39 protein-coding genes, 2 pseudogenes and 1 riboswitch (1 of these 42 running past the window's edge) are annotated in these 42,252 nt (G+C 37.0%); of the genes and pseudogenes, 15 read left to right on the top strand and 26 right to left on the bottom strand.

Going from position 1 to position 42,252, the window contains the following annotated elements:
* Positions 1-392 carry the 5' end (the start) of a tetratricopeptide repeat protein gene (locus H1D32_RS13045; protein WP_261178735.1) on the bottom strand. It extends 3,856 nt beyond the left edge of the window, so the window shows 392 of its 4,248 coding nt (coding positions 1-392); it begins with the start codon at positions 390-392; its stop codon lies off the left edge, out of view.
* A 276-nt stretch (positions 393-668) separates the two neighbouring features.
* On the opposite strand from H1D32_RS13045, the gene H1D32_RS13050 reads away from it, so the two are divergent.
* Positions 669-1,283 carry a hypothetical protein gene (locus tag H1D32_RS13050; RefSeq protein WP_261178737.1) on the top strand — a complete coding sequence of 205 codons (615 nt, stop codon included), beginning with the start codon at positions 669-671 and terminating at the stop codon, positions 1,281-1,283.
* Positions 1,283-1,906 (top strand): transposase, encoded by a 624-nt coding sequence (locus H1D32_RS13055; RefSeq protein WP_261178738.1) that lies wholly within the window; start codon positions 1,283-1,285, stop codon positions 1,904-1,906. The genes H1D32_RS13050 and H1D32_RS13055 overlap by 1 nt, the downstream gene beginning before the upstream one ends.
* Before the next feature lie 111 nt (positions 1,907-2,017).
* Here H1D32_RS13055 and H1D32_RS13060 read toward each other — a convergent pair whose 3' ends face one another.
* Complete coding sequence (locus H1D32_RS13060) at positions 2,018-2,602, bottom strand: vWA domain-containing protein (RefSeq protein ID WP_261178739.1); 585 nt, start codon at positions 2,600-2,602, stop codon at positions 2,018-2,020.
* Positions 2,603-2,700: 98 nt separating this feature from the next.
* Between H1D32_RS13060 and H1D32_RS13065 the strand changes: the two genes are divergently transcribed.
* Positions 2,701-3,192, top strand: coding sequence for a hypothetical protein (locus H1D32_RS13065; RefSeq protein ID WP_261178741.1), 492 nt, complete (start codon positions 2,701-2,703; stop codon positions 3,190-3,192).
* 47 nt (positions 3,193-3,239) lie between these two features.
* Here the strand turns inward: H1D32_RS13065 and H1D32_RS13070 are convergent, their stop codons facing one another.
* Positions 3,240-4,913 (bottom strand): ribonuclease J, encoded by a 1,674-nt coding sequence (locus tag H1D32_RS13070; protein ID WP_261178742.1) that lies wholly within the window; start codon positions 4,911-4,913, stop codon positions 3,240-3,242.
* Between the two features lie 250 nt (positions 4,914-5,163).
* Between H1D32_RS13070 and H1D32_RS13075 the strand changes: the two genes are divergently transcribed.
* From H1D32_RS13075 to H1D32_RS13085, 3 genes are all read left to right on the top strand, one after another.
* The gene (locus tag H1D32_RS13075) at positions 5,164-6,147 is read left to right on the top strand and encodes a glycoside hydrolase family 43 protein (protein WP_261178743.1); all 984 of its coding nucleotides are present in this window, start codon (positions 5,164-5,166) and stop codon (positions 6,145-6,147) included.
* A 331-nt stretch (positions 6,148-6,478) separates the two neighbouring features.
* Complete coding sequence (gene htpX, locus H1D32_RS13080) at positions 6,479-7,393, top strand: protease HtpX (protein ID WP_261178744.1); 915 nt, start codon at positions 6,479-6,481, stop codon at positions 7,391-7,393.
* Between the two features lie 199 nt (positions 7,394-7,592).
* Positions 7,593-7,781, top strand: coding sequence for a YkvS family protein (locus tag H1D32_RS13085; protein WP_261178745.1), 189 nt, complete (start codon positions 7,593-7,595; stop codon positions 7,779-7,781).
* Positions 7,782-8,056: 275 nt separating this feature from the next.
* Here H1D32_RS13085 and H1D32_RS13090 read toward each other — a convergent pair whose 3' ends face one another.
* From H1D32_RS13090 to H1D32_RS13130, 9 genes are all read right to left on the bottom strand, one after another.
* Entirely contained in the window at positions 8,057-9,466 is a 1,410-nt protein-coding gene (locus tag H1D32_RS13090; protein WP_261178746.1) for an MDR family MFS transporter, read from the bottom strand.
* A gap of 164 nt (positions 9,467-9,630) precedes the next feature.
* Positions 9,631-10,527: an acetamidase/formamidase family protein gene (locus H1D32_RS13095; RefSeq protein ID WP_261178784.1), complete on the bottom strand. Its 897-nt coding sequence runs from the start codon at positions 10,525-10,527 to the stop codon at positions 9,631-9,633.
* Between the two features lie 148 nt (positions 10,528-10,675).
* Complete coding sequence (gene treR, locus H1D32_RS13100) at positions 10,676-11,386, bottom strand: trehalose operon repressor (protein ID WP_261178747.1); 711 nt, start codon at positions 11,384-11,386, stop codon at positions 10,676-10,678.
* Between the two features lie 22 nt (positions 11,387-11,408).
* Entirely contained in the window at positions 11,409-13,091 is a 1,683-nt protein-coding gene (treC, locus tag H1D32_RS13105) for an alpha,alpha-phosphotrehalase (RefSeq protein WP_261178748.1), read from the bottom strand.
* Between the two features lie 85 nt (positions 13,092-13,176).
* Positions 13,177-14,589: a PTS system trehalose-specific EIIBC component gene (gene treP, locus H1D32_RS13110; protein ID WP_261178749.1), complete on the bottom strand. Its 1,413-nt coding sequence runs from the start codon at positions 14,587-14,589 to the stop codon at positions 13,177-13,179.
* A 404-nt stretch (positions 14,590-14,993) separates the two neighbouring features.
* The gene (locus H1D32_RS13115) at positions 14,994-15,869 is read right to left on the bottom strand and encodes an oxidoreductase (RefSeq protein ID WP_261178750.1); all 876 of its coding nucleotides are present in this window, start codon (positions 15,867-15,869) and stop codon (positions 14,994-14,996) included.
* Positions 15,870-15,962: 93 nt separating this feature from the next.
* On the bottom strand, positions 15,963-17,279 hold the full coding sequence (locus H1D32_RS13120) for a sensor histidine kinase (protein ID WP_261178751.1): 1,317 nt from the start codon (positions 17,277-17,279) through the stop codon (positions 15,963-15,965).
* A 14-nt stretch (positions 17,280-17,293) separates the two neighbouring features.
* Positions 17,294-18,199 (bottom strand): hypothetical protein, encoded by a 906-nt coding sequence (locus H1D32_RS13125; protein WP_261178752.1) that lies wholly within the window; start codon positions 18,197-18,199, stop codon positions 17,294-17,296.
* A complete protein-coding gene (locus H1D32_RS13130; RefSeq protein WP_261178753.1) occupies positions 18,177-18,869 on the bottom strand; it encodes a response regulator transcription factor in 693 nt (230 codons plus the stop codon). Before H1D32_RS13130 ends, H1D32_RS13125 begins: the two co-directional genes overlap by 23 nt.
* Before the next feature lie 389 nt (positions 18,870-19,258).
* Between H1D32_RS13130 and H1D32_RS13135 the strand changes: the two are divergent.
* Together H1D32_RS13135 and panE are read left to right on the top strand one after the other, a co-directional pair.
* Positions 19,259-19,890 (top strand): annotated as a pseudogene (locus tag H1D32_RS13135) (peroxiredoxin).
* Between the two features lie 174 nt (positions 19,891-20,064).
* Positions 20,065-20,985 (top strand): 2-dehydropantoate 2-reductase, encoded by a 921-nt coding sequence (gene panE, locus H1D32_RS13140; protein ID WP_261178754.1) that lies wholly within the window; start codon positions 20,065-20,067, stop codon positions 20,983-20,985.
* Between the two features lie 160 nt (positions 20,986-21,145).
* Here panE and H1D32_RS13145 read toward each other — a convergent pair whose 3' ends face one another.
* Both H1D32_RS13145 and H1D32_RS13150 read right to left on the bottom strand, forming a co-directional pair.
* Positions 21,146-21,667, bottom strand: coding sequence for a hypothetical protein (locus H1D32_RS13145; RefSeq protein ID WP_261178756.1), 522 nt, complete (start codon positions 21,665-21,667; stop codon positions 21,146-21,148).
* Between the two features lie 420 nt (positions 21,668-22,087).
* Positions 22,088-23,032 carry an aldo/keto reductase family protein gene (locus H1D32_RS13150; RefSeq protein ID WP_261178757.1) on the bottom strand — a complete coding sequence of 315 codons (945 nt, stop codon included), beginning with the start codon at positions 23,030-23,032 and terminating at the stop codon, positions 22,088-22,090.
* A 336-nt stretch (positions 23,033-23,368) separates the two neighbouring features.
* Between H1D32_RS13150 and H1D32_RS13155 the strand changes: the two genes are divergently transcribed.
* A complete protein-coding gene (locus tag H1D32_RS13155) occupies positions 23,369-24,034 on the top strand; it encodes a DUF421 domain-containing protein (RefSeq protein WP_261178758.1) in 666 nt (221 codons plus the stop codon).
* Between the two features lie 73 nt (positions 24,035-24,107).
* On the opposite strand, the gene H1D32_RS13160 is transcribed toward H1D32_RS13155, so the two are convergent.
* The 5 genes from H1D32_RS13160 to H1D32_RS13180 form a co-directional block, all read right to left on the bottom strand.
* Entirely contained in the window at positions 24,108-25,553 is a 1,446-nt protein-coding gene (locus tag H1D32_RS13160; protein ID WP_261178759.1) for a DEAD/DEAH box helicase, read from the bottom strand.
* A 160-nt stretch (positions 25,554-25,713) separates the two neighbouring features.
* Entirely contained in the window at positions 25,714-25,884 is a 171-nt protein-coding gene (locus tag H1D32_RS13165; RefSeq protein WP_261178760.1) for a hypothetical protein, read from the bottom strand.
* 33 nt (positions 25,885-25,917) lie between these two features.
* Positions 25,918-26,547, bottom strand: coding sequence for an MOSC domain-containing protein (locus H1D32_RS13170; RefSeq protein ID WP_261178761.1), 630 nt, complete (start codon positions 26,545-26,547; stop codon positions 25,918-25,920).
* Positions 26,548-26,580: 33 nt separating this feature from the next.
* The gene (locus H1D32_RS13175) at positions 26,581-27,552 is read right to left on the bottom strand and encodes an aldo/keto reductase (RefSeq protein ID WP_261178762.1); all 972 of its coding nucleotides are present in this window, start codon (positions 27,550-27,552) and stop codon (positions 26,581-26,583) included.
* 210 nt (positions 27,553-27,762) lie between these two features.
* Positions 27,763-28,902: a YeiH family protein gene (locus H1D32_RS13180; protein WP_261178763.1), complete on the bottom strand. Its 1,140-nt coding sequence runs from the start codon at positions 28,900-28,902 to the stop codon at positions 27,763-27,765.
* A gap of 343 nt (positions 28,903-29,245) precedes the next feature.
* Here H1D32_RS13180 and H1D32_RS13185 point away from each other — a divergent pair, with 343 nt between their 5' ends.
* The 3 genes from H1D32_RS13185 (at position 29,246) to H1D32_RS13195 (ending at position 31,797) form a co-directional block, all read left to right on the top strand.
* Positions 29,246-30,478 (top strand): DUF438 domain-containing protein, encoded by a 1,233-nt coding sequence (locus tag H1D32_RS13185; RefSeq protein WP_261178764.1) that lies wholly within the window; start codon positions 29,246-29,248, stop codon positions 30,476-30,478.
* A 182-nt stretch (positions 30,479-30,660) separates the two neighbouring features.
* Positions 30,661-30,837 (top strand): hypothetical protein, encoded by a 177-nt coding sequence (locus H1D32_RS13190; RefSeq protein ID WP_261178765.1) that lies wholly within the window; start codon positions 30,661-30,663, stop codon positions 30,835-30,837.
* 261 nt (positions 30,838-31,098) lie between these two features.
* A complete protein-coding gene (locus H1D32_RS13195) occupies positions 31,099-31,797 on the top strand; it encodes a Crp/Fnr family transcriptional regulator (RefSeq protein WP_261178767.1) in 699 nt (232 codons plus the stop codon).
* Here the strand turns inward: H1D32_RS13195 and H1D32_RS13200 are convergent.
* Both H1D32_RS13200 and H1D32_RS13205 read right to left on the bottom strand, forming a co-directional pair.
* On the bottom strand, positions 31,792-31,959 hold the full coding sequence (locus tag H1D32_RS13200; protein WP_261178768.1) for a hypothetical protein: 168 nt from the start codon (positions 31,957-31,959) through the stop codon (positions 31,792-31,794). The genes H1D32_RS13195 and H1D32_RS13200 overlap by 6 nt on opposite strands.
* 209 nt (positions 31,960-32,168) lie before the next feature.
* A complete protein-coding gene (locus H1D32_RS13205) occupies positions 32,169-33,746 on the bottom strand; it encodes a sensor domain-containing protein (protein WP_261178769.1) in 1,578 nt (525 codons plus the stop codon).
* Between the two features lie 128 nt (positions 33,747-33,874).
* Here H1D32_RS13205 and H1D32_RS13210 point away from each other — a divergent pair, with 128 nt between their 5' ends.
* Positions 33,875-34,324: a V4R domain-containing protein gene (locus tag H1D32_RS13210; protein ID WP_261178770.1), complete on the top strand. Its 450-nt coding sequence runs from the start codon at positions 33,875-33,877 to the stop codon at positions 34,322-34,324.
* 211 nt (positions 34,325-34,535) lie between these two features.
* Entirely contained in the window at positions 34,536-35,738 is a 1,203-nt protein-coding gene (locus H1D32_RS13215; RefSeq protein WP_261177763.1) for an IS4 family transposase, read from the top strand.
* Positions 35,739-35,890: 152 nt separating this feature from the next.
* Here H1D32_RS13215 and H1D32_RS13220 read toward each other — a convergent pair whose 3' ends face one another.
* From H1D32_RS13220 to kynU, 4 genes are all read right to left on the bottom strand, one after another.
* Positions 35,891-37,090, bottom strand: coding sequence for a phosphoglycerate dehydrogenase (locus tag H1D32_RS13220; protein WP_261178771.1), 1,200 nt, complete (start codon positions 37,088-37,090; stop codon positions 35,891-35,893).
* A 127-nt stretch (positions 37,091-37,217) separates the two neighbouring features.
* A riboswitch (ZMP/ZTP riboswitch) is annotated at positions 37,218-37,298 on the bottom strand.
* A 57-nt stretch (positions 37,299-37,355) separates the two neighbouring features.
* A complete protein-coding gene (gene kynA, locus H1D32_RS13225; protein ID WP_261178772.1) occupies positions 37,356-38,213 on the bottom strand; it encodes a tryptophan 2,3-dioxygenase in 858 nt (285 codons plus the stop codon).
* Between the two features lie 16 nt (positions 38,214-38,229).
* Positions 38,230-38,874, bottom strand: a complete 645-nt coding sequence (gene kynB, locus H1D32_RS13230) for an arylformamidase (protein ID WP_261178773.1) — start codon at positions 38,872-38,874, stop codon at positions 38,230-38,232.
* A gap of 3 nt (positions 38,875-38,877) precedes the next feature.
* Positions 38,878-40,164 carry a kynureninase gene (kynU, locus tag H1D32_RS13235; protein WP_261178774.1) on the bottom strand — a complete coding sequence of 429 codons (1,287 nt, stop codon included), beginning with the start codon at positions 40,162-40,164 and terminating at the stop codon, positions 38,878-38,880.
* 229 nt (positions 40,165-40,393) lie between these two features.
* Here kynU and H1D32_RS13240 point away from each other — a divergent pair, with 229 nt between their 5' ends.
* Complete coding sequence (locus H1D32_RS13240; RefSeq protein WP_261178776.1) at positions 40,394-41,020, top strand: hypothetical protein; 627 nt, start codon at positions 40,394-40,396, stop codon at positions 41,018-41,020.
* Positions 41,021-41,112: 92 nt separating this feature from the next.
* Here H1D32_RS13240 and H1D32_RS13245 read toward each other — a convergent pair.
* A pseudogene (locus H1D32_RS13245) lies at positions 41,113-42,214 on the bottom strand (homogentisate 1,2-dioxygenase).
* Positions 42,215-42,252: the final 38 nt, after the last annotated feature.

Below are 42,252 nucleotides of genomic sequence, written 5' to 3' on the forward strand. Positions count from 1 at the left end.
CAATACGCACGTTCTAGTACTTTATCTTCTAGTGTTGAGTCATTTCTTTCAAGAATTGCTTTTAACTTCTCTTCAGCTTCTAAATATTTACCACTGTAATTCAACTCGTAACACTGCAATATTTCAGTGAACTGAGTATGAAGATTACGGTGTACCATTTTCACGAGTAAACTACTATATCTGCTCATTAAACTTGCATCTAAGAGACGGAGTAATGGTAGCAGGTCAGCTTCATTGATTGAATTAACGAATTCTTTTGCATAGTTATAAGATTTTTTATCATTTAGCTCATGGATAATATTGATGACAAGAGGTCGTGCTTCTTCATATTTAGTCTCTTTCATCAGAGAAACTACTTCATTAATAACGAAGCTTGCTAGTTTTGTGCTCAAAGCATCTGGCCCCTTTCCCTAAAATTCTTACTATGATAAATATATCATCTCGTACAAATTTTGAAAAAGGGAAAATAGGGGTAAAAGGGGTCTGACCCCCACCGCTTTAAAGCTTTACTGCAGTGGGGGTCAGACCCACTAGCATTGCATGACTTGAAAAACCTCTCAAATTTTCAAATATTAGTATTTACAGACATAAAAAAAACTCCTATTGTAGAAGATGAGTCCTTGTTTCGTTCCCTAAAACAAAACAAGTCTACTACAAAGGAGTTCCTAATGAATAATAAAAGTATAGGACGGGAAATGCTCATTTGTCAATGCTTATCACTACTGCCAACTGAGGATTTTGATTGCCCCTTGATAGATTACGGAAACTATAAGCTTTCTACAAAATCTTTATTGAGAATTTTCGTATCAGCACAGTTAGATAAATGGAGTTCATATGCCCATATGGAAGAAAAGTTAAGAGCTTACCCAAGATTGTGTAAGGAATTAGATATTAAGGATATTAGCGGATCTCAGCTAAGCCGACGTATTAATGATCTGCCGACAGAATGGGTTCAAAAAATATTCGCCAAAGTGGTTCAAAAAATTAAACAATTAACTGACACATGCAAAGGGCTACCAAGTGGTATTGGGAAATTGAGCATTGTTGATTCAACTGAAATCAAGTTACCTGAACGTTTATGCGATTGGGCATACATATCGAAAGATTATAACTCAGTCAAAATGCACACTAGGCTATCTGTTGTTTCTCCAAACGTGGCTTTTCCAGACAAAATCCTGCCTTCGACAGGTACAGTAAGTGACTCTGAAAGTTCTGATGCGCTAATTGAAGAAAATGATACCACCTATGTAATGGATCGAGCTTATCCATCAAAAAGAACTTAATGGACTGGCAGAAAAGAGAGATTTCCTTTGTCGTTCGTATAAAAAAGAATCTTAGATTATATACATTACAGGAATTTAAGCCAACTCATCCGTCTGTCATTCATGATGCAAAAGTTTTATATGGTTTATCTGAAATACCGATAAGGTATATTGAATTTTTAGATGAGAAAGGTAGGTCTTATAGGATTTTAACAACAAGATTTGATCTAACAGACCTACAAGTAATGGAAATTTACCGTAATCGTTGGATTATCGAATTATTCTTTAAGTGGATTAAACAGCATCTGAAACTAACAAAAATCTGGAGTACGAAACCACAAGGTATTTGGAATCAGATGTTTCTTGCTCTAATCGCATTTGGATTATCTCTAATTATAAAGCTTCAGTCTGGATCAATAAAAACGCCATGGGAATTCTTTCGCCTTTTACAAACCTTCCTTTTTCACACAGTCAGTTCTTTTATAAAGAGCTGCATCGAAAAAAGAAAAGAAAGTCAAAAGGAAGACAAAAAGTACCTATTCCATTACCGAAGGTTATGCCCAGCTTTGGAACAGTCGCCATGGTTAAAGAAAAATAAAGAATTAATATTATATGTAAAAAAAAAGGGAACGAGGTCAATTTAATACCCCATTCTCCTTTTTTCATTTCGTCCTAAAAACATATTGTTAAAATTTATCATTTATTCAATTAATATACTATCATGCAACGCTAGTGGGTCAGACCCCTACAATTTGTTATCTATTTCTTCTCTCGGAAACGGCTTGCCATGCCATTTCGTACATGGTTTCTACTCCGTCTTCGGAAGTATCGTAGTTATACGCATTTTGTACGCTAATTCCGATGCTGTCGGCCTCTTTTGCTACATCTATGTTTGCGCCAAGGAAGATGAATTCCCAGTTATATTTCTCCTGTTGATGTTTAATCAGTTCTTTAACTTTTTGATAGCTAAACTCTAGACTAGCATTCTCATAACCGTCAGTTGTAATCACAAAGATAATCTTACCTGGTCTTTCGGACTCTACTGTTTTGGATAGCCTATAACCGACATCAAGAATTGTCTTTCCTACTGCATCTAATAGTGCGGTACACCCTCTTACATAGTAATCTTGATCCGTGAGTCTTGCCTTTTTAGCGTTCACTCCAGTCCATAAAACCTCATACTCATCATCAAATAGTACCGTAGTGACTAGTGTATCTCCTGCTATTTGGCTTTGTCTTTCAATAAATGCATTAAACCCGCGAATTGTCTGACTCTCAAATCCTCCCATTGAACCACTTCTATCAAGTAAGCAAATAATTTCAGTTACATTCTTATTCATCTTTTCCTCATCCTTTCTAATTATGATCTGATATAATAATAGCTGAGATCATCCTTGCTATGGTCGCTTGTGAAGCGACATTTATGGAGGTATAAAAAATGCTAGTGGAAAAGATATTACGAGAATTACAGGAGTATGTTGAAAGCCGTCTCCCTATCCAAGTTTTTGATCTATGTGAATCTGAAAGTATCTCTAAAGAAATTCATGCCATTGAAATTGAGGATTATATTAAGAAAAATCGAAAACCTACGTTTGCTGAAGTTTTATTTCGTTTTATTGATCAGAAAGGCTATAACGATTCGGATATCTATAAAAAAGCCATGATAGATCGGCGGCATTTTTCGAAGATACGTTCTAATCCGGAGTATCGTTTAGGAAAAAATACGGCAATTGCTCTTGCACTAGCCCTTGAGCTAACGAAAAAAGAAACCGAAAAACTTTTGAGCTCCGCAGGCTTCTCTTTGTCTGATAATGATACATTTGATTTAGTTATTCAATTTTGTCTCGAGAAAAAAATTTATGATCTTTATGATGTAAACGAAGCGTTAGACTATTTCAGTTTAAAGCCATTGATTAAAGTTCCTGAGTAATGCAAAACAGGCGTTGACCACAACAGTGGCCAAACGCCTGTTTTTAGCTAAATCTCGATAATAATCGGTAGGATCATTGGTTTTTTCCTCGTTTGCTGAAATAAATACTGTCCTACCGTTTTTCTAACACTTTGTTTGATTGAATTCCATTGGTTTCTATTTGTTTCTTCTAATTCGTTAACACTTTTACTTATTAACCGGTTTACATCCTTGATAAGTTCATCGGAATCGCCACCAAAGACGAAACCGCGAGTAATGGTGTCTGGATTAGAAACGAGTTTTCGTTCTGTTTTACTCATCGTTAGCACAACGACGACCATTCCATCTTCAGAAAGTTGCTTACGATCGCGTAAAACAATTTCCGCGACATCCCCAGCACCAATACCATCAATGTAAGTATTTCCTGCAGGTATTTTCCGTGTCTGACGAGCCACACTGTCTTTAATATCTACGACATCACCGTTTTTTAAGATAAACGTATTTCCATGTTCTACGCCAATCGACTCAGCGAGTTGACGGTGGTGGTAAAGCATACGATATTCCCCGTGTATTGGAATGAAATACGTAGGTCGCATTAATGTAAGCATCAGCTTTAGGTCTTCTTGATATCCGTGTCCTGAGACATGCATTCCAGACGAACTTCCAGAGCCGTAAATTACTTTAGCTCCGAGTTCAAAGAAATTGTCGACAATCCGTGATACATTTTTTTCATTTCCAGGAATTGGCCCTGCTGCTAAAATAACCGTATCGCCCGCTAGAACTTCAACCCCTCGAAAGCTAGAAGTTGATAAACGAGCAAGAGCTGCCATTGGTTCACCTTGGCTACCTGTACAAAGGATCGCAACCTGTTCTGGTGCCAATTCATTAATTTGGTCTTGGTCAATTAACATTCCCTCCGGAACATCCAAATAGCCTCGCTCCATGGCTACCTGCACGACATTGACCATACTTCTTCCAAGTAATGCAAGCTTACGATTTGTTTTTTGTGCAGCTGCAACGACCTGCTGAACACGGTTAATATTTGAAGCGAACGTTGAGATAATAACTTTTCGGTTAGATTTTCTAAAAGCATCAAGTACATGCTCTTCAACGATCTGTTCAGATGGGGTTAACCCTGGACGTTCGGCGTTTGTACTTTCTGATAATAAAAGTAAGACACCATCCTTACCGATTTCGGCCATTTTATGAATATCCGAATGTTCGTTGTTAGCTGGTGTTAAATCAAATTTAAAATCTCCAGTATGTACAATTTTTCCTTCCGGTGTCTTAAAGACAATCCCTAGACAATCGGGAATACTGTGGTTCACTTTAAAGAAATTCACATTTATATTACCAATATCAATATTTGATTGAGCATTAATTTCAACTAATTCTGTATCCCTAAGGAGTTTATGTTCTGTTAATTTCAACTCAATTAATCCCAATGTAAAGCGAGTCGCATAAACAGGTACATTTAATTTTTTCAAGAAAAAAGGTATACCACCTATATGATCTTCATGACCATGAGTGACGATGATAGCTTTTACTTTCTCTTTATTCTCAAGTAAATACGAAATATCAGGAATGATTAAATCAACCCCTAACAAACTTTCATCTGGAAACTTGTTTCCACAATCGATAACGATAATATCGTCTGCATACTGAATGACATACATATTCTTACCGACTTCATGTAAACCGCCTAAAGCGAAAATTGATAAAACTTTCTCAGTAGTGCTCATGCTTTACCTCCCAGTTTTTATTAGTAAAATTAGTATGGCTTTTTTTGTCTCCCATTATCAAGGAGCTTCAACTTACCAATTCCGATATAAAACATAAAGGTATCGGACAAAATAGTTCTGAAACACTTTAAAAAGTATTCAAAGAACTTTAAAAAGTATATGTATGTTCTTAGAGTGATTGATTGTTCTTCTTACATTGCTATAATTTATTGATGGTAAGAAAATATTGTTCAATAAAGGAGAAAATGGCATGGAAAAAAATTCAAAACCAAATACACCTTTAGTTACGCATATTTACACAGCGGACCCTTCTGCTCATGTCTTTGAAGGAAAGATTTATATTTATCCGTCTCATGATCTTGATCATAGCGAGCCTTCAAACGACAATGGTGACCAATATAAAATGGAAGACTATCATGTTCTATCAATGGAAAATTTGAATGCACCTTGCGTCGATCATGGAGAAGTCCTTCACGTAAAAGATGTTCCTTGGGCTAAAAAACAAATGTGGGCTCCGGACGCTGCTTTTAAGAACAATACGTATTATTTATATTTCCCTGCAAGAGATCATGATGATATCTTTAGACTTGGGGTAGCAACTAGCTCTAGTCCTGCAGGTCCTTTTACTCCGCAACCAGATTATATACCTGGTAGTTACAGTATTGATCCAGCAGTTTTAGTCGATGAGGACAACAAAGCATATTGTTATTTTGGTGGGCTTTGGGGAGGACAACTAGAAAAATGGCAGACTGGAACATTTCTACCTGAAGCCGAAGGTCCTGATTTATCAGCCCCTGCATTAGGACCAAGAGTAGCAGAATTAAGTGACGATATGCTTACTTTTAAAGAAACTCCAGAAGAAATCTCTATAGTTGATAATGAAGGTAACCCATTAGTTGCTGGAGACGAAGAAAGAAGATTTTTTGAAGGACCATGGGTACATAAATACAATGGATATTACTACCTATCCTACTCCACTGGTACGACTCATAGTATCGTTTATGCAATCAGTAAAAATCCAAAAGGTCCATTTGTTTATCAAGGGAAAATTCTCACTCCTGTTAGCGGCTGGACAACCCACCATTCGATTGTGCAGTTCCAAGATAAATGGTACTTATTCTACCATGATTGCTCATTATCTGACGGTGTTGACCATAAGCGTAGTGTTAAATACACTGAGCTAAACTATAACGAAGATGGAACTATTCAAACCATCGACCCGTATAAAGAATAATTTAGGTTTAGAGGCTAATTCGTTAGCCTCTTCTTTTTTAATAATACTCTTTTCGTAAACATTGCTCCTGCGGTTACTTGTCGCAAAAAAAAACTTGTTGCTTTTTCACTCTAAAATATTTGGAAAAATACCTTAGATGAAGAAGTAACCCAATAATTAAGTAAGAAAAGGGCAAAACTTACTAAATTAGTCGTGAATTGTTAGTATCCGGCTTTTGGGATTTTTACGAAAGCAACCTTTAGTAACTAACTTTTATCCTCTAACGCTTTCCTTAGTTATGGCGTAAATGGTAAAATAGATTAGTAGTATTCTATAATAATGGAGGTTAGTAATGGGAAAACGATTATTATTTTTTATCTTGACAAATATCTTGGTCATGACGACGATTGTGATCGTATGGTCGCTCATCACAACATTTACGGGTGTTGGTGGTAGTTTTGACACGGGTGGTCCTGGTTTAGGAATTGATTTAGTTTCTTTAGGAGTCTTTAGTATTGTCGTTGGGTTTACCGGGTCATTTATCTCACTTGCGATGTCTAGATGGATCGCCAAGAAAATGATGAAGGTTAAAGTGCTTGATCCAAATGGTCCATTACAAGGGCACGAGCGTATCGTGGTCGAAAAAGTTCACCGTTTATCACGTGCTGCTGGCTTGGTCCATATGCCTGAGGTTGGGATTTATCAATCGCCTGAGGTAAATGCATTTGCTACAGGTCCATCGAAAAAACGTTCACTAGTTGCTGTTTCAACTGGCCTATTAAGTGTCATGGATGATGATGCTGTTGAGGGAGTAATTGCTCATGAGGTTGCCCACGTTGCTAACGGCGACATGGTTACGATGACACTATTGCAAGGTGTTGTGAATACATTTGTTGTTTTCTTCTCGAGGATAGCAGCTATTCTTGTGTCCCGTTTTGTTCGTTCTGAAATGGAAGGCATCGTTCGATTTGCAGCGATCATTATCTTCCAAATCCTCTTCTCTATTCTTGGAAGCATTGTTGTGATGGCATTCTCCAGGTACAGAGAATTTCATGCTGACCAAGGTGGGGCCGATTTAGCCGGTAAAGACAAAATGGCTCACGCGTTGCGTTCATTAAAGGCTTATGTTGACCGTGCTAACGTAAGTGATCGTACCGACGATTCAGCTATTCAAACAATGAAAATTAGCGGAAAAGGTGGAATGATGAAACTATTTTCATCTCACCCTGACTTAGACGAAAGAATTGCCCGTCTAGAACAACGTTAATCGTCAAAAAACTGTCCTAATCTAGGGCAGTTTTTTTTATCTGAAGTACTGATTTTTGGCAATTGCATTAGCACATACTAGCGAAAAAATTAACTTATTTTACAACGTATGCCCTTGCCAAAATCAACAAACGATAGTTGTAGATCATTAAGTAAATTTGACTTCTTCACTCTTAAAACTAACAATTGGAGGGTTCCACATGACTGAAGAAATTTTGGCACAACCTGGTGATACAATTAAAATTCTCGATGGGGATTTTAAAGGTGAAAAAGGAAAGATCATAGGTGTCTATAACAATTCATCTTCCGTTGAATTAGAGACTAGAGAAGAAAATGATAAACCCCGAAAAACGGTTATTCCTCATAAAAATTATAAAGTAATTACATAGTCATAAGAAAAGCGCAGGGCGCCCTGTTAAACCCCGACTAGCAAATGTTCTTCGAGAAAAAAAGTGTGCTCTTTCACTTTTATTCTCGAAGGTTATTTGACCTCGAGGGGCTGGGCGTTGCTCCTGCGTCACTGCGTTTACTCGTCGCAAAACCTGCAATGAAGTAACTTCATTGATGTGTCTTGGAGCTAGACAGTTATTACGTTGAAATTTTATACATTCTTATCTTTTTAAACAGGTCGTTGCTATACTCATACATAGCAGACCCGTTTTTCTTAACTTGTTTCTTTTTCAGCAAATTCAGGTTGTTCTTTCGGGAGAAAGCTTGCCACTAGAACCACACAAATTAAAGCAATGATCGCTAAAATAATGAAAACCGAATGAAGTCCAGAAGCGAGAATATGAGGCGCTACTTCCGTTCCGTTATTAGTGTGACCACCAATATGCTGATTAAGGACAGCACCTAGGACGGCAATCCCTAATGTTTGCCCTAAGGTTCGTAGAAACGCATTCGATGATGCTGCTGCTCCACGATTATTCCAATCAACAGAGGATTGGACGATTACAGTAAAAATTGTAAACGATAAACCAAAACCTAAGCCAATAAAAAACATAATCACGACGAGAACAAAATTAGGAGTTGAACTTGAAATGAATGATAGCGCAATGGTCCCTAAGGCAATGAGAATAACCCCAGCCAGTGAAATCGGTTTGGTCCCTATTTTTACAATAAACTTACCACTGAAAAACGCTCCGATTGGCCACCCCAGTGACATCGGAATTAACGTTAATCCAGACGAAGTAGCTGCTAATAAAAGTACCCCTTGTACCCAAAGTGGTAAGTATGCCGTTAAGCCAATTAAGATTGCACCAAGTAAAAATCCACTTAAATTAACAATTAACAAATGGCGATTTTTAAACAAGTGGAATGGTACCATTGGCTCTTTTACTCTCAATTGAATAAAGCTAAACATCAATAAAAATATAATGGCTATACCAAATAAAAAGTACATCATGCGATCATTCCAGGCTATTTCATTCCCACCTGATAAAAGCGCATATAATAATGCAGTAGTTCCGATAATGAAGGTAATCGCTCCACCATAGTCAATCGAACGTTTTCGTTTCTCGATTTTTTCCTCTAAGTATTTCCAAATTAAATACATGGCAATAAGTCCAAAAGGAATGTTAATATAGAAAATCCAATTCCATGTAAAATAATCAACGAAAAATCCGCCGACTAGCGGTCCAAAGATGCCCGCAATTCCCCAGATCGATCCGATAATTGCTTGCGCTTTTGCGCGTTGTTCATATTTAAAGACATCACCAACGATCGTAAACGTCATTGGCATTAATGCCCCAGCCCCAATTCCTTGCAAAGCCCGAAACAAGATCAATTGCTCCATTGATTGAGATAAACCGCATAAAGCTGAACCTAGTAAAAATAACGTTGCTCCTGTGATAAAAATCTTTTTCCGTCCAAACAAATCGGCAAGTTTACCAAAAATCGGTGTCATAACGGCATAGGTTAATAGGTAAATCGCAAAAACCCAGCTTATCAAATCCAGTCCACCAAGCTCTTTTGTTATTACAGGCATTGCTGTACTAATAACCGTTACTTCAATAGCTGCTAAAAATGTTGCAATAATAAGTGCAATAGTAATATTACGCTGATATCGATTCATATAAGTCCTTTCATAACATAGAGTTTCTTTGACGATAATTATACCAATTTTTTACTTGCTATCAACCATTAAAAGTTTGTTGGGGGATTTTTTTGGCTATAGAACGATAACAAAAATCCCCATTATATCCTTTTAGTTGGACAGCCTAGGGGTCATCACTAGTATTAAAAAAGTACGACATCTAACTGCTGAAGTAACCATTTTGGGACTACAAAACGAGCAGTTATTAACGGATCAACGATTTGGCAAACCTCCACTTGACCAACCGCACTCATGAGCATCGTTACATCTTCAATAGACAGAGTTGTCTTTGAAACTAGGCGATCAATCATTAATTCAGTTGCTAGCTTTGCTGCTGCATCTAGAGTCTCAGCAGAAGCAATTTGTGTAACTACCTCATCGTTTTCAAGCATTGGCTGCTGTAAGCTCAAGTTTTTCATTACTTCAATTGTGACAGTTGCTTTACCAGGAATTTCAATACCAGAGACACTAATTTCACCATCGCCCATGGCTGCATGGAAATCACCTAAGCCAAACAATGCTCCCTCTACAAATACAGGAAAATACAACGTAGCCCCTTCTGCCACCATTTTATTATCCATGTTTCCACCATGGGCTCCTGGTGTCCCACAAGAAACCGCTCCTGCCGACGGTGCAACACCAATAACACCAATCATCGGGTTTAAAGGTAGCTCTAATTCATTAAAGATTGCCTTGCCATTTCGTATCGGGATAATTTTTGCTTTCATTTCCGAGATGCGATGTCCCATAACGCCGAGATCAGGCCCAACGACCATTACACCTTGCTCACCTATCTCAAGTTTTTCGATTTTTACCTTAAGGACATCGCCAACCTCAGCTCCTTCGACGAAAATTGGTCCAGTTGCTGGATTAACACGATCCCAGTCAATGCCGGCAATCACCGTATCCTCTGACTGAATTTGATTTTCAAAGCAGTCATATGTACTAATTTCAATCGTTTCACCGGATTTTACCCTTTTTACTGGCTGATGCTCTTTACTAAAACTATAAATAACCGTATCGCATGACAATCTTTCCATCATATATCCCCACTTCCCAACTAGCTTTATAAAATAATTATAACCGAAAATAGAAAGTTTGGAATAGTGGGAATTTGTCGAAAGGGGTCTGACCCCCACCGCTTTAAAGCTTTCCCGCAGTGGGGGTCAGACCCCTTTATTTCTTTTTTTATTTTCTTCTCGCAAAATCTACGAAGCGAAATTTGTCTGGGCGATGTCGTGATTCGGTGTACTGAAAAAGAGCTGCATTATCCAGATACACATAATTCTTGACGACAACAATATTAGAAAATCCTTCTAAGTCTAAATAGTGTAGATCTTCCTCACTTGGTTCCTCAACTGTAAATTCTTTTTTTGCAAAGCTAATGACAAGTCCAAGTTGGGTTTCAATATATTCATATAATGAGTTCTCACAAACCTCGACTGTTAGGTTAGGGATCAACTTTTTGTTTAAGAAATCCTTATCCAATATTACGTTCTCCTCATCTAATTGTCGAACTCGAATAACTTCCCAAATCTTATCGCCATTTTTAATCTTTAATTGTTCCTTGAGGTAATCGCTTGGTGTGATTACTTCTAATTTTTGTAATTTTGTCTTTGCACGTTGCCCTAATTTATCTGCCAGTTCTTTAAAGCTGACTAATCCTGATATAGGGAAATCGAATTTTTTTACATCAAGAACAATCGAACCTTTCCCCTGCATTTTTTGAATATAGCCGTGCTCAGATAAAAGTTTTAATGCCTTGCGGATTGTTTCTCTAGTTGTGTCATATCGTTCGGCTAGTTCATTTTCAGAAGGGAGTTTTGTATGAGCTTTCAACGTACCATCTTGTATAAGCACTACTAATTCATCGTAAATCTTAACAAATTTATTATTCATCTCTACCCCCTACTTTAGTTTATCATTTCAAAGGCAAATGATAAATAACTGACTCGTAAGGTCGTAAGACTACATGGTCTACTGACGTACTTGAATCCTCATAGTTCGATAGTAAAATTTCAGCCTCTACTCCGGTCAGATGTTTTGGAGCATCAAAAATTGTTTTCTTCTCATAAAAATTTGAGACCACAAGTAGAACCTCGTTTTCATACGTTCTTGTATAAGCAAAAATTTGCTCATGATCGTTATAGAGGAGCTCATAATCTCCGTGAGTTATGACATCATATTTTTTTCGTAGCTTTATTAATTCCTGATAGTGATAAAAAACTGAATTTGGGTCATATATCGCAGCTTCAGCATTAACCGTTTTATAATTATCAGCTATTCCGATCCAAGGAGTACCTGTTGTAAAGCCAGCGTTAGGTGATGCGTCCCATTGTACCGGGGTTCGAGAATTATCACGTGACTTTCGTTTTATAATCTCCATGATATCTTGATCTGGAACACCTTGTTCTTTCATGATTTTGAAGTAGTTCAATGTTTCGACGTCACGATATTCCGAAATATTATCAAATTTTGGATCTGTCATTCCGAACTCTTCCCCTTGGTATATATAAGGTGTTCCTTGCATCATATGGATCGTCGTTGCTAGCATTTTTGCCGATTGTTGGTGATACTCAACGTCATTTCCATAACGAGTGACCACACGGGGTTGATCATGGTTGCACCAGAATAATGCATTCCAGCCACCCCCTTTATGCATTTCTACCTGCCATTTAGTCAAAATTTGTTTTAAGGCTTGAAAATCCATTTCACCCAGTGCCCATTTTTCTCCGTTCGGATAATCAACCTTTAGGTGATGAAAATTAAAGGTCATGCTTAACTCGTTTCTCTCTGGGTTCGTATATTTAATACAATGGTCAATCGTTGTTGATGACATTTCCCCTACCGTCATTGCATCATACTTCGAAAAGACCTTTTGGTTCATTTCGTGCATAAATTCGTGAACCCTTGGACCGTCCGTGTAGAATTTTCGACCATCTCCAGGAGCAACACTTTTATCATCATTCGGGAAATGCTGATCTTTCGATATTAGGTTAATTACGTCTAAACGAAAACCATCAACACCTTTTTCAAACCAGAAATGCATCATATCATAGACTTTATTTCTAACCTCTTCATTTTCCCAGTTCAAGTCTGCTTGGGTAACATCAAAAAGATGAAGGTAGTATTGGCCTGTGTTTTCATCAAGTTTCCAGGCAGAACCACCAAATTTAGAAATCCAATTATTCGGTTCTTTGCCTTCAACAGGATCTTTCCAAATATAGAAATCACGGAATGCACTTTCTTTTGAGACTTGGGACTTTTTAAACCATTCATGCTCAGTCGACGTATGGTTGACAACAATGTCCATGATAATTTTTAAATCCCGACCATGCGCTTCCTGAAGTAACCGATCGAAGTCTTCCATCGTGCCATATTCCTCGTGAATCGAAAAATAATCACTAATGTCGTAGCCATTGTCTTTTTGCGGTGATGAGTAAATGGGAGTTAACCAAATGACATCGACACCTAAGTTCTTTAAATAGTCTAGCTTATCAATAATACCCTGGATATCGCCAACTCCATTTCCTTGCGTATCATTGAAGCTTTTTGGATAAATTTGATATACAACTGCTTTTCTCCACCATTCATTTCGTTCCATATGTATTCAACTCCATTTTATTAATTGTTGTTCAGACAAAAATGGACAATACCATTGGTATAACACCAACGGTACTGTCAAAAAATTATGCTTTTTTAATTTTTGCTATCGTTAAAGTTAGGACAAACGGGATGATCATTGCGATTAGCATTCCAAAAAAGAACGGTAACCATTTTTCAGGTACGATAGAAAAAATCCCTGGTAAACCACCAACACCGATTGAGAAGGCAATAACTTTGTTTACTGTAATGACAACAGCGGCTATTGCTGAACCAATAATTGCACTTACAAATGGGTACTTATAGCGTAAGTTAACCCCAAACATTGCTGGTTCAGTAATCCCTAAATAAGCAGAAACAGAGGATGTGAATGAAAGACCTTTTAACTTCTCATCTTTAGTTGCAAACATCATCGCTAGAGCTGCAGAACCTTGGGCAATATTTGATAAAGCTAATATTGGCCATAAAAATGTTGCACCAGTAGTTCCAATTAATTGAATATCGACTGCTAAAAACGTATGGTGCATCCCTGTGATCACTAACGGAGCATAAATTAGACCATATAATAAACCACCGATCGCTGCGAAGTTATCAAAAATTCCAACAAATAATGCAGTAATCCCGTTACCAATCGCAAATGTTACTGGTCCGATTAGAATAAAGGCTAAAAACCCTGTAATTAAAAGGGCAATTGGTGCCACAAGTAATAATTGAAATGCATCTGGAATTCGTTTACGTAACATAATTTCTAATTTTGCTAAAACATAGGATGCAAATAAAATCGGTAATACTTGTCCTTGATAACCTACCTTTGCAATGTCAAAGCCGAATAAGTTCCAGTAAGGAATTTCACCAGCTTCTTTCGCCGCACCGTAGGCCCACGCATTTAATAAATCTGGATGAACAAGCATTAAACCTAAGACAATCCCTAATAATGGATTACCACCAAATTTCTTTACAGCTGACCAACCAATTAAACCTGGTAAGAAAACAAACGCGGTGTTCGCAATCAGGTGAATGATACTAGCGAAATCCGCCCATTGTGTATGAACATCAACAATTGATTGTTCATCATAGAAAATACCTGCACCTGTTAGAATGTTATTAATCCCCATTAACAAACCAGCAGTTACAATCGCCGGTAAAATCGGAATAAAAATATCAGCCAATGTTTTAATGGCCCGCTGAATTGGATTTAACTTTTTCTCAGCAGCTGCCTTTGTATCTTCTTTTGACATCTCTCCGATACCAGTAAGGGCTACTAATTCTTTGTACACTTTATCAACAAGTCCTTGTCCAATGATGACTTGGAATTGACCGTTTGTACTAAAAATCCCTTTAACTATGTCTAAACTTTCAAGCTGTTCTTTCTTTACTTTTCCTTCGTCATGTAAAACAAATCGTAATCTCGTTACACAATGTGTTGCGGAATCAATATTCTCTGCTCCCCCAATTGCTTCGAGGATTTGTTCCACTTTTTGTCGTTCTACTGTTGCCATTTGTATTCCCCTCCAAGTTCAATATCAATTAATCGCTTTCATTTCCTTTAACTTGTATATACAGGTTGCCGTTTATGTCTTAAATTATAACTTGTATATACAAGTTAGTCAACCTCTTTAATCGGGGGTCTGACCCCCAGTGCGTTAAAGTGTTAAACGCTTTCTACTATGTACCAAAAAGTTGATCAAGAACCCCTGTAAATAGACTCTACTTATAATTCTTCTTTTGACCTTAATCACAAAAAGGAATCAAAAAAACCTCTTGCATAGTATTGCTCGAGGCCGTGTATTTATTAGTTTATTTTACCTTCGCTTTCTAAAATCAAGGAGAAACCCCAAGAGGAATATTATATTTCAGGTTATACTACTACTTAATTGAAACACCAATCTATGAAAAAACGGATCTACAAGTAGCTAACTCCGGTTAATTTTTGCGATGTATCCCAAAGCTTTTTCATCATATCCTTGTTATAAACTCCCGGTGCAGGTATTTCTATCGTCGGTTGACCTTTTCGGTTACCTTTTCCATCTGGTCCAATGTATTCGCCGCCAGTTAAACTCTCATTAGTTGCAGCATAAACTGTTGGAAGTGCCCCCATTTCTGCAGTCTGTAAAAAAATTTCGGAGATACGCTTTAGAAACTGAGGAGCATCACGTTTTCCAAACTTAAATAAGTTTGTAGTCGAAATACCTGGATGACACGCTATACTAAGCGTAGATATCCCTTGACTCTTTAAGCGTTGGTCTAGTTCGTTTGCGAATAATAAATTTGCAAGCTTACTTTGCCTGTAAAATACCATTGGTTTATACCCTGTTAGCCCATCTAAGTTATCAAACATGATTGTTCCTTTTCGATGAGCGATACTACTAACTGTGACAACACGAGAATTTGTTGTTTTCTTAAGTAGAGGTAACAGATATCCTGTTAACGCAAAATGACCTAAATGGTTGCTTCCAAATTGCAGTTCAAAGCCATCTTTTGTTAATTGGTGGGGCGGGACCATGATACCTGCATTGTTGATTAAAATATCTAACGAGCTAAATCGTTCTTTAAAGGCTTCAGAAAAAAATCGAACACTCTGCAAATCCGCAAGATCAAGATTCATAACATCTACGTTTGCTAGTTTATTTTCAGCAAGTATCAAAGTATGCGCTTGCTCGCCTTTTTGGAGGCTTCTTACTGCAAGTACAACCCTTGCCCCTCTTTTGGCAAATGTCCTCGCAGCTTCATGTCCTATTCCACTGTTTCCACCGGTAATAATGATCGTTTTTCCTTGCACAAAATCTCTCCTCTAGTATACTTTCATGCCATCGTACCATGAACTTTAGCAAAAAAATAGCGCTACCCCTTCGAATGAAAGGGTAGCGACATTTTATAAATTAAGTTTGATTGTCACTTTAAAAAGATCACCATCTAAATCAATATCCAACTCTCCTTGGTGGAGGTCGACAATTGATTTGGCAATTGCCAGCCCAAGACCTGAACCATCTGTCTGCCGAGAAGTATCGCCACGTTTGAACCTTTCAAACAGCTCATCAACATTTTCACCAAGCTCATATTTCGTCACATTTTTAAAGGTTATGACAACGTAATCCTGGTTTGTAGTTATGGAAATGTAGACCCTTGTATTTTCCAAAGAGTATTTAAGAATATTGCCAATGAGATTATCAAACACACGCCACATTCTTTGACCATCAACTACTACATTAACTGGAGGATCAGGATTAGTCACTCGTAATTGTAACGAAGATTGTTCAAGTACCTCGTTGTGTTCGGCCAATGCTTGATGAAGTAGCTGCACGATATCTACTTTTTCTTTAACAAGTTCGATGTTCCCACTGGCCATTTTTGAAGCTTCAAACAAGTCATCAATCAGTACTTTTAAGCGCTTAGACTTACGATCAATAATATCGATATAGGCTTTGCCGTCTTCACTAGTAACATCTGTTCCCTTCAACAGCTCCGTATAAGTAATAATTGATGTTAACGGCGTACGTAAATCATGGCTAACATTTGTAATAAGCTCAGTCTTTAATCGTTCACTTTTTGCCTGCTCTTTTTGTGAAACGACAACCCCATGTTTTAAAGAATTTATATTTTTTGCAAGAACTGCTAAAACCGATTTTCCTTTAATAGGTATATCCGAATGGATATTTCCCTTCACAATTTCGTCAACATTCGTAATAATTCTATTTAAATACGCCGTTCGTCTTAAAATAAACAGTAAAACAACTAAGCATATCACAAATGCTATCAAAATAAATGGGGCTATAATATAGGGATCTACCAATGCTACAAAGGAAACGACCAGAAATGCAGCTGAGACAATTCCTAATAAAACAAATACTTGAGCGGTAATGCTTCTGACAAGAAATAAGTCGTTAATCATTTTGCAACAGGATTTATAGCTAGAATAAACGATCCCCTCTTTCCATTCTGCTTTTAAACTGTTCAAGTCCTTCGTTTTATCAATGAGAAACTTCCCTTGCACATAGGTAAGAAACAGGAATAACGCTGAGATGATTGTTAAAAACAGTTGATCTTCAATGATATACATGATGTTGTTGTAAAAATAGTATTGAATACTGCCTGATGTTAGAAAAACTAGCGTCAGTATACCTGTCAATGCAAAAGCGATCACTCTAATATCCAATGCAAGCCATTCATAGTAAGGTCGCCATTTTTCCAAGGAAAGTGACTTTATCAGACGTGTTTTTTATAAAAATAGATACTCAGGGCTAAAGCAAATATGCTTACTAGTGTATAGATTAGAAGAAGCATTTGTATTTTTTTAAAATTATTCGCTTCCGCAATGATTTGGTTAGTAGCAGGCAATGATTTTGAAACAGCAATATGACCTGTATATGTTTTCTCATAATGTGAAAAATCTATTTCTTCAGGATAGTCTATTCTACGGCCAAAATCATTAGGTATTAGATAGCCATATTTCGAATTAGGGTAAGATCGAATAAACATCATATGTTTCTCATTGATCACCTCTTCGATAGCCTGGTCATTTGTTAAGTTTAGGTTTGTATAGACGTTTCCTGTTTCACTATCTTTTAAATAATACGTAAACATCTCTTTATAGCGTAAAAATCGTGAACGATAGTTTTCTAAATTCTTAAAGTGTTCTTCAATTCTTAGTTCTTTTTCGCGGACAATCTTCTCCCGTACGTGATCGTCATCTCGAAAGTTGTTCGTGATGTCTTCGATTTTTTTATCTCGTTCAGCGATATAAAGATCTGCTACTTCTTGATTATCAGTCCCCAGTGCCACTTGAATTTGATCCTCATATTGCAGATTGATACTTTGAATTTGATCTGCTAAATTACCATAACGAAAACGATGTTCTTCAATTTCATGTTCAGATACAGTAATTTCCTGTTTAGCCGTTTCCATCGTTACCTCACTTAATTCGAAAAGAGATAAATACCCTATAAATTCATGTAATTCATTTTCAAATCCCTGTGTATGAAAATAATTTCCTTTTAAGTAGTCATTTTCATAAGCTAATAGGTTATAACCAGACAAAACTCCTTTTAATCCAAACGTAAAAAGGAGGATTAGGCCGATTACCTGGAGTCTATTTTTCCATTTTGTATCCAATTCCCCACACCACCTTTAGATATCTTGGATTTTTCGGATCTATTTCAATTTTTTCGCGAATTTTTCTTATATGCACCGCCACGGTATTTTCAGCATTAAAATTAGGTTCCTTCCAGACTCTCTCGTAAATGTCATTAATGGAAAATACCCGACCTGCATTTGTCATCAGTAATTCAACAATTTTGTATTCAATCGGTGTTAATTTAACTACTTCGCCGTGGGCAGTGACTTCTTTAGCCGATTGATCAAGGGTAAGACCATTCAAGTCAATCACCTTATTTCCACCTTCGTATGTGCCTAAGCTTATGTATCTTCTCAAATGCGATTTTACGCGGGCAATCAGCTCTAGCGGATTAAACGGCTTAGTCACATAATCATCTGCACCAACTTGAAGACCTAAGATTTTATCTGTATCCTCACTTTTGGCACTCAACATTATAATTGGAATGTTCTTTTCTTCCCGTATTTTGAACGTTGTCGAGATCCCATCTAGTCGCGGCATCATAATATCTAAAATAATTAGGTGAATCTCATGTTCCTTTAACTTCTCTATCGCTTCGATTCCGTCTTTCGCTTTTATGACTGTAATGCCTTCATTTTTTAAATAGATTTCAATCGCGTCTCTTATCTCTTTTTCATCATCAACAACTAACACAAAAGAATTACTCATTTTCTCTCACTCTCCTTTCCAAAGTATAACAGGAATATTTTTAACTTGTCTTCATTGTAAGCCCAATTCCTTAACATTAACTGAGGACAAAACTTAAGAATTTCTTAATATTTATAATTTTGGGGCCTGACCCCCAGTGCAGTAAAGCTATAAAGCGATAATACATCTGAAATCCTTTAACGATTTAAAGTCCTGGGGGTCAGACCCCCGGTGCGGTAAAGCTATAAAGAGTTAAAACATCTGATCATTTTAACGCTTTAAAGCCCTGGGGGTCAGACCCCTCCCTCCTCGACCCCTCCCTCCTGGTAGACCTCCCCCGACGAAAATTGGGTTCAAGGGACAAATATCACGTACATACACTAAGTACAGAGAATAAGGAAGGTGATTATATGAATGAAAATCTAACTAATTATGCGCGTATCGATATAACTGACATTGACCCTTGCCCTCAACCATTTTGTGCAACAAGAGATGATTTAGCTCCTACGTTTTCAGCAGAAGCTTTAATAAATAACGACATTAAAACAATTAATCTGCAAGACTATCAAGGAAAATGGGTTATCTTATTTTTCTATGCGAGTGATTTCACCTTTGTTTGACCGACAGAATTAGCAGCAGTTGCTGCTTTATATCCTGAGTTTAAAAAGATTAACACTGAAATCTTAGGGATAAGTACGGACAGCGTTTACCTCACATAAAGTATTTAAGGAGACATCTCCATCTGCGAGACAGGTTCAATATCCGCTCTTGAGTGATCGGAATCATCGAATCAGTCGAGCGTACCGAGTATTAGATGAGAAACTCTGGAGCTACGTTTCGAGCGACTGTAATCATAGACCCCGAAGGAATTATTGTCTCGAAACATATCTACCCACGTGAAGTTGGTAGAAACTCCTATGAAATCCTTAGATTAATGCAGGGAATTCAATATGGAAGGCAAACTCAGCTAGGGATGCCTGCAAATTGGGTACCAGGTATGCAAGGGATACAACGTAGAGCTGAAGATATAGGTAGAATTTAATTTACATGGGTCTAGTTGCGACAACAATATGAATATAAAACCTAAAGTTCTAGTTTACTTAACTAGGACTTTTTGCAATGGAAAGTAAACAAAATGACAAAGCATCAACAATTATTTCCTAAATTATGAGTATAATAGAAGTAATGAGATACTAGCTTGAAAGGAGAAATGGTTTTGCGAATTTTAGTATTAGGAGCAGGTGCAGTCGGTGGTTATTTCGGTGGAAGATTAGTAGAAAAAGGTGAGGATGTTACTTTTTTAGTACGCGAGCGAAGACAAAAGCAATTAACTGAACATGGGTTAGCAATTGATAGCCTTCACGGAGATTATTTTTTTCAACCCAAAACAATCCTTGCTGGCGAAAAAGTCGAACCGTACGACCTCATTTTGTTTGCCACAAAATCATATCATGTACAATCAGCAATGGACTCCATTAAACCTTATATAGGTGAAAAAACAGTGATCCTACCACTACTAAATGGGTTTAAACATTTTGATCTACTAAAGGAAACCTTTGGAGCCGAAAAAATATTAGGTGGGCTTTGTTTTGTTGAATCTACGCTAAATGATCGTGGTGAGGTTATCCAAACCAGTCAGATACATCAATTGTCATTTGGTGAATTCAACGGTGGAACAAGCGCACGCGTTGAAGCCATTGAAGAGGCATTTAGTAATACTAAAGCCACGTTCAAGCTAAGTGAAAATATCCTCCAAGACATTTGGCATAAATACCTGTTCATTACTACCCTATCTGGTTCAACAACGCTCATGCGTTCAGCCATTGGTCCAATTCGACAAGCGCCACATGGGAAAGAGATTCTCGCTCAACTCATCAACGAAACAGCTTCTATTATAAGAGCTTCGGGTGCGCAAATTGCAGAAGATATTGAACGAAAACAATTGGAAACTATCATGAAACAAGCGGAAACATTGAAAGCCTCAATGCTTCGCGATATAGAAAAATCAGCACCAATAGAAGTCGATCACATCCAAGGATATTTACTTCAGCTTGCCGATCAACATAACATACAAGCTCCACTACTTACACTGATATACCATAACCTAAAGGTGTATGAATTGAATAATCTAAGGTAACTAGCAGTAAAAAAAGCTTCTCGTTTTCTGTTGCTTTCATATCTCAAATTATAGCTAATTGCACCGCGTTTGCGGTGCTTTTTTATTCTTAAAAAATAACCAATTAAATAACTAAGATGAATTCCACACTTAATTACCTAAAGCATACCTTCAATAACCCTTACTCAAATATTACTTTAAAATCGGAAGCGTTATATGTTTCTCTTTTAAGTTCCACCATGACATGCCATTCTGCCATATCATCAGTTGCATATTGGGGTACAATTCTTTTGATACTAATATCAACACTATTTTGGTTACGTTTTATGTCTGTAATAGCATGGCGAATAGAACCGCTACCTTCTTGCAATAACACAAAGACAAGTACATTATCTTTGAAATAAGCATCGTTATATTTATCAACTGCGTCCAAAAACCCAATGGTAGTATCGGAATAAACTACTTCCTTTTTTTCTAAATCGTAGGCATTTTTTTTCGAGATATAATACATATTTAGTTCTTCGGTTGAATTAATCAGAGAAATGAGAGGATAGCTACTTCCGTCAATATATGCATTTGTACGAATATACTGCGCCCAAAAATCCAAAGTAATTTCTTGCTCCAAGTTGTTTTGTGGAGTTGCCTGACAACCAACAGCGAAAATTATAGTGCATAATAGTATAATAACAATCTTATTACTCATATGTGCTCCCCCCTTTTGTTCTTAGATGTTTTTATAACTACAATGTTACAATCATCTTTTATTAAACTGTATAATAGTTGAAGAACCCCTTCTTTTTATCTTAACATTGAATCTTTTTTTTAGGAGGGGAAAAAGCGTATCTACTTATTGTAAATACGCTCAACTTGACTTGATCCAAAAGCTCGACGTAGTATTACTGGTCTTCTTAAGCCAAAGTCAGTTTACCGAGAATTATAAATTTCCTTTATAATAACCTATAAAAAAAGCTATGAAGAAGTTGTGTAAAAACCTACTAGGGAATTTCTAACTTATGATTGAAAAAATCATTCCTCTTAATAATAGAAGGAAAATCTCATTGCCATACGATTGCATGTCAATAAAAAATCACATGGGAATTTACCAAATTCCCATGTGATTATATTATTTTAAGATCTCTTCAATTCTTGAAATTACATCCTCAGATAACGAAACATCAATTGCTTTTACGTTTTCTTCAACCTGACTTGGCTTACTCGCACCAATTAAAGCACTAGCGACATTTGGTTGACGTAAGATCCAAGCTAATGCTAACGAAGGTAAGGTTGTATCAAGTTCCTTGGCAACACCTTCAAGTTTTTCAACTTTTGCTAGAACATCCTCATTTAACATGTTAGTAATCCACATATTAATTGATTCGTTTGCTGCACGGCTATTTTCTGGAACTTGGCCAGGTTTGTACTTTCCTGTTAAAACCCCTTGAGCTAATGGAGAAAATACAACTTGCCCAATCCCATGCTTTTCACTAGTAGGGATAATTTCTGGTTCAATATAACGGTTTAACATGTTATAGACAGGTTGATTGACGACAATTCGGTCTAATAAACGACGGTCAGCAATTCTAACTGCCTCTTCAATTTGAGCCGCACTCCACTCACTAACCCCAGCATATAAAATTTTGCCTTGGCGAATTAAATCATCAATGGCGCGTAATGTTTCCTCAACTGGAGTTTCTGGATCATAACGATGACAATAGAAAATATCAACATAGTCTAGTTTCATTCTCGATAAACTAGCATGAAGTTGTTCCATCACATGTTTTCGAGATAAACCGCGATCATTTGGTCCGTCCCCCATTGGCCAAAAAGCCTTTGTCGTAATAACATATGATTCACGTGGATATTCTTTTAAAGCAGCAGCCATTACGCGCTCCCCTTCACCACGTTCATAAACATTCGCAGAATCGAAAAAATTAATTCCTAATTCATAAGCTTTATGTATCGTCTTCTCAGCTAAATTCTCTTCTACCGTTTTTCCATAGGTTAACCAACTACCTAAACTAATTTCACTTACCTTTAAACCAGTATTGCCAAGTCGTCTATACTTCAAGTAAACCCCTCCTACTAGGTAATGGTAACACTATATTAGTTTAATAAAAAAATACAATTGATACAAATAAAAACTCCTCTATTTTCGGACTGTTTAAATTTATTGCCTTACATAATCATTTAAGGTACGTGGAATGGTTCGGTCGTAAACTAAGTTGCTTTTAGGTCGTAACCAAGCATTCGTTTGTTACAACCTAAAAGCTAATAGCAACAATCTTTAAGAAAAGCGAGTAATTGAAAGACAAAAACTTATCATAAAAAGTCTATATTAACTTAAGAATTATACAAAAGTCGGGGAATATTAAAAAGAAAAAACTACAATTACGAGGGAAAAATAATGGTTATAGAAACGATAAAATTAGCAACTTTATTTCTTTTAGTGTTTATGGTAATGAGATTTCTTGGAAAGACACTCTTGTCACAGTGGACTGCATATGATTTAGTGACGATTATTTTTTTATCCTACTCAGCATTAGGTGCAGTAAAAATAAAAAGTTTCTTCCAAGCATTGGTCAGTATTTTCATCATTGCCGGTCTATATTTACTCCTATCTAAGGTTAGTCTTGTTCCTAGTTTTACAAAACTAATCATTGGTGAACCTACAATTTTAATTAAGCATGGGAAAATTATTAACAAAAACTTAAAGAAAATCCGTTATTCATTAGCTGAATTGTTATCAACAGTTAGAGCGTTTGGGTATCCGGATATCCAAGCAATTGAATATGCAATATTAGAGCCCAATGGCAAAATCAGTGTTATTCCCATGCCGAATTTAGTACCATTAACACCTAAGCACATGAATCTTGAAGTTGAGTATCAAGGCTTACCTATAACAGTAATTGCCCAAGGACGTATTCAAATTGAAAATCTAAAACTCATCGAGAAAACCGAGGCGTGGTTACGAAATGAATTGAAAAATAAAGGTTATGAGCAGATCGAAACTATTTTCTATGCGTACACAAAAGACAATTCAGATACAGTCACTGTTTTCCCTTATAAATAACTAAAAAATGGGGTCTGACCCCCGCTGTGGTAACGCTTCACCGCAGTGGGGGTCAGACCCCTTTCTATCTAAATTATTTTATTGCTTCGCTTACTTTTAGTTTCTTGCCTTTGATCGTTGTGTTTTCCATTGCTTGTAAGACTACAGAGCCTTTTCCGTTTAATATATCAACATAGGTTAAATTATCTTGGATGGTAATGATCCCAATATCGTCCGCAGTGACTCCAGGAATTTTCGCAATTGTTCCGACGAAATCAACTGCGCGAAATTTCTTCTTTTTACCACCACTGAAGTGTAGTTTCATAATATCTTGATTGATTCGTGCTGTTTTATTGTTTCGAACCACACGGCGTCCACTAAGTTTTTCTTCAAATGCAGCTTGCGCTCTAGCAACTTCATGATGTTTGGGAACTTCCATTTTTGGTATCTCAAAACCAATGTACCGTTCAATCGCTCTAAGAAACTTTCCTTCATACTCAGTTGCAAGTGTAATTGCTTTACCTTTTTTACCGGCACGACCTGTTCTTCCTGTCCGATGAACATAGCTCTCTTTTTCCATTGGTACGTCATAGTTAATAATTAGCGTGACATTATCAACATCAATTCCTCTGGCGGCAACATCTGTTGCAATAAGGTAACGGAAATTACCCATTTTAAAGCCATCCATAACAGCAAAACGATCCTCTTGTTCTAATCCACCATGGAGTCTTTCACAGGAATAATTAGCCTGTTCTAGTTCATCATACACTGACTCGACATGCTCTTTCGTTCCACAGAAGATGATACAACTGTCAGGATTTTCAACAACAGTCACACTTTTTAAAATAGCAAGCTTTGCTTCTTCAGTTACTTCGATTACTGCATGTTCAGTGGCATCAGTTGTCATTCCACTTCCAGCAACTTCGACATTCACAGGATCCTTCATATATTTTTGGCAGAGCGTTTCGACCTTCGTAGGAATCGTAGCCGAGAAAACCATCGTTACTCTATCCGAAGGAAGTTGTTTAATAATAGTTTCAACCTTACTTATAAACCCCATATTGAGCATTTCATCTGCTTCATCGATAATCAAATACTTGATTTCGTCTAAAACTAGAGTTTCTCTTTCAATATGGTCAAGCACTCGACCTGGTGTCCCAACGACGACATGAGTTTTTTGAGTCAATTCTTCCTTTTGTTTCGCAAACGGTTCTTTCCCATAAAGCGCCAAAGCTTTAATTCGTTTAAACCTTCCTATATTCGTAACATCTTCTCGAACTTGGACAGCAAGTTCACGAGTTGGTGTGAGAATTAACACTTGCGGTTTTCTTTCATCCCACTCAATCATTTCACAAATTGGAATACTATAAGCTGCAGTCTTACCGCTGCCTGTTTGTGATTTTACGACAAGATCTTGGTGTTCCATAGTTCTAGGTATTACTTCACTTTGAACCTCTGTAGGAGTTTCATATTTTAAAACGGCTAGCGCTCTTCTAATTTCAGCACTTAAATTATAATCATCAAAATTTCTCTCACTCATTTATTAACCTCATTTATTGTGTATTATCCGACTTATGTATAGGATTCTCACCAATAAGTATCTTATTCAAAATCTGACTTTAGTCATTATATACTAAATTATCCCTAGGAAGTTATAGTTAAGAAAAAAAGCCAGCATATGCTGGCCTTTAATAGACATATTAGATGTACTGTTTCGTATTTTTTCCCTTATCACCTCTATCCCCACTTTGAATGATCGTAAGTTTATCAAGATGGCCAATATTTGTAATTTTAATATTTGAAAAGCTTAAAAACCCAATCCCAACACCAATAAGTAAGCCTATTCCAATATAAAAATTTTTATCTTTCAATGTTTGAACCTCCCATCTTTTATGTAATGCATTCTACCTTTTCATCAATGTCTGACGCCAACTTGCTGATAGAGCTTCAACTTCTAACAGCTTTTTAATGCCTTCGTTATTACGGTTATCGTGATACATCATTTGATTGGCAAATTCTATAGAAATTCCTTGGCTACTTTTTTCAACGAGAGTAATCTTAGAACTTACATCAATAACCCCCTCTTTTATGACTCGAAAATAAAAGCCTGTATAGCCTGAGTTTTGGACCAAAGCAACCATTTCCGGTACGTTATACCTCGCAGCAAGCTTATAACATGGTTGCCTTGGCTGGCTTACTTGAACTACTGCCTCTCCAATTTGAAAAAGATCACCTATGCAAACATCAATTTCAGTCATCCCAGTTACGGTTACATTTTCACCAAATGCTCCATAATCAAGTTTTCTCGATAAAATTTTTTCCCAATACTGATAATGCTCCATTGAATAAACACATACTGCTTTATCTGAACCACCATGATGAACTAGGTCTGCCTGCTCATCACCCTCAAAACCAAGTTCCCCTAATTTTAACGGCTCATTTACTATTGTCTTACAAATACTTGAGATGATTTTTTTACCATTATGGACAATTGTCTGTGATTTTCCGATATTGATTGAATTTATTTTTAACATAAAATAGTCCTTTCTCTGTTGTTAAAGTTGAGCTCACCTGCCGCTACTAATCGAATCTATTTTCTGTAATAACTCCATAGAGAACTTACGATTACTTACAGCAATTGCATCTGTCACATGATGTAGTTTAGTTGCACCGATAATCGCTGAGGTTACAGATGGCTGATTTAATACCCAGGCCAATGCAAATTGAGAGAGTGAAAGTTCCGATTGTTTAGCTAATTCTTTGTATTGTTCGACCCGTTGGAAATTTCGCTCTGTAAAATATCTGAAGATCCTTCTTTCATTCAAAGCGGCACGACTTTCTGGTGGAGCATCATTTGGCCCTTTGTATTTACCAGATAACATCCCTCTTGCCATCGGACTATAAACGATCGTACCTACACCGTCAGACTGACAAAACGGAAGTAACTCAGTTTCAATCTCCCTAGATAATAAGTTATATTGTGGTTGGACAGAGATGAATTTTTCAAGATTGATCCGTTCACTAATACCATGTGCCTTGGCAATTTGCCATGCTGCATAGTTAGAACAGCCAAGATAGCGAACCTTTCCTTGTCGGACTAAATCATCTAAAGCCCGCAATGTTTCTTCTAGAGAAGTATTAGGGTCAAATAGATGTACCTGGTAAAGGTCAATATAGTCGGTTTGGAGACGTTGTAATGACTTTTCAACCTCACTCATAATATGTCCCCTAGAAAGTCCTGATTTATTGACTCCAAGTCCCATTCCTAGACCTACTTTTGTTGCTAAAATAACGTCTTTCCGACGCCCTTTTAGAGCACGTCCAAGAATCTCTTCAGCTTCGCCGTTCCCGTATTCAGGTGTTTCATCTTGACTTTTTCCGTAGTAATTAGCTGTATCAATGAAATTTACCCCGTTTTCTAGCGCTACATTCAAAATATAAGTTGAAGCTTCCTCGTCTATCCATCTACCGAATGACATTGTTCCTAAACAAACATTTGAAACTTGCAAACCGGTTTTGCCTAATCGATTATATTGCATATGATCACCTCAGTTAAAAATTTGTGAAACATCCAGTTACTGAGATTTATTCTATACTTCAGTTGATTAGTCCTGCGAAATAGTTAAAAAAGAACGGTCGTTCAAACCCATATTTTTGATATGGTTTGAATCAAGTCATCAATTTCTTATATTGTCCTTGAATACTAAAAAACTGGAGGTTACGGTTGGTTTCCGCTACCTCCAGTTTGATTAATAAGTGATGAAACCACCCATGATATACACCATTACAATACTAATAATTGTAACTGTAACAGATGCCACCATTCCAATAAAAAATGGTTTGGCGCCTAAATTTTTGAACATCCGTAGGTTTGTTGATAAACCTACGGCAGCCATCGCGATTCCGAGCAAATATTCAGACCCTAATGTATTTAATGACCGCCAAAATGTTTGCCACTGATCTGGGTTTAATATCCCAAATGCCATTTGGTTTTCTTCAATTCCAGTTTCTCCAATTGTTCTAAATCCTGCCATTAACTGAAAACCGATGACGAACAAAGGAATTAACTGATACCACTTTTTGACTACTTGCCCCTTTGTTGAGTCCCCATTTGAATGCTTTAAGTAATAATAAGACATAATCGGCACAACAGCGATAAGTAGTGTATTTCTAGTTAATTTTGCAATCGTCGCAACTTCGACCACGTCACTTGACTGAAACATTTGGTCGTAAATTAGTGCCGCTCCAGCCACCTGGGCAGTCTCATGAATGGCTGTACCTAAGAAAAGGCCAGCACGAACTGGATCATTAGCAAATAAAAGCTGTGCTAAATAAGGATAGGAAAACATCGCTATAATCCCAAAAATAGTAATATTGCCAACTGCATAGGCTATTTCCTCTTGTGTTGCCTTAATCCCTGGGGCTGTACCAACAATTGCCGTTACACCACAAATTCCCGTACCTACAGCTGTTAGCGTTCCAAGTCGATGAGATTGTTGCATTTTATTTGTAATCCATATCGTGACCACTAATCCTGTTGTAACACATATAAGAATAATCGGGATTCCCCACGCCCCTAGCTTAATAACATCTAAAAAGCTTAACCTAATACCTAAAAGAATAATTCCAGCTTTAAGAATAATTTTTACTGAGAAGTTGACCCCTTCTTGGAAAGTAGGATGTAATCCTAGCAAATTCCGAATAAGTAAACCTAATACGATCGCAGTAAAAATGGATGATATAGGACTTTTCCCTTCTTCCAAAATCCCTTGCAATCGATTGACAAACCCACCCAGCCAATCACTCAGCTGTATCGCAATCAGTAATACTAGTAAGCAAAGTATAATTCCCGGCAGGAAACGTATACTTTTTCGCGCCAATTCATTCATTTCTTCTCTCTCCTATTTCTTGTTGTTTTTGGGGTCTGACCCCCACTGCATTAAAGCTTTAAAGCATTGTTTTTTCTTTATCTAGCTGCTTCCTCATCTATATTTACCGCCTTCTTAATGAACTTGAACTTTCTATGGAACCTCACCCCTATAGGCCCACATAAAGAATACTCTTTAGTGATTTATGTCACCGCCAACTAATAAATCCCATGCTACTATTTACTTGAGAATAAAAATCATTTGCGAAAGAGTAATCAAGGCAAACTCGAAAGCTTCATAATTATTATATTTTACTATATTTCATTACTAGAAATAGATCAAATTTTATTAAGGAGTGGAAAGCATGAGTGAAATGATTAATAATCGCGAAATTCAAGGATTAGACAAGTCTGAACGTCAGCAACTTTTAAAGGAAATTATTAAGGAGTTACATGATGGGAAAAGTGTTGATGAAGTAAAAAGTCGTTTTCAACAAGCGATCGATAAGGTTACTGTAAGCGATATTTCCCAAATGGAGCAGGCTCTTATGATAGAAGAAGGAATATCAGTTGAAGAGGTTCAACGATTATGTTCAGTTCATACCGAAGTTTTTAAGGGATCGATTGAAGATATTCACGAAGGCGTAGCTTTGGGCACTCCACCTGGCCATCCGGTTCACACATTTTTTAAGGAAAATCAACAAATTGATCAATTTGTTAATTTCACGCTTAGTCTTCATAAAGAGCAATTCCAACGTGAACAAACTGACGAAGCAAAAGCAAAGTTAATCAACGATTTAACGAAATTATTAGAAATTGATAATCATTATAGTCGTAAGGAAAATTTACTCTTCCCTTACTTAGAAAGAGTTGGCATATTCGGCCCAACCAAGGTAATGTGGGGCGTTGATGATAAAATACGTGCAGCAATTAAGGAAGCACGTGCTCAACTTACTGATGGTAGTTGGAACTTACTTGATATGACCTCAAAATTAGATTTTATTATTGAAGAAGTTTCTCAAATGATTTATAAAGAGGAAAACATTCTTTTACCAATGTCCATGGAAAAACTTACAGAAGATGAATGGTTAAAAATCGAACGTGAAGGTGATGTGATTGGTTACACGTTCATCGATCGACCAAACCCTTGGCAACCTGAACGAAAAAACCTACTTGACAAAGGCTATATGAAAGAAGGGGTCATTCAATTAGAAACAGGTATTTTATCTTTAGCTCAATTAGAATTAATGATGAATCACCTGCCTGTAGATATTACGTATATTGATGAAAATGATGTTGTTCGTTACTTTACACATGGGAAAGAGCGTATTTTCCATCGTACAAAATCAATTATCGGGCGTACAGTTCAAAATTGTCACCCACCACAAAGCTCGCATATCGTTAACGCATTACTTGACGATTTTAAATCAGGTAAAAAAGATATGGAAGATTTTTGGATTAAGTTCCGTGACAAATACGTATTAATTCGCTATTTTGCTGTCCGTGATCAAGAAGGTACGTACAAAGGAACAGTTGAATTCACGCAAAATATTCAATCAATCCAAGAAATTTCTGGCGAAAAACGCTTAATGTCTTAAGATTTATTTTGAAGTAACCGTCACAGTAGACGGTTACTTTTCTTGTTTTTGAAAAATATTTACCAGCATGAAACTGAACGAAAACATTTATACTATACTTGTTTGAGTTAATCAAACGTTATTACTCCGTACGAAAGCTAGGTACTAAGTTTAAAATACATCATTTAAGGAGATGTTGTTTTATGTTTAAAATGGGTCGAAAAAAAAATAATATGAATACTCCACTAATGATGACCATCGTTGGTTTAGGTGTAGGTGCTGCTGCGTATATGATGCGTGGACGTACAAACACTGATAACCAAGCCACGGATAGTATGATGGATGCTGCTCAAAAAGCAATGAACCAACTTAGAGATTAGTTAAGGTATCGGAGAACTATTAGAGGGCTGTCTATTCGACGCCCTCTTTTAAAGGTTTCTCAGCAATCAACCCTATACTCTGTAAGAAAGTAATAAAGGGGTCTGACCCCCAGTGCGTTAAAGCTTTAACGCGCCGGGGGTCAGACCCCTTTATTCCACCGTTATTCAACTAAATTTTCCTAGTCATGACTTATGTCACTTCGTCTTTTTCCTATTTGAGATATAGTTAAAGAAATTATTGGTTTAGGACGGGATGAAAACATGGGCTGTACTCAAAACTGTAATCTTAATCAAACGTGCTTACGTCTGGTGCCTATCTTTGAAGGTATTAGTAGTGATGACGTAACCACTCTGCAGGCTGTTACGAAAAGTCAAAGTTATAAGAAAGGTGATATTATTTTTAGGGAGGGCGAGCGTTCTGAATCGCTTTTTATTATTCAAAAGGGGTTAATTAAGTTATCGAAGGTTTCTGTAGACGGGAAAGAACAAATTATCCGTTTACTTTTTCAAGGAGATTTTTTCGGCCAGTTTGCACTACTACAAAACGAAAGTCATTATGCAAATGCAGAAGTGCTTGAAGAAACAATTGTTTGTACGATTGCAAAAAAAACGTTTCTTAGTACTTTAGAAAAAAGTCCAAGTATGGCACTACGTTTCATCAATGACTTAAATAATCGCTTATATCATGCTGATGAGTGGATGAGTTTACTTAGTTTAATGGATGTTGAACAGCGTTTAGCACGTATCCTATTGCTATTCTTAAATAAGTTAGAAAATACAAACGGCTATTTTACTCTGCCAATTTCGAAGCGTGACTTAGCCTCCCTAATAGGAACGACACCTGAAACTCTCAGCCGTAAATTAGTATTTTTTGTTACTCAAGATATCATACAACTAAAGCATCGGCGAGAAATTCAGGTAGTCGATTACAATAAGCTAACATTCATTGCTGGTTTATGATTCATATATTTTTACGGCCATTAGTCTAAAATGTTCTGGTGCTAACTCACTGATGATCGCTGTCATCCCAAGTGACGTTAGTGCCGTTACTAAAGGCTCTGCCCGAAAAGGTAAATGAACTTCAAATATTGTTCCAACTGGAGCCTTTTTAATATAGTCCAAAATTTCATTTCGAGGGTGTTCACCATTTTTTATTTTTTCCCGGAAATCAATAATTGCTTTGTTATCTTCTAATTTTACCTTTAGAATTTTCTTGCACCACCTAGTTTGTTTTTAAAGTACTTCTGCGGAAACTACCTCCGAGACCTTCTTGTTTTCCTACCTATTTTAAAAGCAACAATCTTTGAGAAGTCCGCCTATTCAGAAATCTATCACTTGACTTGAGGGGATTGGTTTACTAAAAAGTATCCTTGTATAACATCACAAGCAGACTTTTTTACAATAGATAACTGCTTATACGTTTCTACCCCCTCTGCGATGACATTCAAATTCAAATCATGTGCTAGTGTTGTTATTGCAGACGTTAATGCCTTGCTACTTGGATTAGTATCAATATCAAAAATGAAAGAACGATCTATTTTTAATGTATTTACGGGTAATTTCTGTAGATAACTTAACGAAGAATAACCAGTTCCAAAGTCATCAATTGAAATTTGAACTCCGATCTCCTTTAGCTGTTTCAGTACTGAAATAGCCGACTCAACATCATGAATAACCATGCCTTCTGTTATCTCAAGCTCTAGTAAATTTGGGCTAATTTTTGTTTTTTCGATCACAGACCTTACCTTTTCTGTAAAACCCCTCTGTAAAAATTGTTGAGCTGATACATTGACGGCAACATGCAAGGTAGGAAATCCCGCTTTTTCCCATTGCTTAATTTCCTCGCAAGCACTTTCTAAGACCCAGTCCCCAATTCGTAACATTAAACCTGTCTCCTCTGCAATTGGAATAAAATCAGAAGGGGGGATTAGTCCTAAGTCAGGATGCTTCCAGCGTAATAGTGCTTCAAAACCGATAATTTTATTTTCTTTTAAATCTAACTGGGGCTGATAATGTAACGACAGTTCATTCTTATCTAGAGCTTTTCGTAAATGGTTTTCTATTATTAACCTTTCAAAGGCACAGGCATTCCCCTCGACATTCGCTTTTTCATATTGATTCCTCCCCTTCTTTTTTGCACGGTACATAGCAGCATCTGCATTTGTAATTAATACCTCGACTTCATCACCATCATAAGGATATAAGCTCATTCCAATACTCGTCGTGATATGAATTTCAATGTCATTTAAGTGAAAAGGATTTGAGAATTCTCCTAAAATTATTTTTGTTATTTTTTCTGCATCTTCTTCACTCTTTAAATCTCTTAAAATACAAATAAATTCGTCCCCGCCCATTCTTGCTACTATATGTTTCTTATCAAGGTTTGCTCTTAGTCTCTGCGACGCTTGGAGCAATAGTAAATCACCATACGAATGTCCTAACGTATCGTTTACAAACTTAAATCGGTCAAGGTCTAGAAAGAGAATTGCAAAAATGTCATGATCTCTTTCGGATTGAGCCAAAATTTTTTCCAACTCTTGGTGGAGTAGAATTCGATTAGGGAGCATCGTTAACGGGTCTAAATTGTCTGTTTTAATGCTTTTAAAAACTAATATCTTATATGTTTCTCCACCTATGCTTTCTTTTACTGCGCTTATTGTTAAATGAACACTCGACTGAGCACCATTTTCGCTAGAAAGAATGATTTTACCTTCCCACGATTGGTGTAAAGGAAGCTCAATAAATTTTTTCACATCCGCATGAATAACCCCTGCCTCATGGTAACCACTCATATTTAAAAAAGCTAGGTTTGTAAATTGAATGATGCCATTCAAATCTATTATTAATACCCCATCATGGAGTTGTTGTAAGGCGCTCTTATAGATGTCTCGTGCATCTGCTGTAACCATTTCATCCCCCCTACCAAAATTGCTATTAAACTTATCTTACTAGCAAAACCAATCCTTGTAATTGATATAAATCAAGGAAATGATCGAGTTTTTTTGCGATGATAAAAGAAAAACGGAGTTGAACAGCGATGAATTTATTTACTTTTGATGATATGAAAAAAACAAAACGGAGCTCACTAGGAAACGATGTGCCTATAGAACTATTTCGTTCAGTTAGATTGATCGGGATGTATCAAGGCCTTCCTATGAAAGGAAAAAGTACTACCTTAGTCGTTGGTCGAAAAATTGGAGAGAGTATGCAAGTTAGTTCCCTTGAAGAAGCTTTGCAATTATTTGAGGAATTGAAAATCGGAATTCCTCGTGTCATAGAAAATAACGGAAACGAAATGCACATTGCGATTGAAGACTGCTTTTGTGAAGGTTTGCCTGTCCATGAAGGGAACCTTGTTTGTGATTTAGAGGGAGCGATATTGGAAGGAGCGCTTTCTAGTATTTATAAAGGGAAAGTCCATGTTCGCGAGGTCAAATGCAACGTAAATGGAGATAAAGATTGCGAGTATAAAATTAGGTTTACATAAGAGGGGAAAAAGAGCAAAAGTGGGGTCAGACCCCCGGCGCGTTAAAGCTTTAACGCACTGGGGGTCTGACCCACTAGCATTGCATGACTTGAAAAACCTCTCAAATTTTCAAATATTAGTATTTACAGACATAAAAAAAACTCCTATTGTAGAAGATGAGTCCTTGTTTCGTTCCCTAAAACAAAACAAGTCTACTACAAAGGAGTTCCTAATGAATAATAAAAGTATAGGACGGGAAATGCTCATTTGTCAATGCTTATCACTACTGCCAACTGAGGATTTTGATTGCCCCTTGATAGATTACGGAAACTATAAGCTTTCTACAAAATCTTTATTGAGAATTTTCGTATCAGCACAGTTAGATAAATGGAGTTCATATGCCCATATGGAAGAAAAGTTAAGAGCTTACCCAAAATTGTGTAAGGAATTAGATATTAAGGATATTAGCGGATCTCAGCTAAGCCGACGTATTAATGATCTGCCGACAGAATGGGTTCAAAAAATATTCGCCAAAGTGGTTCAAAAAATTAAACAATTAACTGACACATGCAAAGGGCTACCAAGTGGTATTGGGAAATTGAGCATTGTTGATTCAACTGAAATCAAGTTACCTGAACGTTTATGCGATTGGGCATACATATCGAAAGATTATAACGCAGTCAAAATGCACACTAGGCTATCTGTTGTTTCTCCAAACGTGGCTTTTCCAGACAAAATCCTGCCTTCGACAGGTACAGTAAGTGACTCTGAAAGTTCTGATGCGCTAATTGAAGAAAATGATACCACCTATGTAATGGATCGAGCTTATCCATCAAAAAAGAACTTAATGGACTGGCAGAAAAGAGAGATTTCCTTTGTCGTTCGTATAAAAAAGAATCTTAGATTATATACATTACAGGAATTTAAGCCAACTCATCCGTCTGTCATTCATGATGCAAAAGTTTTATATGGTTTATCTGAAATACCGATAAGGTATATTGAATTTTTAGATGAGAAAGGTAGGTCTTATAGGATTTTAACAACAAGATTTGATCTAACAGACCTACAAGTAATGGAAATTTACCGTAATCGTTGGATTATCGAATTATTCTTTAAGTGGATTAAACAGCATCTGAAACTAACAAAAATCTGGAGTACGAAACCACAAGGTATTTGGAATCAGATGTTTCTTGCTCTAATCGCATTTGGATTATCTCTAATTATAAAGCTTCAGTCTGGATCAACAAAAACGCCATGGGAATTCTTTCGCCTTTTACAAACCTTCCTTTTTCACACAGTCAGTTCTTTTTATAAAGAGCTGCATCGAAAAAAGAAAAGAAAGTCAAAAGGAAGACAAAAAGTACCTATTCCATTACCGAAGGTTATGCCCAGCTTTGGAACAGTCGCCATGGTTAAAGAAAAAATAAAGAATTAATATTATATGTAAAAAAAAGGGAACGAGGTCAATTTAATACCCCATTCTCCTTTTTTCATTTCGTCCTAAAAACATATTGTTAAAATTTATCATTTATTCAATTAATATACTATCATGCAACGCTAGTGGGTCTGACCCCTTATAAAACTAGTTTAAATAAAACGAACGCGGACCATTCCTTCGATTTGCTTGATTTTCGTTTCTAAATTAGGAAGGATTTCGTTATCAACCTCATTATCAATGTCAATCATTGTATAAGCGAAGTCGCCACGACTTCTGTTTATCATGTCAGCAATATTTAACTCATAGTTCGAGATAGCCGAAGTAATCTGACCAACCATATTTGGAACATTTTTATGAAATGCTGCCACACGACGTTTACCTGTATAAGGTAGCGACACGTGAGGAAAGTTAACTGAGTTTTTAATATTACCAGTTTCAAGGAATTCTTTTACCTGACGGGCTGCCATAATCGCACAGTTTTCTTCAGACTCTTGCGTAGATGCACCAAGATGTGGGATAGGAATAACATTTTTCATTTTTAAGACATTTTCATTAGGGAAATCTGTAATATATTTACCAACTTTTCCTGAAGCAAGTGCAGCTGCCATATCCTCTTCATTTACAAGTCCATCCCGAGAGAAATTCAAAATATGAACATCAGGTTTCATCAATTGAAATGCTGCTGCATTAAACATTTCTTTTGTATCAAGAGTTAACGGAACGTGTACCGTAATAAAATCAGAGTTAGCAAACAATTGTTCTATTGTCATTGCACGATGAACATTACGAGACAAATTCCAAGCTGTATCAACGGAAATAAACGGGTCGAAACCGATGACTTCCATATCTAAATTAAGTGCATCATTTGCTACAAGCGCACCAATGGCTCCTAATCCAATCACACCAAGAGTTTTTCCTCTTACTTCTTTTCCGACAAACTGTTTCTTACCAGCCTCCACTAGCTTGGGAATTTGGCTTCCTTCCGGCTCTAACGTCTTTGCCCAAGCGACACCGTCAAAAAGATTCCTAGAAGATGCGATTAATGTCGTTAACACTAATTCTTTCACTGCATTGGCATTGGCACCAGGAGTATTGAATACAACTATGCCTCGTTCCGTGCAGTTCTCAACAGGTATATTATTAACACCAGCACCCGCTCTCGCTATGGCCTTTAATTCTTGGTTCAATTCTAAAGAATGCATGTTAAAACTACGAACAATAATCGCATCTGGATCTTCACCTTCGTTGTCGATTGCGAAATTCCCCTTTTTTAATACATCAAGCCCACTTTCTGCAATTTGGTTTAATGTTTTAATTTTACGGACTTTATCTAACGCTAGTGTGCTCATCTGCTTTCCCTCTTTTCTATTTTTTCTAAAATTCCGATATTTCGATAGTTACAAAACAGTGTTTTCCAAAATTATTGGTCGTCTATCGCCCCCTAAAAGCATAAAGAGGTAAAGGAGTTATTTCCCTTACCTCTGCCCAGGCGAACGGCATTTCGACTTCATGTGCTCCCTCACGGTTATCCGCGTTTCGCCAGTTACACATGATCGTTTTGATTGAATTTATATTATCAGATATTTTAAAAAACTTCAACCGCAATTTTTGAATTTACAATTCAGTTCGAATATCCCAAAGTTCAGGGAAAAAACGTTGATCTAGGACTTTCTTTAAGTAATTAACGCCCGATGATCCACCAGTGCCCATTTTAAAACCGATAATTCTCTCTACTGTTTTCATATGTCTGAAGCGCCATTGCTGAAGCCAATCTTCAATGTCAACGAGCTTTTCAGCTAATTGATATAATTCCCAGTACGTTTCTACATTTCGATAAACCTCTAGCCAGGCACTTTTTACAGTCTGATCAGGCTCGTACGGAACAGAGTAGTCTCGAGCTAAAACATCAGGATGGATAGTTAAACCTGCTTTTGCTAATGCTTGTATCGCAACATCATACAGACCAGGGGCATGAAACGCTTCTACTAGTGTTTGATGTAGTTCTGCGTCTTTTTCATAGATTTTTAATACATGAGGGGTTTTATAGCCTAGAGCAAATTCGATCAACCGATACTGAAACGATTGAAAGCCAGATGCTTGGCCTAAGGAATCGCGAAATTCCATATATTCAGATGGAGTCATGGTTGATAAAACATCCCACGACTGTATAATTTGTGATTGGATTTTCGAAACCCTTGCTAGTTGTTTGAAGGATGTTTGCATGTCCCCCTGCTTAATCGATTGTATAGCGGCTGTCATTTCATGAAGAATAAGCTTCATCCAGAGTTCACTTATTTGATGAATAATAATAAAAAGCATTTCGTCATGATGACCAGATAACCGCGCTTGACTTGAGAGAATTTTTTCAAGCTGCAAATATTCACCATACGTCATATTATTTGTAAAATCAGTGTGGATGTTTTTTTCTGATGCTGTCGTTGAAACTTGTTTTTGTTTGTCACCGTATGTCATAAACTATAAGTCTCCTTTATATACGTCTTACTACAGCACGAACGGGACTTCCATCTGCGTCTTTAATAGGTAGTGGAAGTGCTATTAATTCATAGTCTCCAGGTTCGAGTTGATCAAGCATCACGTTTTCTAAAATGTGAATCCCATTTTCGTATAAAGAATGGTGGCCCTCCATGTCTTTGCTATCCAATTTGTCAACTGAAGGAACATCTACGCCGACTAACTTAATTCCTTTTTCATTTAAAAATTCCGCCCCAGATTTTGTAATATAAGGAATTGACTCAGGAAAAAAAGTAGGATTATTCGGAATTGACGTTCGCATTAGCAGACGCGTAACTCCTTCTAAATCAAATTCTTTTAAGAGATCCCGATCAATTTTTACAGCTGAGGATACGTCTATCATTCGGCATGGACCAATGTAAAGATTGATATCTAAATCTAAAATTCGTTCTCCATCATTTTTGAAATGAAACGGTGCATCAACATGTGTTCCGCTATGAAGACTGGTCGTTATTTTTCCAATATTAACAGAACCTGTTTGTTCCTTGGTATAGGTCAGCTCATACGAAAATGGTGTGTCTCCTGGCCAATGAGCAAGGTCATTGGTCAATGGTTGTGAGATATCAATCCATCCTTTTGTATTTTTAATTTGTTTTTTCATGGCTTAAGCTACCACTCCACGTTTATTTTCAAATTTTTTATATTGTTCTTCTTTCATTATTTTTTTGAGCTTTTGAACAACGTCCCACACTTCAGTAAACGTATTATATAGAGCAACTGGTGCAAGGCGAATACCATTTGGAGAGCGGAAATCAGGAATAATCTTATTTTCCTTTAATGCCTTACAAATTCTTGCTGCTTCTTTATGTTCAAGAAAAATATGACCGCCGCGCATTTTGGCTTCGCGCGGATTTCTGATGATGAATTGGTAGTCTTTAAGTTCAAGGTCGATTAGTTCTAACATGTATTCTGTTAGTTTCACAGATTTTTCCCTAATGCGGTCGATGCCTGCTTCATGAAACATTGAAAGAGACCCGATTAATGGGGCAAGACTTAGGACATGTGGTGTACCCATTTGAAAAGCACCTGCATCCGTTGCGGCTGTTAGTTCATGGTCCATATCAAATTGGCGATCTTTCCTAGAACTAAACCATCCGGCAAGACCAGGGGTTTGACCGAAATGTCGTTTATTTACATATAATCCACCAACTGCGCCAGGTCCGCCGTTTAGATGCTTGTAGTTACACCAAAATGCAAAATCGACATCCCACTCACTTAACTGGTGCGGAATTGAGCCAATCGAATGACATAAGTCAAAACCAATGACAATGTTCCGTTTATGAGCTTCTTCTGTTAACTTCTTCATATCAAGAATTTGCCCACTTCGATATAAAATACTAGGTAGGATAATCATTGCAATATCTTCTGTCATTGCTGCAATAATGTCATCTTCATCTAACATATGCCCGTCTTGACTTGTTACTTTCACAAGGTGTGTAGCAGGGTCAAGCCCTCGTAGCTTTAATTGACTTTGCAAAGCATAGATGTCAGTAGGAAAAGCAAGCTCATCAGCTAAAATTTTATTTCTTCCAGAGCTAGTAGTAAAAAAAGACGCTACCAATTGATGTAGGTTAGAGGTTGTTGAACCAGTCATAATCACTTCATCTTTAGTAGCTCCAACTAATGGTGCCAATTGTTCGCCTAACGTTTCAGATAAATAAAACCAAGGGTACTCCCCTTCTGTCCAACCATCAATTCCACGATCTCTCCATGAGTGAAGCATTTTAAGTAGCGTTTGTTCAGCCCGTTTCGATAAAAGCCCTAGAGAGTTACCATCAAAATAAATTTGCTCATCGCTAATATAAAATTCTTCTCTGAAAGCAGCCAATGGATCTTTCTCGTCTAATTCCTGTGCATATTCACGTGTATACTTATTATTATGATCTAGCATTCTACACCTCCAAAAACTGAATATTATAAACTATCAATAAAATAATTATATAGTAGGATTGAAAACTACTCAATGGGCTCATTATAGGGGGTCTGACCCCCACCGCTTTAAAGCTTTAGCGTAGCGGGGGTCAGACCCCAATTAAGACCCCAAATCCTAATAATCACAATCTATCTAAAATATGGTATTATTTTAGATACCAATATAAATTGAAATGGGTGTATTAATTATGCGATTTTTTACGACATTTATTATTAGTTTAATAGCTTTCCTTGTGCTAACGTTTTTTAAGATTAACAGCATAATCGTCTTTATTGCCGTCGGTATCTGTATTCTTTTCATTGTTATGTACCCTTTTTTGAAGATTAGCTTGTTTGAAACAAACATCGATAAGATAGAAAAATTTCTACTAAAGCATAAAAATAATCCTAATTTTTACATCATATACGCACTCGCTAATGAACTTGATCAAGATATTGACCGATTAACGGATAAGCTCGTAAGTAAAACGAGGCAAAAATCAAGACAGGCAATATATAAAATCATCCGTGCTTTATACTTTAAAGATCTTATGGAAGCTAAAAAGGAAATCGATAATGTTACAGCACCTGAATACAAACATTATTACCAAGCGTTAATCTTACTCGAAGAAAACAACATTTCAGAAGCAAATCATTGGATTGAAAAGCTCTCCACCAATTGGATGAAAAATGCCTTGTTAGCTGAACTCGAAAGAAAGCAAGGCAACCTTGATGAGGCTACTGCTTATGCGACTAAAGCGAAACAACAGACAAAAGGCCTCCAACATTACATACTGCATAAAACGTATGAACGTGAATTTAAAGGGAACATTTGAACACTCTTAGGGGTCTGACCCCCACTGCGTTAAAGCTTTAACGCGGCGGGGGTCAGACCCCGTTAAAATACCGTTAGAATTACTCAATTAAGTTAAACCCAACTATACTTATATCCTTGATCTTCTAAGGCATGTGCTTGTTTGACTACATTAAGTGGTCTAAACGTATCGATCATTACGGCTAACTCTAGTGTTTCTTTCTTTCCGATACTTGCCTCTGCTTTCCCTGGATGTGGTCCGTGTGGAATGCCAGAAGGGTGTAACGTAAATGATCCCTCCTCTATTCCTTTCCGACTCATAAAGTTCCCTTCTACATAATAAAGAACTTCGTCACTATCGACATTACTATGATAATAAGGGGCAGGAATTGCTTCTGGATGGTAATCATACATCCTCGGAACAAATGAACAGATGACAAAATTATTTCCTTCAAATGTCTGATGGATTGGCGGTGGCATATGAATTCGACCAGTGATCGGCTCAAAATCAGCTACATTGAATATATATGGATAAAGATAGCCATCCCAGCCAACAACATCTAATGGGTGGTGATTAAAGGTATGAGAATGCAAAAAGCCACGTGATTTTGTTCTTACCTCATACTCTTTCGTTTCCACATGGGTCTCTAGCTTTTCCGGTCCATGGAAATCTCGTTCGCAAAAAGGACTGTGTTCAAGCAACTGTCCATGCGCATTGCGATAACGCTTTGGCGTTGTTATCCAACTATTGGTCTCTATCACTAAGAATTTAGAATCACCTTGGTCAGGTACAACTCTATAAATGGTTCCGATCGGTAAAACGATGTAATCTCCAGGTTTATACGTTAGTGTCCCAAAGGTCGATTCCACTTTTCCAGAACCATAATGAACAAATAATACTTCATCCCCATCGCCATTTCGGTAAAATATTCCATTGACTGAGATGGATTAACAATTCCGATGAGAACGTCTTCGTTTCCAAGCACATACTGCCTTCCCATGACCGCATCGCTTTTTTCTGTATATTGATTGGATCGAAGATGGCGGGGAGCGAGATCACTTTGTTCCTCGTATTGTATTCGACAATCCTTTAACAATTCAGATTTTGTAATGCTTGTAGGTGGATGATGATGATACAAAATCGATTGAATTCCTGAAAAACCTTTCGTCCCATCACTTGTTCGCGGTAGAGCGAACCATCCTCTTTTCGAAAAATCGTATGTCTTTACTGGGATTTGCCCCGCTTTTTATAAA

Source organism: Anaerobacillus sp. CMMVII, assembly GCF_025377685.1.
GTDB lineage: Bacteria > Bacillota > Bacilli > Bacillales > Anaerobacillaceae > Anaerobacillus.

What these genes read in the sequence shown, in the direction of transcription:
- H1D32_RS13050 (WP_261178737.1), top strand. Translation starts at nt 669, where the DNA reads ATGAATAATAAAAGTATAGGACGGGAAATGCTCATTTGTCAATGCTTA.
- H1D32_RS13055 (WP_261178738.1), top strand. Translation starts at nt 1,283, where the DNA reads ATGGACTGGCAGAAAAGAGAGATTTCCTTTGTCGTTCGTATAAAAAAG.
- H1D32_RS13060 (WP_261178739.1), bottom strand. Translation starts at nt 2,602, where the DNA reads ATGAATAAGAATGTAACTGAAATTATTTGCTTACTTGATAGAAGTGGT.
- H1D32_RS13065 (WP_261178741.1), top strand. Translation starts at nt 2,701, where the DNA reads ATGCTAGTGGAAAAGATATTACGAGAATTACAGGAGTATGTTGAAAGC.
- H1D32_RS13070 (WP_261178742.1), bottom strand. Translation starts at nt 4,913, where the DNA reads ATGAGCACTACTGAGAAAGTTTTATCAATTTTCGCTTTAGGCGGTTTA.
- H1D32_RS13075 (WP_261178743.1), top strand. Translation starts at nt 5,164, where the DNA reads ATGGAAAAAAATTCAAAACCAAATACACCTTTAGTTACGCATATTTAC.
- htpX (WP_261178744.1), top strand. Translation starts at nt 6,479, where the DNA reads ATGGGAAAACGATTATTATTTTTTATCTTGACAAATATCTTGGTCATG.
- H1D32_RS13085 (WP_261178745.1), top strand. Translation starts at nt 7,593, where the DNA reads ATGACTGAAGAAATTTTGGCACAACCTGGTGATACAATTAAAATTCTC.
- H1D32_RS13090 (WP_261178746.1), bottom strand. Translation starts at nt 9,466, where the DNA reads ATGAATCGATATCAGCGTAATATTACTATTGCACTTATTATTGCAACA.
- H1D32_RS13095 (WP_261178784.1), bottom strand. Translation starts at nt 10,527, where the DNA reads ATGGAAAGATTGTCATGCGATACGGTTATTTATAGTTTTAGTAAAGAG.
- treR (WP_261178747.1), bottom strand. Translation starts at nt 11,386, where the DNA reads ATGAATAATAAATTTGTTAAGATTTACGATGAATTAGTAGTGCTTATA.
- treC (WP_261178748.1), bottom strand. Translation starts at nt 13,091, where the DNA reads ATGGAACGAAATGAATGGTGGAGAAAAGCAGTTGTATATCAAATTTAT.
- treP (WP_261178749.1), bottom strand. Translation starts at nt 14,589, where the DNA reads ATGGCAACAGTAGAACGACAAAAAGTGGAACAAATCCTCGAAGCAATT.
- H1D32_RS13130 (WP_261178753.1), bottom strand. Translation starts at nt 18,869, where the DNA reads ATGAGTAATTCTTTTGTGTTAGTTGTTGATGATGAAAAAGAGATAAGA.
- H1D32_RS13145 (WP_261178756.1), bottom strand. Translation starts at nt 21,667, where the DNA reads ATGAGTAATAAGATTGTTATTATACTATTATGCACTATAATTTTCGCT.
- H1D32_RS13155 (WP_261178758.1), top strand. Translation starts at nt 23,369, where the DNA reads ATGGTTATAGAAACGATAAAATTAGCAACTTTATTTCTTTTAGTGTTT.
- H1D32_RS13160 (WP_261178759.1), bottom strand. Translation starts at nt 25,553, where the DNA reads ATGAGTGAGAGAAATTTTGATGATTATAATTTAAGTGCTGAAATTAGA.
- H1D32_RS13170 (WP_261178761.1), bottom strand. Translation starts at nt 26,547, where the DNA reads ATGTTAAAAATAAATTCAATCAATATCGGAAAATCACAGACAATTGTC.
- H1D32_RS13175 (WP_261178762.1), bottom strand. Translation starts at nt 27,552, where the DNA reads ATGCAATATAATCGATTAGGCAAAACCGGTTTGCAAGTTTCAAATGTT.
- H1D32_RS13180 (WP_261178763.1), bottom strand. Translation starts at nt 28,902, where the DNA reads ATGAATGAATTGGCGCGAAAAAGTATACGTTTCCTGCCGGGAATTATA.
- H1D32_RS13185 (WP_261178764.1), top strand. Translation starts at nt 29,246, where the DNA reads ATGAGTGAAATGATTAATAATCGCGAAATTCAAGGATTAGACAAGTCT.
- H1D32_RS13190 (WP_261178765.1), top strand. Translation starts at nt 30,661, where the DNA reads ATGTTTAAAATGGGTCGAAAAAAAAATAATATGAATACTCCACTAATG.
- H1D32_RS13195 (WP_261178767.1), top strand. Translation starts at nt 31,099, where the DNA reads ATGGGCTGTACTCAAAACTGTAATCTTAATCAAACGTGCTTACGTCTG.
- H1D32_RS13205 (WP_261178769.1), bottom strand. Translation starts at nt 33,746, where the DNA reads ATGGTTACAGCAGATGCACGAGACATCTATAAGAGCGCCTTACAACAA.
- H1D32_RS13210 (WP_261178770.1), top strand. Translation starts at nt 33,875, where the DNA reads ATGAATTTATTTACTTTTGATGATATGAAAAAAACAAAACGGAGCTCA.
- H1D32_RS13215 (WP_261177763.1), top strand. Translation starts at nt 34,536, where the DNA reads ATGAATAATAAAAGTATAGGACGGGAAATGCTCATTTGTCAATGCTTA.
- H1D32_RS13220 (WP_261178771.1), bottom strand. Translation starts at nt 37,090, where the DNA reads ATGAGCACACTAGCGTTAGATAAAGTCCGTAAAATTAAAACATTAAAC.
- kynA (WP_261178772.1), bottom strand. Translation starts at nt 38,213, where the DNA reads ATGACATACGGTGACAAACAAAAACAAGTTTCAACGACAGCATCAGAA.
- kynB (WP_261178773.1), bottom strand. Translation starts at nt 38,874, where the DNA reads ATGAAAAAACAAATTAAAAATACAAAAGGATGGATTGATATCTCACAA.
- kynU (WP_261178774.1), bottom strand. Translation starts at nt 40,164, where the DNA reads ATGCTAGATCATAATAATAAGTATACACGTGAATATGCACAGGAATTA.
- H1D32_RS13240 (WP_261178776.1), top strand. Translation starts at nt 40,394, where the DNA reads ATGCGATTTTTTACGACATTTATTATTAGTTTAATAGCTTTCCTTGTG.